The sequence below is a fragment of the Tessaracoccus sp. O5.2 genome, assembly GCF_964266725.1.
GTDB classification, from domain to species: domain Bacteria; phylum Actinomycetota; class Actinomycetes; order Propionibacteriales; family Propionibacteriaceae; genus Arachnia; species Arachnia lapidicapta.
In genome coordinates this window covers 1-56,533 of sequence record NZ_CAXWGV010000053.1, presented here as the reverse complement: position 1 = coordinate 56,533, position 56,533 = coordinate 1, and the positions used below count along the sequence as shown (strand labels likewise).

At 69.6% G+C, this 56,533-nt stretch carries 51 protein-coding genes, 4 tRNA genes and 1 pseudogene (1 of these 56 cut by a window edge); 46 read left to right on the top strand and 10 right to left on the bottom strand.

Annotation, left to right across the window (positions count from 1 at the left end):
- The 16 genes in view from ACFQPD_RS12875 to ACFQPD_RS12800 are tightly spaced (at most 55 nt apart) and all read left to right on the top strand, a layout consistent with a single transcriptional unit that may run on beyond the window.
- Positions 1-634: the 3' end of a geranylgeranyl reductase family protein gene (locus ACFQPD_RS12875; RefSeq protein WP_353082536.1), read on the top strand. Its footprint begins 665 nt before the window's first position; 634 of the gene's 1,299 nt are visible here — the last part of the coding sequence; its start codon lies off the left edge, out of view; it ends in the stop codon at positions 632-634.
- Between the two features lie 19 nt (positions 635-653).
- Positions 654-1,013, top strand: a complete 360-nt coding sequence (locus ACFQPD_RS12870; RefSeq protein WP_353082537.1) for an NADH-quinone oxidoreductase subunit A — start codon at positions 654-656, stop codon at positions 1,011-1,013.
- Positions 1,014-1,029: 16 nt separating this feature from the next.
- On the top strand, positions 1,030-1,584 hold the full coding sequence (locus ACFQPD_RS12865; RefSeq protein WP_353082538.1) for an NADH-quinone oxidoreductase subunit B family protein: 555 nt from the start codon (positions 1,030-1,032) through the stop codon (positions 1,582-1,584).
- Positions 1,581-2,276, top strand: a complete 696-nt coding sequence (locus tag ACFQPD_RS12860) for an NADH-quinone oxidoreductase subunit C (RefSeq protein ID WP_385901136.1) — start codon at positions 1,581-1,583, stop codon at positions 2,274-2,276. Before ACFQPD_RS12865 ends, ACFQPD_RS12860 begins: the two co-directional genes overlap by 4 nt.
- Positions 2,276-3,625 (top strand): NADH-quinone oxidoreductase subunit D, encoded by a 1,350-nt coding sequence (locus ACFQPD_RS12855; RefSeq protein ID WP_385901134.1) that lies wholly within the window; start codon positions 2,276-2,278, stop codon positions 3,623-3,625. Before ACFQPD_RS12860 ends, ACFQPD_RS12855 begins: the two co-directional genes overlap by 1 nt.
- Positions 3,622-4,365: an NADH-quinone oxidoreductase subunit NuoE gene (gene nuoE / locus ACFQPD_RS12850; protein WP_385901132.1), complete on the top strand. Its 744-nt coding sequence runs from the start codon at positions 3,622-3,624 to the stop codon at positions 4,363-4,365. The genes ACFQPD_RS12855 and nuoE overlap by 4 nt, the downstream gene beginning before the upstream one ends.
- Complete coding sequence (gene nuoF, locus ACFQPD_RS12845) at positions 4,362-5,675, top strand: NADH-quinone oxidoreductase subunit NuoF (RefSeq protein WP_385901130.1); 1,314 nt, start codon at positions 4,362-4,364, stop codon at positions 5,673-5,675. The genes nuoE and nuoF overlap by 4 nt, the downstream gene beginning before the upstream one ends.
- The gene (locus ACFQPD_RS12840) at positions 5,672-8,077 is read left to right on the top strand and encodes an NADH-quinone oxidoreductase subunit G (RefSeq protein ID WP_385901129.1); all 2,406 of its coding nucleotides are present in this window, start codon (positions 5,672-5,674) and stop codon (positions 8,075-8,077) included. Before nuoF ends, ACFQPD_RS12840 begins: the two co-directional genes overlap by 4 nt.
- Before the next feature lie 3 nt (positions 8,078-8,080).
- Positions 8,081-9,397, top strand: a complete 1,317-nt coding sequence (gene nuoH / locus ACFQPD_RS12835; protein ID WP_385901127.1) for an NADH-quinone oxidoreductase subunit NuoH — start codon at positions 8,081-8,083, stop codon at positions 9,395-9,397.
- The gene (gene nuoI / locus ACFQPD_RS12830) at positions 9,397-9,954 is read left to right on the top strand and encodes an NADH-quinone oxidoreductase subunit NuoI (protein ID WP_068752622.1); all 558 of its coding nucleotides are present in this window, start codon (positions 9,397-9,399) and stop codon (positions 9,952-9,954) included. The genes nuoH and nuoI overlap by 1 nt, the downstream gene beginning before the upstream one ends.
- Entirely contained in the window at positions 9,951-10,772 is an 822-nt protein-coding gene (locus tag ACFQPD_RS12825) for an NADH-quinone oxidoreductase subunit J (protein ID WP_385901125.1), read from the top strand. Before nuoI ends, ACFQPD_RS12825 begins: the two co-directional genes overlap by 4 nt.
- Positions 10,769-11,068 (top strand): NADH-quinone oxidoreductase subunit NuoK, encoded by a 300-nt coding sequence (gene nuoK, locus ACFQPD_RS12820; protein WP_068752620.1) that lies wholly within the window; start codon positions 10,769-10,771, stop codon positions 11,066-11,068. The genes ACFQPD_RS12825 and nuoK overlap by 4 nt, the downstream gene beginning before the upstream one ends.
- A 55-nt stretch (positions 11,069-11,123) precedes the next feature.
- On the top strand, positions 11,124-12,983 hold the full coding sequence (nuoL, locus tag ACFQPD_RS12815) for an NADH-quinone oxidoreductase subunit L (RefSeq protein ID WP_385901233.1): 1,860 nt from the start codon (positions 11,124-11,126) through the stop codon (positions 12,981-12,983).
- A gap of 15 nt (positions 12,984-12,998) precedes the next feature.
- Complete coding sequence (locus tag ACFQPD_RS12810; protein WP_068752619.1) at positions 12,999-14,513, top strand: NADH-quinone oxidoreductase subunit M; 1,515 nt, start codon at positions 12,999-13,001, stop codon at positions 14,511-14,513.
- Positions 14,510-16,084 (top strand): NADH-quinone oxidoreductase subunit NuoN, encoded by a 1,575-nt coding sequence (nuoN, locus tag ACFQPD_RS12805; RefSeq protein ID WP_385901123.1) that lies wholly within the window; start codon positions 14,510-14,512, stop codon positions 16,082-16,084. The genes ACFQPD_RS12810 and nuoN overlap by 4 nt, the downstream gene beginning before the upstream one ends.
- A gap of 23 nt (positions 16,085-16,107) precedes the next feature.
- On the top strand, positions 16,108-17,073 hold the full coding sequence (locus ACFQPD_RS12800; RefSeq protein WP_385901121.1) for a polyprenyl synthetase family protein: 966 nt from the start codon (positions 16,108-16,110) through the stop codon (positions 17,071-17,073).
- Between the two features lie 303 nt (positions 17,074-17,376).
- Here ACFQPD_RS12800 and ACFQPD_RS12795 read toward each other — a convergent pair whose 3' ends face one another.
- Genes ACFQPD_RS12795 through ACFQPD_RS12785 form a run of 3 tightly spaced genes read right to left on the bottom strand, consistent with a single transcriptional unit; the run spans position 17,377 to position 22,282 of the window.
- Positions 17,377-19,326 (bottom strand): M13 family metallopeptidase, encoded by a 1,950-nt coding sequence (locus ACFQPD_RS12795; protein WP_385901119.1) that lies wholly within the window; start codon positions 19,324-19,326, stop codon positions 17,377-17,379.
- Positions 19,327-19,361: 35 nt separating this feature from the next.
- Positions 19,362-20,402 (bottom strand): 2-oxoacid:ferredoxin oxidoreductase subunit beta, encoded by a 1,041-nt coding sequence (locus ACFQPD_RS12790; RefSeq protein WP_385901117.1) that lies wholly within the window; start codon positions 20,400-20,402, stop codon positions 19,362-19,364.
- Entirely contained in the window at positions 20,402-22,282 is a 1,881-nt protein-coding gene (locus ACFQPD_RS12785) for a 2-oxoacid:acceptor oxidoreductase subunit alpha (RefSeq protein WP_068752614.1), read from the bottom strand. The genes ACFQPD_RS12790 and ACFQPD_RS12785 overlap by 1 nt, the downstream gene beginning before the upstream one ends.
- A 110-nt stretch (positions 22,283-22,392) precedes the next feature.
- Here ACFQPD_RS12785 and ACFQPD_RS12780 point away from each other — a divergent pair, with 110 nt between their 5' ends.
- The 4 genes from ACFQPD_RS12780 to mptB are packed head-to-tail and all read left to right on the top strand — an operon-like array spanning position 22,393 to position 25,126.
- Complete coding sequence (locus ACFQPD_RS12780; RefSeq protein WP_068752613.1) at positions 22,393-22,794, top strand: NADH-quinone oxidoreductase subunit B; 402 nt, start codon at positions 22,393-22,395, stop codon at positions 22,792-22,794.
- The gene (locus ACFQPD_RS12775; protein ID WP_078920166.1) at positions 22,778-23,329 is read left to right on the top strand and encodes an NADH-quinone oxidoreductase subunit C; all 552 of its coding nucleotides are present in this window, start codon (positions 22,778-22,780) and stop codon (positions 23,327-23,329) included. The genes ACFQPD_RS12780 and ACFQPD_RS12775 overlap by 17 nt, the downstream gene beginning before the upstream one ends.
- Entirely contained in the window at positions 23,326-23,655 is a 330-nt protein-coding gene (locus ACFQPD_RS12770; protein WP_385901114.1) for a 4Fe-4S binding protein, read from the top strand. The genes ACFQPD_RS12775 and ACFQPD_RS12770 overlap by 4 nt, the downstream gene beginning before the upstream one ends.
- Positions 23,648-25,126, top strand: a complete 1,479-nt coding sequence (mptB, locus tag ACFQPD_RS12765; RefSeq protein ID WP_385901113.1) for a polyprenol phosphomannose-dependent alpha 1,6 mannosyltransferase MptB — start codon at positions 23,648-23,650, stop codon at positions 25,124-25,126. Before ACFQPD_RS12770 ends, mptB begins: the two co-directional genes overlap by 8 nt.
- On the opposite strand, the gene ACFQPD_RS12760 is transcribed toward mptB, so the two are convergent.
- Together ACFQPD_RS12760 and ACFQPD_RS12755 are read right to left on the bottom strand one after the other, a co-directional pair.
- Positions 25,116-26,012: an exodeoxyribonuclease III gene (locus tag ACFQPD_RS12760; protein WP_385901111.1), complete on the bottom strand. Its 897-nt coding sequence runs from the start codon at positions 26,010-26,012 to the stop codon at positions 25,116-25,118. The two genes, mptB and ACFQPD_RS12760, sit on opposite strands and share 11 nt — an antisense overlap.
- A gap of 7 nt (positions 26,013-26,019) precedes the next feature.
- Positions 26,020-26,511, bottom strand: a complete 492-nt coding sequence (locus tag ACFQPD_RS12755) for a YajQ family cyclic di-GMP-binding protein (protein ID WP_068752609.1) — start codon at positions 26,509-26,511, stop codon at positions 26,020-26,022.
- Positions 26,512-26,624: 113 nt separating this feature from the next.
- Between ACFQPD_RS12755 and ACFQPD_RS12750 the strand changes: the two genes are divergently transcribed.
- The 8 genes from ACFQPD_RS12750 to ACFQPD_RS12715 all read left to right on the top strand — a co-directional run bounded on the left by ACFQPD_RS12750 (position 26,625) and on the right by ACFQPD_RS12715 (position 29,970).
- Positions 26,625-26,706 (top strand) — tRNA-Tyr (locus tag ACFQPD_RS12750).
- A 64-nt stretch (positions 26,707-26,770) separates the two neighbouring features.
- Positions 26,771-27,481, top strand: a complete 711-nt coding sequence (deoD, locus tag ACFQPD_RS12745) for a purine-nucleoside phosphorylase (protein WP_385901109.1) — start codon at positions 26,771-26,773, stop codon at positions 27,479-27,481.
- Between the two features lie 88 nt (positions 27,482-27,569).
- Positions 27,570-27,642 (top strand) — tRNA-Thr (locus tag ACFQPD_RS12740).
- A 34-nt stretch (positions 27,643-27,676) separates the two neighbouring features.
- A tRNA-Met gene (locus ACFQPD_RS12735) sits at positions 27,677-27,752 on the top strand.
- Positions 27,753-27,801: 49 nt separating this feature from the next.
- Positions 27,802-27,972, top strand: coding sequence for a 50S ribosomal protein L33 (gene rpmG, locus ACFQPD_RS12730; protein WP_068752607.1), 171 nt, complete (start codon positions 27,802-27,804; stop codon positions 27,970-27,972).
- Positions 27,973-28,068: 96 nt separating this feature from the next.
- Positions 28,069-28,485, top strand: a complete 417-nt coding sequence (locus ACFQPD_RS12725) for a MaoC family dehydratase N-terminal domain-containing protein (protein WP_385901108.1) — start codon at positions 28,069-28,071, stop codon at positions 28,483-28,485.
- Between the two features lie 2 nt (positions 28,486-28,487).
- Positions 28,488-28,895 (top strand): MaoC/PaaZ C-terminal domain-containing protein, encoded by a 408-nt coding sequence (locus ACFQPD_RS12720; protein WP_385901106.1) that lies wholly within the window; start codon positions 28,488-28,490, stop codon positions 28,893-28,895.
- Between the two features lie 7 nt (positions 28,896-28,902).
- Complete coding sequence (locus ACFQPD_RS12715; RefSeq protein ID WP_385901232.1) at positions 28,903-29,970, top strand: UDP-N-acetylmuramate dehydrogenase; 1,068 nt, start codon at positions 28,903-28,905, stop codon at positions 29,968-29,970.
- A 7-nt stretch (positions 29,971-29,977) separates the two neighbouring features.
- Here the strand turns inward: ACFQPD_RS12715 and ACFQPD_RS12710 are convergent, their stop codons facing one another.
- Entirely contained in the window at positions 29,978-31,153 is a 1,176-nt protein-coding gene (locus ACFQPD_RS12710) for a M20 family metallopeptidase (RefSeq protein WP_068752604.1), read from the bottom strand.
- Positions 31,154-31,208: 55 nt separating this feature from the next.
- On the opposite strand from ACFQPD_RS12710, the gene ACFQPD_RS12705 reads away from it, so the two are divergent.
- The 11 genes from ACFQPD_RS12705 to ACFQPD_RS12655 all read left to right on the top strand — a co-directional run bounded on the left by ACFQPD_RS12705 (position 31,209) and on the right by ACFQPD_RS12655 (position 40,354).
- On the top strand, positions 31,209-32,999 hold the full coding sequence (locus ACFQPD_RS12705) for an ABC transporter ATP-binding protein (protein WP_385901104.1): 1,791 nt from the start codon (positions 31,209-31,211) through the stop codon (positions 32,997-32,999).
- Complete coding sequence (locus tag ACFQPD_RS12700; RefSeq protein ID WP_385901103.1) at positions 32,996-34,822, top strand: ABC transporter ATP-binding protein; 1,827 nt, start codon at positions 32,996-32,998, stop codon at positions 34,820-34,822. Before ACFQPD_RS12705 ends, ACFQPD_RS12700 begins: the two co-directional genes overlap by 4 nt.
- Positions 34,823-34,936: 114 nt before the next feature.
- Positions 34,937-35,009 (top strand) — tRNA-Trp (locus ACFQPD_RS12695).
- A 92-nt stretch (positions 35,010-35,101) separates the two neighbouring features.
- The gene (gene secE / locus ACFQPD_RS12690; protein ID WP_385901101.1) at positions 35,102-35,539 is read left to right on the top strand and encodes a preprotein translocase subunit SecE; all 438 of its coding nucleotides are present in this window, start codon (positions 35,102-35,104) and stop codon (positions 35,537-35,539) included.
- On the top strand, positions 35,536-36,336 hold the full coding sequence (nusG, locus tag ACFQPD_RS12685; RefSeq protein ID WP_068752601.1) for a transcription termination/antitermination protein NusG: 801 nt from the start codon (positions 35,536-35,538) through the stop codon (positions 36,334-36,336). The genes secE and nusG overlap by 4 nt, the downstream gene beginning before the upstream one ends.
- A gap of 57 nt (positions 36,337-36,393) precedes the next feature.
- Positions 36,394-36,822, top strand: a complete 429-nt coding sequence (gene rplK, locus ACFQPD_RS12680; protein ID WP_068752600.1) for a 50S ribosomal protein L11 — start codon at positions 36,394-36,396, stop codon at positions 36,820-36,822.
- Between the two features lie 89 nt (positions 36,823-36,911).
- Positions 36,912-37,613, top strand: coding sequence for a 50S ribosomal protein L1 (rplA, locus tag ACFQPD_RS12675; protein ID WP_385901100.1), 702 nt, complete (start codon positions 36,912-36,914; stop codon positions 37,611-37,613).
- 93 nt (positions 37,614-37,706) lie between these two features.
- Positions 37,707-38,462, top strand: coding sequence for an enoyl-CoA hydratase/isomerase family protein (locus ACFQPD_RS12670; RefSeq protein ID WP_385901098.1), 756 nt, complete (start codon positions 37,707-37,709; stop codon positions 38,460-38,462).
- Positions 38,463-38,527: 65 nt separating this feature from the next.
- On the top strand, positions 38,528-39,292 hold the full coding sequence (locus ACFQPD_RS12665; RefSeq protein WP_385901097.1) for a histidine phosphatase family protein: 765 nt from the start codon (positions 38,528-38,530) through the stop codon (positions 39,290-39,292).
- Positions 39,289-40,170 carry an NAD(P)H-hydrate dehydratase gene (locus ACFQPD_RS12660; protein WP_385901096.1) on the top strand — a complete coding sequence of 294 codons (882 nt, stop codon included), beginning with the start codon at positions 39,289-39,291 and terminating at the stop codon, positions 40,168-40,170. Before ACFQPD_RS12665 ends, ACFQPD_RS12660 begins: the two co-directional genes overlap by 4 nt.
- Positions 40,171-40,240: 70 nt before the next feature.
- Positions 40,241-40,354, top strand: coding sequence for an endo-1,4-beta-xylanase (locus ACFQPD_RS12655; RefSeq protein WP_385901095.1), 114 nt, complete (start codon positions 40,241-40,243; stop codon positions 40,352-40,354).
- A gap of 245 nt (positions 40,355-40,599) precedes the next feature.
- Here ACFQPD_RS12655 and ACFQPD_RS12650 read toward each other — a convergent pair whose 3' ends face one another.
- The 3 genes from ACFQPD_RS12650 to ACFQPD_RS12640 are packed head-to-tail and all read right to left on the bottom strand — an operon-like array spanning position 40,600 to position 43,225.
- Positions 40,600-41,352, bottom strand: a complete 753-nt coding sequence (locus tag ACFQPD_RS12650) for an amino acid ABC transporter ATP-binding protein (RefSeq protein ID WP_385901230.1) — start codon at positions 41,350-41,352, stop codon at positions 40,600-40,602.
- Between the two features lie 5 nt (positions 41,353-41,357).
- Positions 41,358-42,314, bottom strand: a complete 957-nt coding sequence (locus ACFQPD_RS12645) for an amino acid ABC transporter permease (RefSeq protein WP_385901094.1) — start codon at positions 42,312-42,314, stop codon at positions 41,358-41,360.
- A 2-nt stretch (positions 42,315-42,316) separates the two neighbouring features.
- Entirely contained in the window at positions 42,317-43,225 is a 909-nt protein-coding gene (locus tag ACFQPD_RS12640) for an ABC transporter substrate-binding protein (RefSeq protein WP_385901092.1), read from the bottom strand.
- Positions 43,226-43,561: 336 nt separating this feature from the next.
- Between ACFQPD_RS12640 and rplJ the strand changes: the two genes are divergently transcribed.
- The 7 genes from rplJ to fusA all read left to right on the top strand — a co-directional run bounded on the left by rplJ (position 43,562) and on the right by fusA (position 55,790).
- The gene (gene rplJ, locus ACFQPD_RS12635; RefSeq protein WP_068749503.1) at positions 43,562-44,179 is read left to right on the top strand and encodes a 50S ribosomal protein L10; all 618 of its coding nucleotides are present in this window, start codon (positions 43,562-43,564) and stop codon (positions 44,177-44,179) included.
- A gap of 51 nt (positions 44,180-44,230) precedes the next feature.
- Complete coding sequence (gene rplL, locus ACFQPD_RS12630; RefSeq protein WP_385901091.1) at positions 44,231-44,626, top strand: 50S ribosomal protein L7/L12; 396 nt, start codon at positions 44,231-44,233, stop codon at positions 44,624-44,626.
- A 299-nt stretch (positions 44,627-44,925) separates the two neighbouring features.
- Positions 44,926-48,399, top strand: coding sequence for a DNA-directed RNA polymerase subunit beta (rpoB, locus tag ACFQPD_RS12625; protein ID WP_385901090.1), 3,474 nt, complete (start codon positions 44,926-44,928; stop codon positions 48,397-48,399).
- Between the two features lie 164 nt (positions 48,400-48,563).
- Positions 48,564-52,502: a DNA-directed RNA polymerase subunit beta' gene (rpoC, locus tag ACFQPD_RS12620; RefSeq protein ID WP_385901088.1), complete on the top strand. Its 3,939-nt coding sequence runs from the start codon at positions 48,564-48,566 to the stop codon at positions 52,500-52,502.
- A 286-nt stretch (positions 52,503-52,788) separates the two neighbouring features.
- Positions 52,789-53,160, top strand: a complete 372-nt coding sequence (gene rpsL / locus ACFQPD_RS12615) for a 30S ribosomal protein S12 (protein WP_068749499.1) — start codon at positions 52,789-52,791, stop codon at positions 53,158-53,160.
- Positions 53,160-53,630 (top strand): 30S ribosomal protein S7, encoded by a 471-nt coding sequence (gene rpsG / locus ACFQPD_RS12610; protein ID WP_068749498.1) that lies wholly within the window; start codon positions 53,160-53,162, stop codon positions 53,628-53,630. The genes rpsL and rpsG overlap by 1 nt, the downstream gene beginning before the upstream one ends.
- A 72-nt stretch (positions 53,631-53,702) precedes the next feature.
- The gene (fusA, locus tag ACFQPD_RS12605) at positions 53,703-55,790 is read left to right on the top strand and encodes an elongation factor G (RefSeq protein ID WP_385901229.1); all 2,088 of its coding nucleotides are present in this window, start codon (positions 53,703-53,705) and stop codon (positions 55,788-55,790) included.
- Positions 55,791-55,911: 121 nt separating this feature from the next.
- Here fusA and ACFQPD_RS12600 read toward each other — a convergent pair.
- Positions 55,912-56,533: pseudogene (locus tag ACFQPD_RS12600) on the bottom strand (hypothetical protein); the annotation flags it as partial.

Below are 56,533 nucleotides of genomic sequence, written 5' to 3'. Positions count from 1 at the left end.
GCACGAGTCGACCCTGATGCCGGGCTACGGCTGGATCTTCGGCATGGGCGACGGCACCTCCAACGTCGGCCTCGGCGTGCTCAACACGTCGAAGAGCTTCGGCAAGACCGACTACCGCGAACTGCTCAAGCGCTGGCTGGACAACACGCCGGAGGAGTGGGGCTTCCGCGATCAGAACATGGTCGGCAAGGTGCAGGGCGCGGCCCTGCCGATGGCGTTCAACCGCCAGCCGCACTACGGCCGCGGCCTCGTCCTGGTCGGTGACGCCGGCGGCATGGTCAACCCCTTCAACGGCGAGGGGATCGCGTACGCGATGGAGTCGGCCGAACTCGCGGCCGCCGCGCTCGCCGAGGCGCTGTCCCGCGGTGCCGGCACCTCCTCGGCGGAGAAGGCCATGCAGGCGTACCCCCAGCAGCTCAAGTCGTCTCTGGGTGGCTACTATCGGCTCGGCACGATCTTCGTCCAGCTCATCGGAGATCCGAGGATCATGCACCTGTGCACCAAGTACGGGCTGCCCCGCAAGACCCTGATGCGCTTCGTCCTGAAGTTGCTGGCCAACCTCACCGACGCGCATGGCGGCGATGCCATGGACCGCATCATCAACGCACTGTGCAAGGCCGCGCCCTCGGCCTGACCGGAAGGAAGTAGCAAGGATGAACCCTTACATCCCGATCGTGGGCATGGTGGCGCTCGCCACCATCTTCGTCGTGATCTCGATGTCGCTCAGCCTCGTCCTCGGTCCGCGGCGGTACAACCGGGCGAAGTACGACAGCTACGAGTGCGGCATCCAGCCCACTCCGCAGCCCGTCGGCGGCGGCCGGTTCCCGGTCAAGTACTACATCACGGCGATGCTGTTCATCGTCTTCGACATCGAGGTCGTCTTCCTGTTCCCCTGGGCGGTCGCCTACCGCCAGCTGGGCACCTTCGCGGTCATCGAGATGATCGTGTTCATCATCACCGTCTTCATCGCGTACTTCTATGTCCTGCGCCGCAAGGGCCTCGACTGGGATTGAGAGGAATCCACCACCAATGGGTATCGAAGATAAGCTCCCCAGCGGCATCCTCCTGACCACGGTCGAGGGTGTCTTCGGCTGGCTCCGGAAGGCCTCGTTCTGGCCCGCCACCATGGGCCTGGCCTGCTGCGCCATCGAGATGATGGCCTACGGCACGCCGCGCTACGACGCCGGCCGATGGGGCCAGGAAGTGTTCCGCGCCTCGCCGCGCCAGGCCGACCTCATGATCGTGTCCGGTCGCGTCTCGCAGAAGATGGCCCCGGTCATCCGTCAGGTCTACGACCAGATGCCGAACCCCAAGTGGGTCATCTCGATGGGCGCCTGCGCGTCGTCGGGCGGCATGTTCAACAACTACGCCATCGTGCAGGGCTGTGACCACTTCCTGCCGGTCGACATGTACATCCCCGGCTGCCCGCCGCGGCCCGACATGCTCATCGACGCGATGTTCAAGCTGCGCGAGAAGGTGCAACACCGGCCCATCGGCCCGAACGAGACCGCCGCGATCGAGGATGCCGAGCGCGCCGCGCTGGTCGCCCCCGCCAAGGTCGAGATGAAGGGACTCATGCGATGAGCGAGACCCAGCCCGAGCAGAACCTGCCGGCCGAGGCCGCGGCCCCGGAGTCGCAGCCAGTGTTCGCCCGCCGGGCGGGCATGTGGTCCAGCGGCGCCGGTGACACGTCCGGCTACGGCGGCCTGCGCCGCGACCTGGCGATGCCGGGCCGCTCCGAGGGTCCCTTCGGCGAGCCGCACGACTCGGTCCTCGGCCGCGCGCTCGAGGTCATCCCGGCCCTGCGTGACGCGCGGGTCCTGTTCGACCGCGACGAGCTCACCATCTACGTCCCCCGCGAGCAGCTGACCGACGTCGCGCGGCAGTTCCGCGACGACGCGTTCCTGCGTTTCGAGGTGTGCGTGTCCGTCTCCGGCGTGCATTACCCGCAGGAGACAGGCTCCGAGCTGCACGTCGTCTACCACCTGCTGAGCTACACCCACAACCGTCGGGTGCGCCTCGAGGTGACCTGCCCGGAGGAGGATCCGCACGTGCCCTCCGTCGTGGCGACCTACCCGATGGTCGACTACCACGAGCGCGAGACCTGGGACATGTTCGGCGTCATCTTCGACGGCCACCCGTCACTGACCCGCATCCTCATGCCCGACGACTGGAAGGGCCACCCGCAGCGCAAGGACTACCCGCTCGGCGGCGTCGACGTCGAGTTCAAGGGTGCGAAGGTCCCCGCCCCCGATAACCGGAGGAGCTACTCCTGATGAGCACGCACGCAGCGACCGAAGACGTCTTCTCCGGCGCCGACGACGTCCACGCCGACCGGGTGTACCTGGCGCAGGGCGGCGACTGGTCCGACATCGCCTCCGAGCAGGCCGAACGCGGCGATGAGACCATCGTCGTCAACATGGGCCCGCAGCACCCCTCCACGCACGGCGTGCTGCGCCTGATCCTCGAGATGGACGGCGAGACCGTCGAGTCCATCCGGCCGGGCATCGGCTTCCTGCACACGGGCATCGAGAAGAACATGGAGTACAAGACGTGGACCCAGGGCGTGACCTATGTCACGCGCATGGACTACGTCGCGCCGCTGTTCAACGAGGCGGTTTACTGCCTCGCCGTCGAGCGGCTCCTCGGTGTCACCGATGACATCCCCGAGCGCGCCAGCATCATCCGCGTGCTCGTCATGGAGCTCAACCGCATCGCCTCGCACCTGGTGGCCATGGGCACCGGCGGCATGGAGATCGGCGCGCTCACCGTCATGACGGTCGCCTTCCGCGAGCGCGAGATGATCCTGGACTTCCTCGAGGGCCTCTCCGGCCTGCGGATGAACCACGCGTACATCCGCCCGGGCGGCGTGGCCAACGACCTGCCGGAGGACGGGCTCAGCCACCTGCGCACCGTCATCGACTGGCTGAAGAAGCACCTCCCCGAGTACGCGACGTTCTGCAACGAGAACCCGATCTTCATCGGCCGCCTCTCGAAGGTGGGCGTCATGGACCTCACCGCGGCGACCATGCTCGGCATGTCCGGGCCGCCGCTGCGCGCCACGGGCTACGACTGGGACCTGCGCCGTACCCAGCCGTACTGCGGCTACGAGACCTACGAGTTCGACACCGTCACGTGGGACACCAACGACGCCTACGGGCGCTTCCGCATCCGCCTGGACGAGTGCTGGGAGTCCCTGAAGATCGTCGAGCAGTGCTACGACCGGCTCCAGCGCACGCAAGGTCAGCCCGTCATGATCGACGACCCGAAGATCGCCTGGCCCGCGCAGCTGTCCCTCGGGCCCGACGGCCAGGGCAACAGCAACGAGCACATCAAGCACATCATGGTCGAGTCCATGGAGGCGCTGATCCACCACTTCAAGATCGTCACGGAGGGCTTCAAGGTCCCGGTCGGTCAGGTGTACCAGGCAATCGAGTCGCCCAAGGGTGAGCTGGGCTGCCACGTCGTGTCCGACGGCGGCACCCGCCCCTACCGGGTCCACTTCCGCGACCCCGGATTCAACCACCTGCAGTCCATCCCGGCGATGTGCGAGGGCGGCATGATGTCCGACGTCGTCGTCGCGATCGCGAGCATCGACCCCGTCCTTGGAGGTGTGGACCGATGAGCGGCCACTTCACTAGCCATTTCCCCGAGTCCGGCTCCGTCGACTACTCGGACCAGACGAGCCACATCGACGACACCACCATCGCCGAGCTGCGCGAGCTGGCCGGCCGCTACCCCCAGCCGCGCTCGGCGCTGCTGCCGATGCTGCACCTCGTGCAGTCGGTGGACGGACGCGTCAGCCCCCGCGGCATCGAGGTGTGCGCCGACATCCTCGGCATCACCACCGCGCAGGTCTCCGGCGTCGCGACGTTCTACACCATGTACAAGCGGCGCCCCGCCGGCACGCACCACGTCGGCGTGTGTACGACGGCGCTGTGTGCGGTCATGGGTGGCGACGCGCTGCTGGACCGGGCCAAGAAGCGGCTCGGCATCGACGAGAACCAGACCACGCCGGACGGCCAGGTCTCCCTGGAGCGCCTCGAGTGCAACGCGGCCTGCGACTTCGCCCCGGTGGCGATGGTCAACTGGGAGTTCTTCGACAACATGGACCCCGCCAAGCTCGACGACCTGCTCGACAAGCTGATGGCCGGTGAGGAGGTCGTGTCGCCCCGCGGCGCCACCCTCACGTCGTGGCGCGAGGCCGAGCGTGTGCTGGCCGGCTTCCCGGACGGGCGCGCGGACGAGGGCCCCTCCGCGGGACCGGCGTCGCTGCTGGGCCGCGAGATCGCGCGCGAGAACAACTGGTCCGCCCCGACGGCCGACGCCACGCCGGCCGCCCAGAGCCCGGAGGCCACCAAGTGACCGACCTGCTGACTCCGGTCCTCAGCGCCCACTGGGGTGAGGACAAGTCCTGGAAACTCGCCCGCTACGAGACCAACGGTGGCTACCGCGCGCTGCGCACCGCGCTCGGGATGCAGCCGACGGAGGTCGTCAACCTCGTCAAGGACGCGAACCTGCGCGGCCGCGGCGGCGCCGGCTTCCCCACGGGCATGAAGTGGTCGTTCGTGCCGCAGGACAACCCCAACCCGAAGTACCTCGTCGTCAACGCCGACGAGTCGGAGCCGGGCACCTGCAAGGACATGCCGTTGATGCTGGCCACCCCCCACACGCTGGTGGAGGGCGTCATCATCTCGTCGTACGCCATCAACGCGCACACGGCGTTCATCTACTGTCGCGGCGAGGTCCTGCACGTCATCCGGCGGCTGCAGCAGGCGGTCCGCGAGGCGTACGCGGCCGGCTACCTCGGCAAGAACATCCTCGGCACGGGCTACGACTTGGACATCATCGTCCACGCCGGCGCGGGCGCCTACATCTGCGGCGAGGAGACCGCTCTGCTCGACTCGCTCGAGGGGCGCCGCGGCCAGCCCCGTCTGCGCCCGCCGTTCCCCGCCGTCGCCGGCCTCTACGCGTCTCCGACGGTGATCAACAACGTCGAGTCCATCGCCTCGGTGCCAGCGATCATTGCCAACGGCGCGGCCTGGTTCAAGAAGATGGGCTCGGAGAAGTCCAGCGGCTTCACGCTGTACTCGCTGTCGGGCCACGTCGCGCGGCCCGGCCAGTTCGAGGCACCGATGGGCATCACCATGCGCCAGCTGCTGGAGCTCTCCGGCGGCATCCGCGAGGGGCACGAGCTGAAGTTCTTCACCCCGGGCGGCTCCTCGACTCCGATCCTCACCGCCGAGCACCTCGACCTGCCCCTCGACTACGAGGGCATGGCCGGCGCCGGCACCATGCTGGGCACCAAGGCGCTCCAGGTCTTCGACGACACCACGTCGATCGTCCGGACCACGCTGCGCTTCGTCGAGTTCTACAAGCACGAGTCGTGCGGCAAGTGCACCCCGTGCCGCGAGGGCTCGTGGTGGCTCGTCCAGCTGCTGATGAAGTTCGAGGCCGGCACCGCCCAGGAGGGCGACGTCGACAAGCTGCTCGACATCTGCGACAACATCGGCGGACGCTCCTTCTGCGCCCTGGCCGACGGCGCCGTGGCGTGCGTGACCAGCGCGGTCAAGCACTTCAGGAGTGAGTTCGAACAGGGCTACCACACGCCGGCCTGGGAGCTGTTCCCGTACGAGAAGAGCGCGCTGTTCGCCGTGCAAGGAGAGATTCGATGAGCGTCGACACCAAGACGACGACGGGCGAGGAGATCGCGCCGCGGCCCGACCTGGTCACCCTGACCATCGACGGCACCCAGGTCAGCGTCCCGAAGGGGACGCTGATCATCCGGGCCGCCGAGATGATCGGCACCGCGATCCCGCGGTTCTGTGACCACCCGCTGCTCGACCCCGTCGGCGCGTGCCGCCAGTGCATGGTCGACATCCCCGACGCCGGCAACGGCCGCGGATTCCCCAAGCCGCAGGCGTCGTGCACCATGCCGGTCGCCGAGGGCATGGTCGTCAACACGCAGGTCACGTCCCCGGTCGCCAAGAAGGCGCAGGTCGGGATGCTCGAGTTCCTGCTCATCAACCACCCGCTCGACTGCCCCATCTGCGACAAGGGCGGCGAGTGCCCCCTGCAGAACCAGGCCCTGTCGCACGGCCCGGGGGAGAGCCGCTTCACCGAGCTGAAGCGCACCTTCCCGAAGCCGGTGAGCATCTCGGCGCAGATCCTCCTCGACCGGGAACGCTGCGTGCTGTGCGCCCGCTGCACCCGCTTCTCCGAGCAGATCTCGGGCGACCCGTTCATCGCACTCGTGGAGCGTGGGGCGCTGCAGCAGGTGGGCAGCTACGAGCGGGACCCCTACGACTCCTACTTCTCGGGCAACGTCGTCCAGATCTGCCCCGTCGGCGCCCTGACGTCGGCCGCGTACCGCTTCCAGGCCCGCCCCTTCGACCTCGTGTCGACGACGGTGACCTGCGAGCACTGCGCCTCCGGTTGCGAGCTGCGCGCGGACCAGCGGCACCACCAGGTCAAGCGCCGCCTCGCCGGGAACAACCCCGCGGTCAACGAGGAGTGGAGCTGCGACAAGGGCCGCTTCGGCTTCATGTACAGCCGTGGTGAGGACCGGATCACCCGGCCGCTCGTCCGTCGCGACGGCGTGCTGCAGCCCGCGTCCTGGCCCGAGGCGATCGACGCCGCCGTCCACGGTCTGCGCGCCGCGGCCGGCTCGGTGGGCGTCCAGACCGGCGGCCGCCTGACCGTCGAGAACGCCTACGGCTACAGCCGGTTCGCCCGGGTCGTGCTCGGCACCAACAACATCGACTTCCGGTCGCGGCCCGCGTCGGCGGAAGAGGCCGAGTTCCTCGCCGCCCGCGTGGCCGGTGGGACGCTGGCCGGCTCGGTCACCTACGCCGATCTCGAGTCCGCATCGCGCGTCGTTCTGGTGGCCTTCGAGCCCGAGGACGAGTCTCCCATCGTGTTCCTGCGCCTGCGCAAGGCCGTCCGCCAGAACCGGCTCCAGGTCACGACGCTGGCCCCGTTCTCGTCGCGCGGCACGGAGAAGCTGTCCGCGACGCTGGTGCCGGTCGCGCCGGGCGGCGAGGTCGCCGCGCTGGACACCCTCACCGACATCGACGCCGGCACGGTCCTCCTGGTCGGCGAGCGTGCGGCGACGGTGCCCGGGTTGCTCAGCGCCGTCGGCGCGCTGGCGGACTCCAGCGGGGCCCGCCTCGCGTGGATCCCGCGCCGCGCCGGCGACATGGGCGCCATCGAGGCCGGCTGCCTGCCCGGGCTGCTGCCCGGCGGCCGCCCCGTCGCGGACGCCTCGGCGCGCGTCGACGTCGCCTCCCACTGGGGGGTGGCCTCGCTGCCCGGTGAGGCAGGACTCGGTGCCGACGAGCAGTTCGCCGCCGCCGCCGACGGCAGCCTGAAGGCGCTCGTCCTCGCCGGCGTCGACCCCGCCGACCTGGCAGACCCCGCCGCCGCGCTCGCCGGCCTCGAGGCGGCCGACTTCGTCATCAGCATCGAGCAGCGCCTCTCGGCCGTGACCGAGCGGGCGAACGTCGTGTTCCCCGCGGCGCTGCTGGAGGAGCAGTCGGGGCACTTCCTCAACTGGGAGCACCGCCACGGCCGCGTGCGGATCGTCAACAAGAACGTCCCCTCGCCGATGACCGACCTGCGCATCCTGGCGGCGCTCGCCGACGCCATGGGGTCCTCGCTCGGGTTCCGCGCCTCGACGCAGGCGTACGCGGACTTCGTCGAGCTCGGCGCCTGGGATGGGACGCGGCCCGCCGCCCCCGCGCACCGGGCGGCCGCCGCCGGTCAGGGCCTCGTGGCCGCCGGCTGGCGTGAGCTGCTCGACGCGTCCCAGGGCAACGACTACGAGCTGGCGCTGCGCGCCACAGCCCGGCCCGCGGTGGCCCGCGTGTCGCCGGCGACCGCCGACCGGCTGGGCCTCGGGGAGGTCGCCACGGTGACCGCCGGCGGCGTCAGCACCGTGCTGCCGCTCGAGGTCACTTCCGGCATGGTCGACGATGTGGTGTGGGTCCCGCTCAACCCCGGCCTGGGGGAGCGGCTGCCCGTGGTGCCCGGCGCGGCCGTCACCGTCGCCGCCGTCTCAGTGGATGAAGGAGTCTGAGCCATGAACATCTTCTTCCAGGATCCCTGGTGGCTGATCCTCATCAAGGTGGTGGCGGTGTTCGTCATCCTCCTGGTGTGGACCATCTTCAACGTCTGGTACGAGCGGCGCCTCGTCGGCAAGATGCAGCACCGCCTCGGCCCGATCATGAACGGCCCCTTCGGGCTCGGTCAGGCCCTCGCCGACGGCGCCAAGCTGCTGGCCAAGGAGGACTTCCGGCCGAAGAACGCCGACAAGTGGGTGTTCAACCTGGCGCCGATCCTCACGGGTGTCGCGGCCTTCACGACCTGGACGGTCATCCCGTTCGGCGGTGAGGTCGAGATGTTCGGCGTGACGACCCGCCTGCAGGTGACCGACCTGCCGGTGTCGACGCTGTTCATCCTCGCCATCGCGTCCATCGGCATCTACGGCATCGTGCTGGCCGGCTGGGCGGGCAACTCCACCTACTCGTTCCTCGGGTCCATCCGGTCCACGGCGCAGATGATCTCCTACGAGATCGCCATGGGCCTGTCGATGGTGGCGGTGTTCCTCATGGCGGGCACCATGTCCACCTCGCAGATCGTGGAGGCGCAGCGCCAGACGATCCTGTTCCGGGTGCCGTTCACCGACATGACCTTCGACCCGGGCATCACCGGCTGGTACGCCATCTTGCTGTTCCCGTCGTTCGTCATCTACAGCATCTCGATGGTCGGCGAGACCAACCGTGCCCCCTTCGACCTGCCCGAGTGTGAATCGGAGCTCGTCTCCGGCTACCTGACGGAGTACTCCGGCTTCCGCTACGCGATGTTCTTCCTCGCCGAGTACATCAACATGGCCACCGTGTCCGCGGTGTGCACCACGCTGTTCCTCGGCGGATACCTGCCGCCGTGGCCGCTGAACCTCATCCCGTTGTTCAACAACCCGTGGTTCGGGCCCGTGTTCTTCATGATCAAGGTGCAGCTGCTGATCTCGGTGTTCGTGTGGCTGCGCGGCACGCTGCCGCGCTTCCGCTATGACCAGTTCATGGACCTCGGCTGGAAGCGGCTCATCCCGATCTCGCTGGTGTGGATCCTCATGATCGCGATCGCGCCGGGTTACACCATCGGGCTGGGGCTGGCGCTCTTCGTGGCGCTCTACCTCATCCAGGTCTGGCGGGCGGACGCGGTCGCCGCCGAGCCCGAGCATCCGGTGGCCGTCGAGGACCAGGTCTACGATCCCTTCGCCGGCGGCTACCCGACGCCGCCGCGGCCGGGCCAGCTGCTGCCCGAGCTCGCCGGTGTCGTGTCCGGACGCGACGAGACGCCCATGGCCGAGGCCACCGCAGAACGGAAGGATTTCTGATGGGACTGCTCGATCCGTGGGCCGGTTTCGGCGTCACGTTCAACACGATGTTCCGCAAGACGTTCACGCAGTCGTACCCGCACAAGAAGGGCGCGGAGAAGGTCACGATGCCGCGCTTCCACGGCCGGCACCAGCTCAACCGCTGGCCGGACGGGCTCGAGAAGTGTGTGGGCTGTGAGCTCTGCGCGTGGGCCTGTCCCGCTGACGCCATCTACGTGGAGGGCGCCGACAACACCGACGACGACCGCTACTCGCCCGGCGAGCGCTACGGCCGCGTCTACCAGATCAACTACCTGCGCTGCATCTTCTGCGGCCTGTGCATCGAGGCCTGCCCGACGCGCGCGCTCACGATGACGAACGAGTTCAAGATCTCCGACGACACGCGGCTCAAGCTCATCTACGAGAAACAGGACCTCCTGGCCCCGCTGCTCACCGGCATGGAAGAGCCGCCGCACCCGCGCCGCCTGGGCGACGACGAGAAGGTCTACTTCCTCGGCCTGCCCGAGACCGGCAAGCCCGACACGCGCACCGCCACGACGACAGGAGCGGCCCGATGATCCCCCTCATCCCGCTGGTGACCGCCAGCGAGGTCGCCTTCTGGGTGTGCGCCCCGATCGCGGTGCTGTGCGCCCTCGGGCTCCTCCTGTCGCGCAAGCCGGTGCACTCGGCCATCTCCATGGCCGGCGTGATGGTGAGCCTGGCCGTGCTCTACGCGGCCAACGACGCCCCGTTCCTCTTCGTGATCCAGATCATCGTCTACACGGGCGCGATCCTCATGCTGTTCCTGTTCGTCGTCATGCTGGTCGGTGTCGACTCCACCGACTCGGTCGTCGAGACGATCAAGGGCCACCGGGTCTCGTCGGCGCTCGTCGCGCTCGGCGTCGGCCTGCTGCTCATCCTCGGCGTCGGCCAGTTCGCCGTCGGCGGGGCGCCCGCGGGCCTGGAGGCGGCCAACGCGCAGTACGGCGGCAACATCCAGTCGATCGCTGCGTTGCTGTTCTCGAAGTACGTGTTCATCTTCGAGGCGACGGCGGCGCTGCTGATCACGGCGGCCGTTGGCGCGATGATCCTGGCCCACGGCGAGGAGCTCAAGCGCAAGCGGACCCAGCCCGAGATGCTGCAGGACCGCGTCCGGGCGTACGCCGAGGACGGCACCCACCCCGGTCCGCTGCCCAGCTCCGGCGTCTTCGCCCGGCACAACGCGATCTCGACGCCGGCGCTGCTGCCCGATGGCTCCGTCGCGGAGAACTCCATCTCCAAGACGCTGGCCATGCGCGGCGTCATCGTGGACGTCGACGAGCTCCGCGCACCCACCACCAGCGCCTACTCCGCCATCGCGGGGCGCACCGACGAGGTCGAAGGAGACGACGAATGAACCCCGAGGGCTACCTGGTTCTCTCGGCCATCCTGTTCGCCATCGGCGTCGCGGGCTTCCTCCTGCGCCGCAACGCGATCATCGTGTTCATGAGCATCGAGCTGATGCTCAACGCCACGAACCTCGCGTTCGTCGCGTTCGCGAACTACCACGGCAACCTGGACGGCCTCATCGCCGCCTTCTTCGTGATGGTCGTGGCCGCGGCAGAGGTCGTCGTCGGCCTCGCGATCATCGTGGCCGTGTATCGTGCCCGCCGCTCGGCCTCGGTCGACGACGCCAACCTGATGAAGTTCTAAGGGGTCCTCAACCGTGCAACTCCTCGAAAGCGTGTCCGCCCTGTCCGGGGCCGGCATGATGTCCTGGCTGCTCATCGCCGTCCCGCTCGCCGGGGCAGCGTTCCTGCTGCTCGCCGGGCGCCTCACGGATGCCTGGGGCCACCTGCTCGCGACCGCCGCACCCATCGTCTCCTTCGTGCTCGGGCTGGTGCTGTTCGTGCAGCTGCTGGGCTCGGCCGAGGACGCGCGGCACATCGACGTGACGGTCTACGAGTGGATCGCGACCGGGTCGTGGTCGATCGAGTTCGGGCTGCTGGTCGACCCGCTGTCGATCCTGTTCGTCCTGCTGATCACCGGTGTCGGCTCCCTCATCCACGTCTACTCCATCGGCTACATGGCGCACGACGATCGGCGACGCCGCTTCTTCGCCTACCTCAACCTGTTCATCGCCGCGATGCTGACGCTGGTGCTGGCGAACAACTACCTGGTCCTGTTCCTGGGCTGGGAGGGCGTCGGCCTCGCGTCGTTCCTGCTCATCTCGTTCTGGGCGCACAAGCCGTCGGCCGCCGCCGCCGGCAACAAGGCGTTCATCGTCAACCGCGTCGGCGACCTCGGCCTGTCGATGGCGATCTTCACCATGCTGGCCATGTTCGGCAGCGTGAAGTTCGCCGACGTCAACGCCGGCGCCGAGTCCTTGAGCCCCGCCTGGGCAACGCTGATCGGTCTGTTCCTGCTCCTGGGTGCGTGCGGCAAGTCCGCGCAGGTGCCGCTGCAGTCGTGGCTGCTGGACGCCATGGAGGGCCCGACCCCGGTGTCCGCCCTCATCCACGCCGCCACCATGGTCACGGCGGGCGTCTACCTCGTGGTGCGGTCCAACGCCATCTACGCCCAGACGGAGGTCGCCACGACCGCCGTCGCGATCGTCGGCACGGTCACGCTGCTGGCGGGCGCGTGGATCGGCTCGTTCAAGGACGACATCAAGAAGGTGCTGGCCGGCTCCACGATGTCGCAGATCGGCTACATGATGCTCGCGGCCGGCCTCGGCCCCGCAGGCGCCTCGTTCGCCATCTTCCACCTGCTGACGCACGGCTTCTTCAAGGCCAACATGTTCCTCGGCGCCGGCTCGGTCATGCACGGCATGAACGACGACGTCAACATGCGCCACTACGGAGCGCTGGCGAAGTCCATGCGCATCACGTTCTTCACCTTCGCGATGGGCTACCTCGCCATCATCGGCTTCCCGTTCACCTCGGGCTTCTACTCGAAGGACCACATCATCGAGGCGGCGTTCCACGAGAACACCCTCATCGGTGTCCTGGCCCTCATCGGCGCCGGGGTGACCGCCTACTACATGACGCGCCTGATGATGATGACGTTCTTCGGCGCCAAGCGCTGGGAGAAGGACGTTCACCCGCACGAGTCGCCGGCCGTCATGACGGTGCCGCTGATCATCCTGGCGGTGCTGTCCATCGTCGCCGGCCTGTTCTTGAACGGCTGGATCCAGGGCTGGCTCGAGGAGTCGACCGGGCAGCATCCGCACGAGACGGGGCTGCTCACCTTCACCCCCGTCGGCCTGCTGACGCTCGCCGTCGTGGCCGTCGGTGTGCTGATCGGCTGGTGGCTGCACCGTCGCGACATCCCCGTCGACGCCCCGGCCACCGGCAACGTGCTGGTGCTGGCCGGCCGCAACGACCTGTACGGCGACGCCTTCAACGAGTACGCCGTCGTGCGTCCCGCCAAGGGCCTCGCGTCGGGGCTCGCCTGGTTCGACCGCGGCGCCGTCGACGGTGTCGCCATGGGCAGCGCGACGGTGGCCAGCGGCCTCGGTGCGTGGCTGCGTCGCGGCCAGAACGGCTACGTGCGTAGCTACGGCCTGACCCTCGGGGTGGGCCTCCTCGTCCTCGCGATCGTCGTGATCCTCGGGCAGCTGGGCTAAGGAGACCAAGAAGACATGCCATTGCCTCTACTGACCATCCTTGCCCTCGTGCCGCTCGTCGGCTCACTGGTGCTGTTCCTCGTCAAGGGCCAGGCCGGGCGCCTCATCGGCTACGGCATCGCCCTGACCACCGCGGTCCTCGGCGTGCTCGCCGTCGTCCTGCAGGCGCAGGGTGTCCCGCTGGCCGAGGAGGTGGCGTGGATCCCGCAGATCGGCGCCCACTACGCCCTCGACCTCGACGGCATGGGCGCGATCCTCGTGCTCATGACCGTCATCCTGGTGCCCGTCGTCCTGCTGGCCGAGTGGCGCGTCGGCGAGACGCCCGGAGCGCGCTGGAGCGGGACCGCCTTCATGGCGCTGGCCCTCATGCTGCAGTCGTTCGCGCTGTTCGTGTTCATGGCCTCCGACATCCTCCTGTTCTACGTGGCCTTCGAGGCGACACTGATCCCGACCTACTTCCTCATCGGCGGGTTCGGTGGCCCGAAGAGGTCCGCAGCCGCACTGAAATTCCTGCTCTACTCGCTCGCGGGCGGCCTCGTCATGCTGGTCGCCGTCGCCGGCGTCTACGCGGTGACCGCGGCGGCCGGCAGCCCGAGCTTCCTCATAGGCGACCTCGTCGGCGCCGAGATGAGCACCACGACGGCGCGCTGGCTGTTCGCAGGGTTCTTCTTCGCGTTCGCCGTCAAGGCCCCGATGGCGGGCCTGCACACATGGCTGCCCGACGCAGCCGAGCAGTCGACGCCCGGCACCTCGACGCTGCTGGTGGGCGTGCTCGACAAGATCGGCACCTTCGGGATGCTGAAGATCTGCCTCACCGCGTTCCCGGAGGCCAGCCAGTGGGCGACCCCCGTGATCCTCGTGTGGGCGATCGTGTCGGTGCTCTACGGCGCGTTCATGGCGTTCGGCGCCACGGACCTGCTGCGGCTGGTGTCCTACACCTCGGTCAGCCACTTCGGGTTCATGGTGTTCGGCATCTTCGCCCTGACGACGCAGTCGATCAGCGGCTCGATCTTCTACATGTTCAACCACGGACTGTCGACCGCGGCGCTGTTCCTCGTCGTCGGGTTCATGATCCGGCGCCGCGGCTCGCAGCACATAGACGCCTTCGGCGGCGTGCAGAAGGTGGCCCCCGTCCTGGCCGGCGTCCTGCTGATGTCGGGGCTGTCGGCCCTGGCGCTGCCGGGCATGGGCAGCTTCGTCTCCGAGTTCCTCGTCATGGCCGGCGCCTGGCAGCGGTTCCCGGTCTACACCGTCGTCATCACCTTGGGCATGGTGCTCGCGGCCGTCTACGTGCTGCGCATGTACAAGACCACCATGACCGGCCCGGTGACCGAGCAGGTCGCCACCCACGTCACCCACGACCTCAGCGCCCGCGAGAAGGCCGTCGTGGCCCCGCTCCTCATCCTCCTCATCGTCTTCGGGTTCGTGCCGAAGCCGGTGCTGGCCCTGGCTGACGAGACGGCCATGGAGACGATGGCGATCGTCGGCGTCGAGGACCCCGCCCCGCAGGTCAAGGAAGGCAACCGATGATCAACGTGTTGGAGATCGCTGCTCCCACTCTGGAGTGGATGCTGCTGTCGCCGCTGCTGGTGATCCTGGCCGCCGCCTGCCTCGGCGTGCTGGTCGAGGCGCTCGTGCCCCGCGACCTGCGCTACGTCATTCAGGCGGCGCTGGCCGCGCTGGCGGTCGTCGTGGCGCTCGGCCTCACGGTCCTCAACTGGATCCAGGCCGCGCCGCAGATCGCCGCGATGGGCGTCATCGCCGTCGACGGCCCCGCGTACCTGTTCTGGACGCTCCTGCTGGTCTTCGGGCTGGGCGGTGTCGCGCTGTTCGCCGAACGCGGCGTCGGCGCGGGGCAGTCCGCGTTCGCGTCGTCGGCCGCCACGGTGCCGGGCTCGCCGCTCGAGCGGGAGGCCGACAAGCTGCGCCGGGAGCACACCGAGATCTTCCCGCTCCTGCTGTTCTCGCTGTTCGGCATGATGATCTTCGCCGCCGCCAACGACACGCTGACGCTGTTCGTCGCCGTCGAGATCTTCTCGCTGCCGCTGTACCTGCTCACCGGCATGGCGCGGCGTCGCCGGCTGCTCAGCCAGGAGGCCGCGCTCAAGTACTTCCTCCTCGGCTCGCTGGCCTCGGCGATCATGCTCTACGGCGTCGCGCTGCTCTACGGCTACGCCGGCGGCTTCCAGCTCGCCGACATCGACGCGGCCATCACGGCCGGCGCCGGCAGCCAGCCGCTGCTGCTCCTGGGCATGCTGCTCACCTCGGTGGGCCTGCTGTTCAAGATCGGTGCGGTGCCCTTCCACGCGTGGACCCCGGACGTCTACATGGGCGCCCCCTCGCCGGTCACCGGCTTCATGGCGGTGGCCACGAAGACCGCCGCCGTCGCGGCGCTGCTGCGCGTCTTCTACGTCGGCCTCGGCGGTCTGCGCTGGGACTGGCAGCTGCTGTTCGCGGTGGTCGCCATCCTCACGATGCTGCTGGGCTCCACGGTCGCGCTGGCGCAGAACGACATCAAGCGGCTGCTGGCGTACTCGTCGATCGCGCACGCGGGCTTCATCCTCGTGGGTGTCGTCGGCGCGGTGCAGGCCGGCGACGACGTGAGCCTGTCGTCGGTGGGGGCGATCGCCTTCTACCTGCTGACCTACGGCATGGCCACCTTCGGCGCGTTCGCCATCATCATGATGGTGCGCCGCGCGGGTGGTGAGGCGAACAACCTCGACGCATGGAAGGGCCTCGGCCGCCGCAACCCGGTGCTCGCCGCACTCATGACGGTGTTCATGCTGTCCTTCGCCGGCATCCCGCTGACCGCGGGCTTCGTCGGGAAACTCGCCGTGTTCGCGTCGGCGTGGGCGGGCGGCTACGGTTGGCTCGTGCTCGTCGCCGTGGTGGTGAGCGTCATCGCCGCCTTCTTCTACCTCAAGGTCGTCGCGGCCATGTGGTTCCAGGATGCGGACGAGGCGGTCGTCGGCACGGTCGAGACGCCGTCCCTGTGGACGTGGTCCGTGCTCGTGGTCTCCGCCGTGGCGACCGTGGTGCTCGGCCTCATCCCCGGCGGTATCCTCGGCCTCCTGGCCGACGCGGCACAGTTCATCCGCTGAGCCCTGAGACGAGGAGATCCCCTGTGGCGGACGCCACGCTCGATGAGCACCTGACCGCGCTCCTCGACACGTTCGAGGAGCGCTTGGTCGCCACCGCTGTCGCGGGGTCGCCGTTCGTGACGGAGGCGTCGCGGCACATCATCGCCGCCGGCGGCAAGCGGTTCCGGCCGCTGCTCGTGTTCCTGGCCGCGCGCTTCGGCGGGGCGGTCGACGAGGACGATCTGATGCGGGCGGCGCTCGTGATGGAGCTCACTCACGTGGCGAGCCTGTACCACGACGACGTCATGGACATGGCGGACCTGCGGCGCGGGGCGCCGTCGGCCAACCGGCTCTGGGGAAACTCGGTGGCGATCCTGGTCGGGGACTACCTGTTCGCGCGGGCCTCGACGACGGTCGCGGAACTGGGCGTCGAATATGTGGCCCTGCAGGCCGAGACCTTCGCCCGGCTCGTGCAGGGCCAGATCGCCGAGACCAAGGGGCCGGGCCCCGACGAGGACCCGTTGGCGCACTACATCCAGGTGATCGCCGACAAGACGGGGTCCCTCATCGCGGCGTCGGCGCTGTTCGGCGGCATGGTGGCCGGCGCGGACCGGGCGGTCCTGGAGGCGCTGGCGGCGTTCGGCGAGGAGGTCGGCCTGGTGTTCCAGCTGTCGGACGACCTCATCGACATCACGTCGACCAAGACGGGCAAGACCCCCGGCACGGATCTCCGCGAGGGGGTCCCGACGCTGCCGGTCCTGATGTTGCGGGCGGAAAACGACCCGGCGGACGCCGAACTGCTGGCGCTCATCGACGGCGACCTCAGCGACGACGCGGTGCTGGCCGATGTCCTGCGCCGGCTGCGCACGCATCCTGTCATGGGCCGGGCGAAGGCAGAGGTCGAGCGGCGTGCGGACGTCGCGCGAGCCCACCTGGCGCCCCTGCCCGACGGCGAGGCGAAGGATGCGCTGCTCAAGGTCTGCACGGACCTGGTGGACCGCACGGCCTGACCCCGCCCGCCTGACACGCCCCACGCCCCGCCCGGCCCCAGCGACCCGCGGCGGCCCCCCGGCACGACACGCCGTGGAACTCCGGTCCCGACGCCGTGGAGAGGGTCGACGTGCCAGTTGGGCTGTCATTCGTGCCGACGGCCGAGGAGGGTTCAGCCGCCGCCCGCCCCGTCGGACGAGACCTCAGCGAGCGAGGACGTCGGCAGTCATGAGCACGAATGACAGGCCAACTCCGCCGTCGACCGTCTGAAACGACGTCGACGGCGAAGTTTCACGGCGTGTCGTGCCGGGGGAGGCGCGGGGTCACCAGATGGCGACGCGGTCCTGCTCCGGCAGCCAGAGGGCGTCGTCGGGCGCGACGTCGAACGCCTCGTAGAACGCGTCGAGGTTCCGCACGATCTGGTTGCAGCGGAACTCGTTGGGCGAGTGCGGGTCGGTGGCCAGCAGCACCTTCATCGCCTCGGGGCGGCGCTTTCCGCGCCACGCCTGGGCCCAGCCGACGAAGAACCGCTGCGCGGGCGTCAGCCCGTCGACGGGGTCGCCATCGGGGTCGCCGCCGGCGAGCAGCCACGCCTGGTAGGCGATGCCCAGCCCGCCCAGGTCGCCGATGTTCTCCCCGACGGTGAGCTTGCCGTTGACGGAGCCGCCGTCGACGCCCTCGGGCACGAGCCCGTCGTACTGACCGACGAGCCGGTCGGCGAGGGCCTCGAAGGCCTCCCGGTCGGCGGGCTGCCACCAGTCCCGCAGGCGCCCGTCGCCGTCGCAGGTCGAGCCCTTGTCGTCGAAGCCGTGGCCGATCTCGTGCCCGATCACGGCGCCGATCGCGCCGAAGTTGATGGCGTCGTCGGCGTCCGCGTTGAAGAACGGCGGCTGCAGGATCGCCGCGGGGAAGACGATCTCGTTGCGCAGCGGGTGGTAGTAGGCGTTGACGGTCTGCGGGAACATCTGCCACTCGTCGGGGTCGACCGGCCCGCCGATCCGGCTGAGCGTGTAGTCCAGCTCGAACGAGTTCGCGGCGAGCACGCAGGCGACGAGGTCACCCGGCGTCACCGCCAGCGACGAGTAGTCGCGCCACGTGTCGGGGTAGCCCACCTTCGGGGTGAACTGGGCGAGTTTGCGCAGCGCCTCGGCGCGCGTCTCGTCGGTCATCCACGTCAGCCGCTCGATCGACTCCCGGTAGGCGGCCAGCAGGTGCCCCACCAGGGCGTCCATCGCGGCCTTCTTCTCGGGCTGGAAGTGGCGCTCCACGTAGAGGCGCCCGACGGCCTCGCCGACGACGCCCTCGACGAAAGCGATGCCGCGCTTCCACCGCGGCCGCTGTTCCTCGTTGCCGTTGAGGGTCCGCTCGTAGAAGTCGAAGCGCGCCTCGACGAACTCCGCCGACAGGTAGGGCGACAGGCCCGAGACCGCCTTCCAGCGGGCCCAGCTGCGCCAGGCGTCCAGCGGATGCGAGCCCAGCAGCGGCGCCACGCCCTCGAGGAACGACGGCTGGGCCACGATCACCTCGGCCAGCTTCTCCCGCGGGATGCCGGCGCCGTCGACGAAGGCGTCCCAGTCGAACCCGGGCGACATCGCCACCACGTCGTCGTAGGACGTCGGGTTGTACATCGCGCGCAGGTCGCGGCAGCGGACGCGGTCCCAATGCTGAGCGGCGATGGCGGTCTCGAGCTCCATGACGGCGCGCGCCTGCTCGGACGGGTCCTGCAGCCCCGCCAAGCCGAGGACGCGGGCGACGTGGTCGACGTACTTCGCGCGGATCTCGGCGTGGGCGTCCTCGCGGTAGTAGGCCTCGTCGGGCAGGCCCAGCCCGCCCTGCGACGAGAACACGGCGTAGCGCGTCGGATCACCCGGGTCGGACTCCTCGTAGAGGTGAACCAGCGGGCTGAGGCCGTGCCGCAGCGACCAGCCGAGGTGCCGGGCCAGCGCCGCGGGGGAGTCGACGGCGTCGATCGCGTCGAACACCGGCCGCAGCGGGGTGGCCCCGAGCGCGTCCACAGCCTCGACGTCCATGAACGCCCGGTACAGCGTCGCGACCTTGCCCTCGTCGGTCGCGGGATCCGCGGCCGGGAGACCCTCGATGAGCGCCAGCACATCCTTCTCGGCCTGTTCGGCGAGATCCACGAAGCCGCCGGCCGAGGAGCGGTCCGGCGCGATGGGCGCGGTGCTCAGCCAGGTTCCGTTGACGTGGCGGAAGAGGTCGTCCTGCGGGCGGACCCCGCGGTCGAAGTGCTCGAAGGCGATGGCAGCAGTCATGCGCGCCAGCCTAGCGAGCCGACGAAGGGCTGAGGTCAGCGCTCGTCGGCCTCCCATGTGTCCTGGCCCGCGATGACAGCGGCGAGCGCCGCGGCCTGGTCCTCGGCCCGCACGGCGCCGATCTGCTCGCGCACGAGGTCGTCGTAGGCGGGGCGCGGCACCCGGCGGAAGATCCCGATCGGGGCCTGCCGCAGCACGCCCGCCTCCGTCAGTCGCGACAGCGCGAACGCCTGCGACGGGTCGGCGCGCGTCTCGTCGTGCACGACGATGCGCTCCGGGTCCGCCGTCTCGGTCTCCGCGACGCGGATGTCGCCGTCGGCGTCGCGGACGACGCAGAACCGACCGCCGCCGAACACGATCGGTTCCCCGTGCCGCAGCTGGATGAGCGCGCCGTCGGGGCTCTTCAGCGTCGCGAAGGCGTCGTCGTTGAAGATCGGGCAGTTCTGGTAGATCTCGACCAGCGCGGCCCCGCGGTGCTGCGCGGCCGCCGTCAACACCTGCGTCAGGTGCGCACGGTCCGAGTCGATGGTCCGCGCCACGAAGCCGGCCTCGGCGCCCAGCGCCAGCGACACCGGGTTGAATGGGGTGTCCAGGGACCCGTAGGGCGTGGACTTCGTCACCTTGCCGAGTTCCGACGTCGGCGAGTACTGGCCCTTCGTCAGCCCGTAGATGCGGTTGTTGAACAGCAGGATCGTGATGTTGACGTTGCGGCGCAGCGCGTGGATGAGGTGGTTGCCGCCGATCGACAGCGCGTCGCCGTCGCCGGTCACGACCCAGACGTTGAGGTCCGGCCGGGTCACCGCGACACCGGTCGCGATCGCCGGCGCGCGCCCGTGGATCGAGTGCATGCCGTACGTGTCGACGTAGTACGGGAACCGCGACGAGCAGCCGATGCCCGAGACGATGACGGTGTTCTCGCGCTTGATGCCCAGCGTGGCCACCATCGACTGGAACGTCGACAACACGGCGTAGTCGCCGCAACCCGGGCACCAGCGGACCTCCTGGTCGCTGGTGTAGTCCTTCTTGCTGAGCGGCTCGAGGGCGAGCGGCACTCCGGCCAGGCCGTTGGCAGTCATCAGTTCTCCTCCTGGAGGGCGTCGATCTCGGCGATGAGGTCCACCTCGAGCTCGCTGAGCGAGATCGGCAGGCCGCGGACGCGCGAGTAGCTCGAGATCTCGACGAGGTAGCGCGCCTGCAGGATGGTGGCGAGCTGACCGAGGTTCATCTCCGGGACCACCACCTTGTCGTAGGCGCGCAGGACCTCGCCGAGGTTGGCGGGCATGGGGTTGAGGTGCCGCAGGTGAGCGGTGGCGACGGCGCGGCCGCTGAGCCGGACGCGGCGCGCGGCGGCGGTGATAGGACCGAACGTCGACCCCCAGCCGAGGACCAGCACGCGGGCGCTGCCGCTCGGGTCCTCGACGGCGATATCGGGGATGTCGCGCACGATCCCGTCGATCTTGGCCTGCCGGGTGCGGGTCATGTACTCGTGGTTGTCCGGGTCGTACGACACGTTGCCGGTGCGGGCGGCCTTCTCGATGCCGCCGATGCGGTGTTCCAGCCCCGGCGTCCCCGGAACGGCCCAGGCGCGGGCCAGGGTCTCGGGATCGCGCTCGTAGGGGTGGAAGGCGTCCTTACCGGCGTCGTCGGTGGCGTTGACGGCGGTGGCGAAGCCGGGCTCGATGGCCGGGATCGCCGACAGGTCCGGCAGCCGCCACGGCTCCGCGCCGTTGGCGAGGTAGCCGTCCGACAACATGATGACGGGCGTGCGGTACGTGACCGCGATCCGGCACGCCTCGATGGCCGTGTCGAAGCAGTCGGCCGCGGACTTGGCCGCCAGCACAGGGACCGGGGCCTCGCCGTTTCGGCCGTACAGGGCCTGCATGAGGTCCGCCTGCTCCGTCTTGGTGGGCATGCCCGTCGACGGGCCAGAGCGCTGAACGTTGACGATGACCAGCGGCAGCTCGGTCATGACCGCCAGGCCGATCGCCTCGCCCTTGAGCGCCATGCCGGGGCCCGACGTCGTCGTCACGCCGAGCGCGCCTGCGAAGGACGCGCCGATGGCGGAGCCGACGCCCGCGATCTCGTCCTCGGCCTGGAACGTCATGACGCCCAGGTCCTTGCGCCGCGACAGCTCGTGCAGGATGTCGGAGGCCGGCGTGATCGGGTAGGACCCGAGGAACAGCTGCAGCCCGGCCTTCTGGGCGCCCGTGATGAGCCCGTAGGCCGTGGCCAAGTTGCCCGAGATCTGCCGGTAGCGGCCCTTCTTCATGGGGGCGGGTGCGACGTGGTAGCGCACCTCGAACGCCTCCGTCGTCTCGCCGTAGGCGTAGCCGGCCTTGAACGCGGCGATGTTGGCGTCGCGGATCGTCGGCTTCTTGGCGAACTTCTCGCTGAGGAACGACAAGGTGCCCTCGGTGGGCCGCGAGTACAACCAGCTGAGCAGCCCCAGAGCGAACATGTTCTTGGTGCGCGACGCGTCCTTGCGGGTGAGGTCGAACTGCGACACCGCCCCGGTCGCGAGCCCCGTCAGGTCCAGGGCGTGCACCGAGTAGTTGCTGAGGCTGCCGTCCTCCAGCGGGTTGTGCGCCCAGCCGATCTTGGCCAGGTTGCGCTTGGTGAAGTCCGCGGTGTCGACGATGATGACGCCGCCGCGCGGCAGGTCGCGCAGGTTCGCCTTCAGCGCCGCCGGGTTCATGGCCACCAGCACGTCCGGCACGTCGCCGGGCGTCACGATGTCGAAGTTGGCGAAGTGAAGCTGGAAGCTCGACACCCCGGGCAGCGTCCCCTGAGGAGCGCGGATCTCGGCGGGGAAGTTCGGCAGCGTCGCGATGTCGTTGCCGAAGCTCGCCGTCTCGGCTGTGAAGCGGTCGCCCGTCAGCTGCATGCCGTCGCCGGAATCGCCTGCAAAGCGAATGACGACTCGGTCGAGGGGGAGCTGTTCAGCCACGTGGCTCATCTTCCTAGTGTCAGCGACAGGGGACGTCCCGCCATTCTAGGGTTCCGCCGGAAATCCCCACCGCTGCACGCTTGCGCTGACAGTGAACGAGCGGAAGTAGACTGCGGCCCATGCTCACCGCGCGGGACTGGTTCGACGACGGGCGCGTCTACGTCGTCGACGTGCCGTTGGCCTGCTGCGCGCTCGAGACGCAGGCCGCCGCGCAGGGCCGGCCGGCGGTGGAGCTGTCGGCCGTGCCGGCCGGGGCCACCGTCGTCGTCGCGTTGTCGGGAACCATCACGCACCCGGTGCTGCCGGCGATCCGGGCCGTGCTCGACGCGGTGCCGGCCCCCCGTCGGGTGGTCTCCTTCGGGGCGTGTGCCTGCGTCGGCGGGCCGTACTGGGACTCCTACTCGGTCGTGCCGGGGGCGGGGTCGCTCGTCGCGGTCGACCACGTCATCGCGGGCTGCCCGCCGCCGCCCGAGGCGTTGACCGGCTACCTGGAGGAGGTGCGCCGTGAGCTCCTCGACTGACCGGCAAGTGGAGGTGGTCGCCCCGGAACGGTGGCAGTCGCGGGTGGCGGAGCTGCGGGCCGCCGGCTTCGAGCTGCTCGTCACCCTCACCGCCGTCGATGAGGTGGGCCGCTCGGACCACATCCGGGTGCTGCTGCGCGTCGAGAACCCGGTCGACGGCGGACAGGCCCGCCTCGCCGTCCTGGTGCCGCGCGAGGCGCCCAGCCTCCCCGACGTCGCGGACGTCTACCCGGGCGCGGCGTGGCTGCAGCGCCAAGTGCACGACTTCTTCGGCGTCGAGTTCCTCGGCGGCGACAACCGCCCGCTCATCCACCACGGCGGGGGCGCGCCCATGCGCAAGGACGTGCTGCTGGAGCCGCGCCAGACCCGCCACTGGCCCGGGGCGCTGGAGCCGGGGGAGTCGACCCAGTCCCCGTCGCGCCGCAAGCTCGTCCCTCCGGGGGTCCCCGACCCTGCCGTGCTCACCGACCCCGCCGCCACGGCGGCCGATGTCGCGTTATCTGCCACCGGCGCGCGCGTCAGGAGGGCCCGATGACCGCCCCCCACGGCTCCATCGCGCTCATCGAGGAGCGCTGCACCTCGTGCGTGATCTGCGCCCGCGAGTGCCCCACCTGGTGCATCACGCTCACCTCGCACATGGAACAGACCGTCCCCGCGCCCGGCGCGCGCCCGCGGACCCACAACGTGCTCGACACCTTCGAGATCGACTGGGCCCTGTGCATGTACTGCGGAGTCTGCATCGAACAGTGCCCGACGGAGGCGCTGGAGTGGGGCGGGGCGCACGTGCCCTCGGCGGACAGGCTGCAGGACCTTTTGCACGGCCGCGAGCAGCTGGCCCCGCGACAGGAGGGTGGTGCGTAGCCGCCTCGCGCAGGCGACCCGGGACCTCCGCCTGGCCGCGTCGACCCGCGCCGTGTGGTTCGGCTTCCTCGGCAGCCTCGGCATCCTGCTCGGCTCGCTCAGCCCCGCCTACCTGCCCCAGGCCTCTCCCGTGTGGGATGTGCTGCGCGCGTGGGGCATCGACGGCACCACGACGAAGATCCTCGGCACCGTCGCGACGCTGCTCGGCCTCGCCCTGCTGCTGGAGGCCTGGTTCCGGCTGCGTCCCGCCCGGCGCCGGGCCATGGGGCAGCCGCAGCTGCGGCACTGGGCGGTCCTGGCGATCGTTGCGGCGCCGTTGGTGTTCGGGCCGCCGATCTTCTCCCACGACGCGTACTCCTACGCGGCGCACGGCTGGCTCATCCACAACAACCTCAGCCCCTATCAGGTGGGCCCGGGCATCCTGCCCGGCTACTACGCCGACCAGGTCGCGTGGGTGTGGCGGGAGACGACAGCCCCCTACGGCCCGCTGTCGCTGTGGATGAGCCACGGCATCGTGATCCTGGCCGGCTTCGACCCGTTCCTCTCGGCGGTGCTCATGCGGGCCCCTGCCCTGGCCGGGGTGATCCTCATCGGCGCCCTGGTGCCGCGCATCGCGCGCCGGGTCGGCGTCGATCCGGCGGCCGCGAGCTGGTTCGCCGTCCTCAACCCCATCCTGATCATCGACTTCGTGGGCGGCGCGCATAACGACGCGAGCATGGTGGGGCTCATGCTGCTCGGCATCTGGGTGGCCATGGCGCGGGGGCGCTGGTGGCTCGGCGCGCTCGTCGTCGGAGCGGCGGCGGCCATCAAGCAGCCGGCTTTCATGGCGGCGGTGGCGCTGCCGTTCCTCGTCACCCCGTGGACGTCGTGGCGGCCGCGGCCGCTCGCCTGGGCGGCGCTCAAGGCGCTGGCCTCCCTGGCGCTCTCCGTGGGGGTGTTCGCCGGGATCTCGGTCGTCTCCGGGATGGGGTTCGGCTGGATCAACGCGGTCAACGTCCCCGGCATGGCCGAGACAGTGTCGCCGTTCACCCTCATCGGCCACCTGTTTCAGTTCCCGGCCTCGGCCTTCGGCTGGGACCCGAGCGGCCGCGCCGTGATCACGGTCAGCCGGGCCGTCGGGGCCGTCGTCGGCGTTGTGGGGATCGCGGTGCTGGCGTGGCGGCATCTCGGCCGGCGCCCGCTCACGTTCCTCGCCTACGGCTTACTGTGGTTCGCGCTCACGGCGCCGGCGCTGCACTCCTGGTACCTGCTGTGGGGGGCGGTCCTGCTGCCGATGGCGCACCCGTCGTCGAAGACGCTGCGCTTCGCCATCGTCGTGACGGTGGTGCTGCTCGGGTTCGCCGCGATGACCTTCGGGCTGCGCAACGGGCCGTGGATGCTCGTGCTCATCCTGTTCGGCGCCGTGTACTGGATCATGCACACCCACGAGCTCAGCCAGCCCATGGACGAGCCGCGGCCGCTCAGCGTCTGAGGGCCGCCGTGTCGTAGTCCGCGACGACGGGGGAGTGGTCGCTGATCCGGTCCTCGTAGCTCGCCTCCCGGCCGACCCAGGCCGCCGTCGCGCTCCGGGCCAGGGCCGCGGAGGCGAGGTGGTAGTCGATGCGCCAGCCGGCGTCGTTGGTCCACGCCTGGCCGCGCCACGACCACCACGTGTAGGGGCCGTCGGCCTCCGGATGGAGCTGGCGCATGACGTCGACGAGGCTCCGGGCGCCCAGGATGGAGCCGAACCACTCGCGCTCCTCGGGGAGGAAGCCCTCGGAGCGCTGGTTGGTCCGCCAGTTGCGCAGGTCCTGGCGGGTGTGCGCGATGTTGAAGTCGCCCATGACGAGGAACTCGCGGCCCTCCGCCGCCGCCTCGCGCCGCGACGCCGTCAGCAGGCGGGCGAAGCCGCGCATGAACCGCATCTTGCGCAGGTACTTCTCCTCCGAGCCCTCCTCGTGTGGCCACGCGGCCCCCTTGGGCAGGTACAGCGACGCCACCCTGACCGGCGCGTCCGCGAGGTCGACCTCCAGGTAGCGGCCCTCGGTGGCGAAGCGCGCCAGGTCGCGGTTGACGATCCGCTCGGCCGGGACCGCCTCGGGGACGAGACCAGGGCCGAACTGGTAGGCCGTGCCGTCCAGCGCGCGCACCCGGGCCGGCTTCACCCGGGTCAGCACCGCGACCCCGTTGCGGCCGGGGAGGAGCCCCGTGTCCAGGGTCACGTGATAGTCGGCGAAGGCCTCCAGCGGCAGGTCGTCGACGCGGCAGCGCACCTCCTGCAGCGCCACGACGTCGGCCCCGGTCTCGTCCCAGTAGCGGCGGAACCCGCGCCGCAGCGCCGCCCGGATGCCGTTGACGTTATGGGTGCCGATCCGCATCCCGGCGTCAGCGGTAGTTGACGAACTGGACGGCGAAGTCGTAGTCCGCCTCCTTGATCATCCGCTGCGCCTCCTGCAGGTCGTCGCGGCTCTTCGAGGAGATCCGCAGCTCCTCGCCCTGGATCTGGCACTTGACGCCCTTGGGCCCCTCGTCGCGCAGCAGCTTGGAGATCTTCTTGGCGTCCTCCTGCTTGATGCCCTGCTTCGTGGTCGCGGTGATCTTCCACAGCTTGCCGGACACGCGCGGCTCGCCGGCCTCCAGCGCTTTGAGGCTGACGCCGCGCCGCACCAGCTTCGACTGGAAGACGTCGAGGATCGCCTTGACCCGCTCCTCGGACACCGCTTCCATCTCGATCGACTCGCCGGACCAGGCGATCCGCGCGTCGGTGTTCTTGAAGTCGAAGCGCTGTCCGACCTCCTTGACGGCCTGGTTGAGGGCGTTGTCGACCTCCTGACGGTCGACCTTGCTGACGACGTCGAACGAGCTGTCTGCGGCCATGGGGCGCCTCCTTGGGGTCATCTGGTGGACCCCGCCATTGTGCCAGCAGGGGGCGCGTTGGCGCTGCGGGCGAGCCGCTGCTATGCTCGGGCGTCGCCGGGACAGCCCGGCTTGGCAGGTTGCCCGAGTGGCCAAAGGGAGCGGTCTGTAAAACCGTCGGCGTAGCCTACGTTGGTTCAAATCCAACACCTGCCACTGAGGCCCCGAACCGGATTGGTGCGGGGCCTCAGTCATTTCTGCCGACAGAGAGGGGCCGACGATGGCCACCCCGCACATCGCCTGTGAGCCGGGGGACATCGCCCCGCTCGTCATCATGCCCGGTGACCCGAGGCGCGCCGAGCGCATCGCGAAGACCCGGATGGCCGACGTCCGGCTGGTGTCCGACGTCCGCGGCATCGCCGCCTGGACCGGCACGGTCGACGGCGTCCCCATGACCGCCATGGCGTCGGGCATGGGAGTGCCGTCGCTGTCGATCTACGCCACGGAGCTCTACTCGCAGTATGGCGTGCGCCGCATCTGCCGGGTCGGCACGTGCGGCGGCATCTCCTCCGACGTCGCCGTCCGCGACGTCATCGTCGCCGCGGCCGCCCACACGAACTCGGCGGTCGCGACCATCGACGTGCCCGGGGTGTCGCTGTCCCTGGCCGCGTCCTACGACATGCTGCGCGGCGCCGTCGAGTTCGCCAGGGCCGAGGACCGCACCGTCCATGTGGGCGCCGTCTACACCAGCGACCTCTTCTACTCCGCGCGCACCGACATCATCCCGGCGCTGGACCGGCTCGGCACCCTGGGCGTCGAGATGGAGGCGGCCGGGCTCTACGCGTGCGCGATGGCCAACCGGGCCGAGGCCCTCGCCGTCCTCACGGTCTCCGACCACCTCAAGGACGGCTCGGCGGACCTGACGGCCGACGAGCGCGAGACCCTGTTCGAGGGCGCCCTCGAGGTCGCGATCGCCGCGCTCAAGGGCTGACCGGGCGCCGCGCGACCGGCCCTCCAGGGCGACGTCGGGGCGGATTTGTCGAGCCCGTCGCGGTCCGTGTATGGTTGGTCGTCGGCTGGCCCCTATAGCTCAGTAGGCAGAGCGTCTCCATGGTAAGGAGAAGGTCTGCGGTTCGATTCCGCATGGGGGCTCGGTTCCCTCCTGCACCACCAGGGGGGAACTCCTGACGGGGTAGCTCAGTCGGTAGAGCAAGCGGCTCATAATCGCTGTGTCGCGGGTTCAAGTCCCGCCCTCGTCACCAAAGCCCTCGCCCGAGCGCTCCGTGCGCAAGCTAGCTAAGGAATGTGAACATGGCCAAGAAGGCTCAGGACGTACGTCCGAAGATCACGCTCGCCTGCACCGAGTGCAAGGAGCGCAACTACATCACCAAGAAGAACCGCCGCAACGATCCCGATCGTCTCGAGCTCAAGAAGTTCTGCCCGCGCTGCCGCACCCACCGCGCGCACCGCGAGACCCGCTGAGCCGCGGCCACCAGCTGCCGGAACCGGCCGTGCCCCCTGGGGCCGGCCGGTTCTGTCGTTCCCGGGCCAGGGGCGCCCAGGGGTAGCCTTACCCCCATGCCCATCTCCGCCGAGCACGTCGGCCGCCGGTATCCCGCGGCCCCGCCCTACGTGGTGAGCCGCGCCAAGATCGCCGAGTTCGCCGCCGCGCTCCTCGACTACAACGCCGCCTACCGCGGCGAGCACCCCGTCGCGCCCCCGACGTTCGCCGCCGTCATCGCGGCCCAGGCCTGGTCCGCGCTGTTCGACGACGACGAGTTGGGCCTGGCGCTGAACCGCACCATGCACACGGACCAGACCTTCACGTTCCACCGGCCGCTGCGCCCCGGGGACCACGTCGTGGCCGAGCTGAGCATCGAGAAGGTGCGGGCCCGCGGCAGCCTCGACATGATTACGGTGCTGGTCGACCTCACCGTCGACGGCGAGGCCGTCTGCGAGGCCCGCTCCACCCTCATGCACACCCGGGAGGACTGACGATGTCGCACGTCTCCGTCGGACAGCAGCTCCCCGAGGTGCGGGCCCGCGTCACCCGATCGACGGTCGTCCGGTACTCGGGCGCGTCCACCGACTTCAACGAGATCCACTTCTCGGACCGGCACGCGCGCGCCATCGGCCTGCCAGGCGTCGTGGCCCACGGCATGTGGACCATGGGCGCGGGCCTGCGGGTGGTCACCGACTGGGTCGGCGACCCCGCGCGCGTCGTCAGCTACTTCGTCCGCTTCACCCGCCCCGTCGTCGTGCCGGACACCGATGAGGGTACCGAGGTCGTCTACACGGGCTCGGTCACCGCGGTCGCGGACGGGATCGCCACGGTCGCCCTGACCGCCACGTGCGGCGACGACGCCGTCCTGGGGGCGGCGCGGGTCGAGGTCCGCGTTGACTGAGTGCCGGATCGACCGCCTGTCGGTGGCCACGCCCGCGCCGGAGGTCGCCCGCTCGTCGCGGCTGGCGGACCACACGACGCTGCGCGTGGGCGGTCCGGCCCGCCGGTTCGAGGTCGCCACGACCGAACGCGACCTCATCGACGTCGTGTCCGACTGTGACGCCCGCGGCGAGCCGGTGCTCGTGCTCGGCGGCGGCTCCAACCTCCTGGTGGCCGACGAGGGCTTCCCCGGCACCGTCGTCCGGGTCGCTACGACGGGGCTCGACGCGGATGTCTCCACGTGCGGCGGCGCCGCGGTGCGGGTCGCTGCGGGGGAGACGTGGGACGACGTCGTCGCCCACGCGGTGACGCAGGAATGGAGCGGCGTCGAGATGCTCTCCGGGATCCCGGGCAGCGTGGGCGCCACGCCCATCCAGAACGTCGGCGCGTACGGCTCCGACGTGTCGCGGACGGTCACGTCCGTGCGGACCTGGGACCGGGTGGCCGGCGCGCAGCGCACGTTCGCCGCGTCCCACTGCGGCTTCGGCTACCGGACCTCGCGGTTCAAGCGCGAGCTCGGCCGTTACGTGGTCCTCGAGGTCGGCTTCCAGTTCCCCCTGGGGTCGTTGGGGCAGCCGATCGCGTATCCCGAACTGGCCGCTCACCTGGGCACGGACGTGGGTCGGCGCGTCCCGGCGGCCGACGTGCGCGCCGCGGTGCTGGCCATCCGCCGCGCCAAAGGCATGGTCCTCGACGACGCCGACCATGACACCTGGAGCGCCGGCTCGTTCTTCACCAACCCTGTGCTGACCCCTGAGGAGGCCGAGCGCCTCCCGGTGGAGGCCCCGCGGTTCTCCGCCGAGGGCGGCACCGTCAAGACCAGCGCCGCGTGGCTCATCCAGCACTCCGGGTTCACCAAGGGCCACGGCACCGCGCGCGCCGCCCTGTCGACCAAGCACGTTCTGGCGCTCACCAACCGGGGCGACGCCACCGCCGCGGACCTGGTGGCACTGGCCCGCGAGGTGCGCGACGGCGTGGAGGCACGCTTCGGCATCCGGCTGGTCCCCGAGGTCAACCTCGTCGGCGCCAGTCTTTGACGGCGCCTCAGCCCTGGGCCAGGACGGACTCCGCGGCCGCGACATAGCCCGCCGCGAAGGCGTGGGCGGCCAGCCGGAGGGCCTCGCGGCCGGGCAGGAACGCGCCGTGGTGCAGGCCGATTCCGTCCACCCGGCCGGTCCCGACGAACGACATCACCGACGCCGTCGCCAGGCCGTACTCACCGAAGTCGTCGGAGCCGCACGACCGGAAGGGGCTCTCCGCCACGGTGACGCCGGAGCCGGTCAGCAGGGCGTCCAGGCGCCGCACCAGGCCGGGGTCGTTGACCAGCGCGGGGCCACCGTGGATGAAGCGGACCGTCGCCGCGGCGCCCCGGCCCAGGGCGATCGACTCCGCCGTCCTGGCCACCGCCTCGTGCAGGAGGTCGCGGTCGGCGTCGGAGAACGTGCGAAGCGTGCCGCGGCAGCGTGCCTCGTCGGCGATGATGTTGGGCGCCGTGCCGCCCGAGATCTGTCCCACCGAGACGACGGTGGCGTGCGTGGGGTCGATGATGCGGCTCGGCAGCGCCGCGACGGCGGTGACGATGTCGGCCAGGGCGAGGATGGGGTCGATGGCCACGTGCGGGTAGGCGCCGTGCCCGGGCCGGCCGCGCACGATGATCTCGAACTCGTCGAAGGCCGCGTTGACGGCCCCCGCGCCGGTCGAGACGACGCCGCGCTCGACGCCCGGCTGCACGTGGACCCCAATCATGGCCTCGACCTCCTGGTCGTCCAGGAGACCCGAGGCCACGACGTCGCCGGCGCCCGACGGGCTGACCTCCTCGCGCGGCTGCAGGATCGGCACGAGTCCCACCGGGAGCTCGAGGTCCCGGGCCGCGGCCAGGACCGCCCACAGTGCGCCCAGGTGCACGTCGTGCCCGCAGGCGTGCATGATGCCGGGGCGCCGCGACGCCCATTCGATGCCGGTGACCTCCGTGACGGGCAGCGCATCGAGCTCGGCGCGGAGCCCCACGGCGGGCCCGGTCGGACCGAGCCGGGCCCAGGCGCCGCTGTGCGCGACGGGGGACCAGCGCAGCCACTCCGTGGACCGCTCGAACGCGTCGCGAGTGGGCTCCTCCTCGCCGCTGAGGTGCGGCTCCGCGTGGATCGCGCGGCGCAGCGCCGCCGCGTCGGGCAGGGCGCGGTCGATGCCTTCGAGCAGGGCGCTGAGCAGGGCCGACGTCATGACCAGCCAGTCTAAGCGGTTCGACCCGGTCCGGAGGCCGGAGTAGCCTGTCCGGGTGCCCGGACCCCCCAGCCACAGTGTGCTCGCCCCCTCCCCTCGGCGCTCCAGCCTCGTCCGGCTGCTGCCCTACCTGCGCCCCTACTGGCGGCAGTTCACGCTGGCCCTCGTGCTGGCGCCCATCGGCGTCGCCATGGCGGTGCTCATCCCGCTGTTGCTGGGGCGCATAGTCGACGGGCCCATCGCGGAGCGTGACGCCGGGGGAGTGGCGCTGTTCGCGCTGCTCATCCTGCTGGCGGGCGCCGTCGACGCCGCCATCAACCTGCTGCGCCGCTGGATGATGACGCGGGCCACGTCCGCCCTCGAGGCGGACATCCGGCTCGACCTGTTCGACCAGCTCCAGGCGCTGCCGCTCGGGTTCCACAAGCGGTGGGAGTCCGGCCAGCTGCTGTCGCGCATCATGAGCGACCTGGGCCTGCTGCGGCGGTTCATGTCGTTCGGGCTGCTCATGCTCATCATGAACACCATCCAGATCGTCGTGGTCGTGTCGATCATGGTGGCGATGCACTGGCAGCTCGGTGTCTCCGTGCTGGTCGCGGTGATCCCGGTGGTGGCGGTGACGACCTATCTCGTGCGCCGCTTCGGGATCGTCTCCCGCGACGTGCAGGACCGCACCGGGGACGTCGCCTCCACGGCGGAGGAGGCGCTCCACGGCGTGCGGGTCATCCGCTCGTTCGGTCGCGTGCCCCACGCGTTCCGCGCCTTCGACCGCCGGGCCATGGACCTGCGCGACTCCGGCGTGCAGCGGATGCGGCTCGCGGCGGTGCTGTGGACGCTGCTGGAGGCGTTCCCGTCGGTGCTGCTCGTCGTGGTCCTCGGCGGTGCGGCCGTGGCGGCCGCCGACGGGCTCCTCACGCTGGGCCAGGTCGTCTCCTTCGTCACGCTGCTGCTGTCGCTCGCCTGGCCCGTCGGCTCGCTGGGGTTCCTCCTGAGCTTCATGCGCGAGGCCCAGACGGCCGCCGACCGCGTGTGCGAGGTGTTCGACGCGCCGCTCACAGTCGTGTCGGGCACGAGGCGGATCAGCGACCCCCGCGGCGCCGTGAGCCTGCGGGGAGTCAGCTTCCGCTTCGACGACGCCGCGACCCCGACGCTGACCGACGTCACCCTCGACATCGCCCCGGGCGAGACCGTCGCCCTCGTGGGCGGCACGGGGTCCGGCAAGTCCACCATCGTGTCGCTGATCCCCCGGCTGCAGGACGTGACCGGCGGCGCCGTCCTCATCGACGGGGTGGACGTGCGCGACCTCGATCTCCGGCAGTTGCGCTCCCTCGTCGCGACGGCGTTCGAGGACCCGATCCTGTTCTCGATGTCCGCGCGGGAGAACCTCACCCTCGGCCGGCCCGAGGCGACCGACGAGGACGTCGCCGACGCGCTGCGAGTGGCATCGGCGGAGTTCGTCTACGACCTCCCGTGGGGCCTCGACACCCGCCTGGGCGAGCAGGGCCTCAGCCTCTCCGGCGGCCAGCGGCAGCGCCTGGCGCTGGCGCGCGCCATCCTCGTCCGCCCACGGATCCTCGTCCTCGACGACACCCTCAGCGCGCTGGACATCCACACCGAGGCGGAGGTCGAGGCGGCGCTGAAGTCCACCCTCGTCGGCGTCACGGGCCTCGTGGTGGCCCACCGTGCGTCGACGGTGCTGCTCGCCGACCGCGTCGCCATGCTCGTCGAGGGGCGCATCGCCCACGTCGGGACGCACCAGGAGCTGCTGGCCACGGTCCCGGAATACCGCGAGCTGCTGTCGGCGGACTACAGCATCGAACCCGAACTGGCCGAGGAGGCAGCGCGTTGAGCGACCAGCAGGACACCGCCCTCGAGGACTGGCGGGGCGTCAAGCAGGAGATCACGGAGGAGACCGACTCCACCGTCGCCCTGCGGCCCGCCAGCCGCCGGCTCCTCGCCGAGCTGGTGCGCCCCTACCACCGCTGGGGCATGGTCCTCATCGTCGTCGTCGTGCTCGAGTCGCTGGCGCGGCTGGCGATCCCCGTGCTCGTGCAGCGCGTGCTCGACGACGGCATCCCGGCTCTCACCGGTGGCGACGCGACAACCCTGGTCACGCTCCTCGGCGTGATGGTGGCGGCGATCACCGTGCAGGTCGCCGGCCGCGCGTTCTTTCTGCGCCGTTCCGGGATCATCGGCAACGACCTCCTCCTGACGTTGCGGCGCCGCTTGTACCGCCAGTTCCAGCGGCTCAGCGTGCGCTTCCACGACCGCTACACCTCCGGGCGGGCGGTGTCGCGCATGACCAGCGACGTGGAGGCGGTGCAGGAGCTGGTGCTCCAGGGCCTCGACGTCGTCGTCGCCGCGCTACTGACCATCGTCGGGTCGACGATCATCCTGCTGCTGCTCGACTGGCGGCTCGCGCTCGTGGCCTTCGCGACGTATCCGCTGCTGTGGCTGCTGATGCGGTGGTTCGCCGGCGCCTCGACCCGCGCGTTCCGGCACGTCCGCACGCTGTCGGCCATCGTCATCGTGCAGTTCATCGAGACCATGACCGGCATCAAGGCCGTGCAGGCGTTCCGCCGCGAGCCCCGGTCCCGCGACATCTACGAGGGCGTGGCGCTGCAGTACCGCGACGCCAACACCACCGCCCTGCGCGTGTTCGCGCGGGCCATGCCCGGCATCCAGTTCGTGGGGCATCTGGGCATCGTCGTGGTCGTCACCGCGGGCGGGTTCATGGCACTGTCGGGTGAACTCACGGTCGGCACGCTGGCCGCGTTCGTGTTGTACGTGCGCATGTTCTTCGACCCGATGCAGGACATCGGGCAGTTCATCTCGTCGCTGCAGTCGGCGCTCACCGCGCTCGAGAAGGTGGCCAGCGTCATGGACGAGGAGCCGGACGTCCGGGACCCCGAGCAGCCGGTGCCGCTGCCCGCGGCGCGCGGCGAGGTGACCTTCGACGGCGTCGCGTTCGAGTACGTGCCCGACACCCCCGTCCTGCCGGGCCTGGACCTGCGGATCCCGGCCGGGCAGACCGTCGCCCTGGTGGGGACGACGGGGGCGGGCAAGACCACGATCGCCAAGCTGATCGCCCGCTTCTACGACCCGCAGGAGGGATCGGTCCGGCTCGACGGCGTGGACCTGCGCGACCTCGACGACGCGACCCTGCGGCGGCACGTGACGCTCCTGACGCAGGAGAACTTCATCTTCGCCGGCTCGATCGCGGACAACATCGCCTTCGGGCGCCCCGAGGCGTCGCGGGAGGAGGTCATCGCCGCCGCTCGAGCGGTGGGGGCGCATCCGTTCATCGACGCCATGCCGGCCGGCTACGACACCGACACCGGCAAGCGCGGGTCGCGGTTGTCGGCGGGCCAGCGGCAGCTGGTCGCCTTCGCGCGTGTGGTGCTGGCCGACCCCCGGGTCCTCATCCTGGACGAGGCCACCTCGTCGCTGGACGTGCCCACCGAGCGGGTGGTGCAGCGCGCGCTGTCGACGATCCTGGCGGACCGGACGGCGGTCATCATCGCCCACCGCCTGTCCACCGTCGAGATCGCGGACCGCGTCCTCGTGCTGCAACACGGCCGGGTCGTGGAGGACGGAAGTCCCGCGGATCTCGTGGCGGGGGAGGGTCGCTACGCGGACCTGCACCGCGCCTGGCTGGCCTCGCTGGCCTAGCCGCCAGTTCGCATCCTTGTCGGAAAGCGCCTATAGTTGCGGCTACCGGTACGCAGTTGCCAAGGTCGAAGCGCGCTCAAAACGCGTGTGGACCACGGTCGGTGGGTCCGGTGAAGGGTAGTAGCTCAACTGGCAGAGCAGCGGTCTCCAAAACCGCAGGTTGGGGGTTCGAGTCCCTCCTGCCCTGCTAGGTGGCCGTCACTTCCGGTCGCCTCGCACGCCTGCCACACCCCTGGTGTGGTGAGGCATTTTGTTTGTCGAGCGAAGGGAAGTTCTTCCGTGAGCGACAAGTCGCGCGACGCCGAGCCGGCTGACGCGGTCGCCTCTGACGAAGCCGTGGACCACCTGTCCGTGCCGGACGAGTCGGTGGACGCCGAGTTCGACACCACCCAGACCGAGCCCGACCCGGTCGAGGCCGGCGCCGTTGCGCCCATCACGCGCCGCACCGCCAAGGCCCCGGTCCGCAAGGGCGCCCCCACCCGCCGGCGCAGCGCCGCCCTCGCGGAGGACGAGGACCACTACCGCGCCCACAACCCGGCCGAGTTCGTGCGCCAGTCCGCGGGCGAGCTCAAGAAGGTCGTCTGGCCCACCTGGCCCCAGCTCGTGGTCATGTTCGGCGCCGTCCTCGTCTTCGTGCTCATCATGATCCTCATCGTGGGCCTGCTCGACCTCGGCTTCGGCTGGGCCCTTCTGCAACTCTTCGGGAGCAACGCATGACCGACTCTGAGAACAACGACATCGAATTCGAGATCGACCTGGGTTCCCTCGAGGAGTCCGCCTCCGACGACGTCGAGATCGACCTCGGCGACCTGGGTGAGGACGAGACCGACGCCGACGCCCCGGTGCTGCTGGCCGAGGAGGAGCCCGAGGCCGACGAGTCGGCCTCCGAGCAGGACGACGCCGTGGACGCGGCCCTGGCCGAGCTGCGCGCGGAGCTCGAGTCGAAGTACGGCGAGTGGTACGTCATCCACACGTACTCCGGCATGGAGAACCGCGTCAAGCAGAACGTGGACTCCCGCGCGCAGACCCTCAACATGGAGGACTACATCTTCGAGACGGTCGTCCCCACCGAGGAGGTCGTCGAGATCCGCAACAACGCGCGCAAGACGGTGACGCGCTGCGTGCTGCCCGGCTACGTGCTGGTGCGAATGGAGCTCACCGACGACTCGTGGAGCGTCGTGCGCCAGACCCCGTCGGTCACCGGCTTCGTCGGCCACGGCCAGCAGCCGGTGGCGCTCTCGGTCGACGAGGTCCTCAAGATGCTGACCCCGTCGGTCATCGCCAAGGTGAACCAGGCCCAGGCCGGCGCCGCGGCGGCGCGCCGCAAGAAGGTCGAGGTCGTGGACTTCGAAGTCGGCGACTCGGTCATGATCATCGACGGCCCGTTCACCGGCGTCCACGCGACGATCACCGAGCTCAACCCCAACACGCGGCGGCTCATCGCCCTGGTCGAGATCCTCGGTCGGGAGACCCCCGTCGATCTCGAGTTCAAGCAAGTCGAGAAGGTCGTCTAAGATAGTGCGTTGCGCCCGCACGCGGGCGTTTCCATCCAACAGGTAAAGGACCCATCCATGCCTCCCAAGAAGAAGGTCGCGGCCCTCGTCAAGGTCGCACTGAACGCAGGCTCCGCGACGCCTGCCCCGCCGGTCGGTACCGCCCTCGGCCCGCACGGCGTCAACATCATGGAGTTCGTCAAGGCGTACAACGCCGCGACGGAGTCCCAGCGCGGCAACGTCATCCCCGTCGAGATCACCATCTACGAGGACCGGACGTTCACCTTCATCACGAAGACGCCGCCGGCAGCCGAGCTCATCAAGAAGGCCGCCGGCCTGCAGAGCGGCTCCGCGAACCCGCTGAAGACCAAGGTCGGCAAGCTGACCAAGGATCAGGTCCGCGAGATCGCCACCACCAAGCTGCCCGACCTCAACGCCAACGACGTCGAGGCCGCGATGAAGATCATCGAGGGCACCGCGCGCTCGATGGGCGTCACGGTCGACTGACCACACCGCACACACCTGGCAGGGGAGTGCTCCCCACACCAGACACTGGTGGACCGGCCCACGAGGCCGGCTAACACGAAGGAACCAGCATGAAGCACAGCAAGGCCTACCGCCGCGCCGCCGACAAGCGCGACGAGTCGCAGGCATACAGCCCCGAAGAGGCGCTCCGCCTCATCAAGGAGATGGCGTCGGCGAAGTTCGACGAGACCATCGACGTCGCCGTCCGTCTGGGCGTCGACCCCCGTAAGGCGGACCAGATGGTCCGTGGCACGGTCAACCTCCCCCACGGCACTGGCAAGACGGCACGGGTCCTCGTCTTCGCCGGTGGCGACAAGGCGGAGGCGGCCCGCGCCGCGGGCGCCGACGAGGTCGGCACCGATGAGCTGATCGAGAAGGTGGCCGGCGGCTACCTGGACTTCGACGCCGTCGTGGCCACCCCCGACCTCATGGGCAAGGTCGGCCGCCTCGGCCGCGTCCTCGGCCCGCGTGGCCTGATGCCGAACCCCAAGACCGGCACCGTGACGATGGACGTGGCGAAGGCCGTGTCCGACATCAAGGGCGGCAAGATCGAGTTCCGCGTCGACCGGCACGCCAACCTGCAGTTCATCATCGGCAAGGCGTCGTTCGGCGAGCAGCAGCTCACCGACAACTACTTCGCGGTGCTCGAGGAGATCCTGCGTCTCAAGCCGTCGGCCTCCAAGGGCCGGTACCTGCGCAAGATCGCGGTCTCGGCCACCATGAGCCCCAGCGTGCTCGTGGACGTCACCGTGACCAAGCCGGCCGAGGCCTGACAGCCCGGTTCATACCGTCCGACGGGGCGGGCACCTGCGGGTGCCCGCCCCGTCGTCGTTCCCGGCGCCCGCCGTCGGTGCGAGGATGGGAGCATGGCCACCGTCGCCCTCACCCGCCGCGGCACCACCGCGATCCTGACCCTCGACAACCCCGGCAAGCGCAACGCCATGACCGATCCGATGTGGCGGCAGATTCCCGCGTACCTGCGGAGCCTCGACGCCGAGCCCGAGGTGACCGCCGTGATCCTCACGGGCGCCGACGGGGTCTTCTGTGCCGGCTCGGACATCCACAGCCTCGACGAACTGCACCACGCGGAGGGGCCCGTCAACGCCGAACACGCGCTCTCCCGCAGCCCCAAGCCCGTCCTCGCCGCGATCGAGGGCCCGTGCATCGGTGGAGGCCTGGAGCTGGCGGTGGCCTGCGACGTCCGCGTCGCCGGTGCGTCCGCCATCTTCTCCGTGCCGCCCGCGACGCTCGGCATCGTCTACCCCGTGTCGGCGACCCAGCGCATGATCCACCTGATGGGGCCCGCCGTGACGAAGGAGATGCTCTTCACCGCCGTCCGGCTCGACGCCCAGCGCGCCCTGCGCGTGGGGCTCGTCAACCGGGTCGTCGACGAGGGGAGCGCCCTCGACGAGGCCCTGGCCATGGCCGAGCGCATGGCCGCCCTCTCCCAGCTGACCCTGCGCGCGTCGAAGGAGATCGTCGACGCGCTGGTCGCGCACGACCTGGACGCCGAGTCCGCGATCTCCTGGGTGCAGCGCGCCAACGCCTCGCCCGACCTGGTGGAGGGCGTCGCCGCCTTCCGAGAGCGGCGGCCCCCACGCTTCACCTGGCGCCCCGAGTGAGCCCGACAGCGCCACGGCGCGCGTGCCCACCGCCTAGGGTGGTCCGATGACGAGAGGAGACGTCCATGAGCACGGTCGCCACGGGCAGTGACGCCACCGGCCCGCTCGAGCTGGTCCTGGTGCGGCATGCGGAGAGCCTGGGCAATGTCGCGGACCGGGAGGCGCTGGCCGCCAAGGCGCACCGCCTCGATCTGGCTGACAGCGACGAGCAGGTCGGCCTCTCGCCGGAGGGTGAGCGGCAGGCCGCCGCTCTCGGCGACCACGTAGCGGGGTTGGCGGACCACCGGCGGCCCACGGTGGTGGTCTCGTCGCCCTACCGGCGGGCCCGCGACACCGCGGCCTCCGCTCTGGCCGCCGTCGGGGTCGAGGTCCTGTTGGACGAGCGCGTCCGCGAGCGGGAGCTCGGCATCCTCGACGGCATGACCTGGTACGGCATTCAGGCCGAGCATCCGGGGGAGTCGGAGCGGCGGGCGCGGTTGGGCAAGTTCTACTACCGGCCGCCGGGCGGCGAGTCCTGGGCGGACGTGGTGCTGCGGGTGCGCAGCCTGCTGGTCGAACTGCAGGCGCGCTACGCCGGCGAGCGGGTCTGGGTGTTCAGCCACGAGGCGGTGATCCTCGCGTTCCGTTATGTGCTCGAGGGCCTCGACGCGGCGTCGGTGCTGGCCCTGCAGAAGTCGGAGCCGATCGCGAACTGCTCCATGACGCGCTACCGCGACCAGGACGGGGCGTTGCGCCTCGTGGCGCGCGACGACGTCAGCGGCATCCAGGGCGCCGCCGAAGTGACCCGCGAGCCCGCCCACACCGGGGAGGGGACGGGGGGCGCGGGATGAGCGCGGCCGACTCCGCGACCGTCGTCACGACGGCGGTGCTGCGGGACTGGCCCCTGCCGTCTCCGGAGGGCAACAAGGAGGCCCGCGGACGGGCCCTCCTCATCGGTGGAAGCGTGCCCAACCCCGGCGGCATGGTGCTGGCGGCCCGAGCCGCCATGCGGGCCGGGGCAGGAAAGACCCAACTCGTGGTCCCGGAGCCGGTGGCCGTGGCGATGGCCGTCGGCATGCCGGAGTCGCTCGTGCGTGGCGCCGCGTGCACGACGGCGGGCGATCTCACTCCGGTGGCGGCGGTCGCGGTCGGCGACTACGCCCCGGAGGCGGACGCGGTGTTGGTCGGTCCCGGGATGCTCGACGTCGCCGCGGCGACGGGTCTGCTGGGCGCCGTCGCGGGACAGCTCCGTGGGACCGTCGTGCTCGACGCGCTGGCCCTGGCCTGGCTGACGGAGGACCTCGATCGCGGCAGGCCGTTCAAGTCGCTGATCCTCTCGCCGAACCTCCGGGAGCTCGCCCTGACCCTCGGGGAGGACGAGGACCGGGTGCGCGCCGACCAGGCTGGCGCCGTCCTGCGCCTCGCCGCAGCGACCGGGGCCGTCGTCAGCTCCGGGGCCGCCAGCACGTTTGTCGGGACCCCCGATGGTGACCTCTGGCGTAGCGACGAGGGCAACCCGGGCCTCGGCGTCGCGGGCTCCGGTGACGTGAAGGCGGGCATCACGGTCGGGCTCTGCGCGCGTGGCGCCCAGCCGGCCCAGGCCGCGGTGTGGGCCGCCTACCTGCACGGCATGGTGGGGGGCCGGCTCGCTTCCCGGTTCGGACCGACCGGCTATCTCGCAGGTGAACTTCCCGCGGAGATCCCTCAGGCGTTGCTGGAGATCGGCTGACCGATAGTTCATCACCGCAACTAAACTTCGCGAAACCCGTTGACACCCCATCATCCGCGACACCCTCGACGTGCCGGTCGGCGTCGCCATCGACCAGCGCGAGACGAGCGGCGCGGCGGCAGACCTCCTCACCACGCACTTCGACCGGATCACGCCCGAGAACCACATGAAGCCCGAGGCCTAGTACGACGCCGGGGCGTGGTGCGCCTCGTGGCCGCCGAGTCGGCCACCGGGCCCGCCGGGTGTGTCGTCGGTCGCCCCGCTGACCAGGGCAGGCCCGACCATGCGGGACAGCCCGGCGGACGCCCGGACGCGCCCGGCCGGGTCGGCGTGACCGGGCCGACTGCGTCGCACCCGGTCGCTGACGGGTCCATCGACGACGCCGGCCGCCCCTCGAGGAGGGACGGCCGGCGTTCGTCTGGGGCGAGGTCAGAGGACCTTGGCGAAGAAGTCCCGGGTCCGCTGCTGCTGCGGCGCGTCGATGACCTCCCCGGGCGTGCCCCGCTCGACGACGACCCCGTCGTCCATGAACACCACCTGGTCCGCGACCTCGCGCGCGAACCCCACCTCGTGCGTGACGACGATCATCGTCATGCCGCTGGCGGCGAGCTCCTGCATGACGCCCAGCACCTCGCCGACGAGCTCCGGGTCGAGCGCCGAGGTGGGCTCGTCGAACAGCATCAGTTCTGGTTCCATGGCGAGCGCGCGCGCGATGGCGACGCGCTGCTGCTGCCCGCCCGACAGCTGTGCGGGGTAGTGGTCGGCCCGGTCGGAGAGCCCCACGCGGGCCAGCTGGTCGCGGGCGACGCGCTCGGCGTCCGCCTTCGGCACCCGCCGCACCTGCCGCGGCGCCTCCATGACGTTCTCCAGGGCCGTCATGTGCGGGAAGAGGTTGAAGCGCTGGAACACCATGCCGATCTTGGCCCGCTGCCGGGCGATCTCCTGGTCGTTCAGCCGGTGGAGCCGGCCGCCGACCTCGCGCAGCCCCATCAGCTCCCCGTCGACGTACATGCGGCCGGCGCTGATCTGCTCCAGCTCGTTGATGCATCGGATCAGCGTCGACTTGCCCGACCCGGAGGGGCCGAGGATGACGCAGACCTCCCCGCGCCCGACGGTGAGGTCCACGCCCTTGAGGACGTGGAGGTCACCGAAGAACTTGTGGACGCCCTTGGCCTCGACCATCGCCGTCACGGGGTCACCTCCAGGTTGGGGTCGGCGTGCACGGTCCCGGCCGCCAGAATCGCCTGCTGGCGCTTAGACATCCCCTTCGGGGGACGCCCCCCGCCGCCGGTGGTCTGGTCGGTGTCGAATCCGCGACCGTAGTAGGCCTCGAGGTGGTGCTGCCCGACCATGAGGATGCTCGTGACGACCAGGTAGTAGATGGCGGCGACGATGAGCAGCGGCACGGGGAGGAAGATCTTGTTACCGATGGCGTTGGTCACGAACGTCAGCTCCAGGCTGAATGGCACGGCGAGCACCAGCGACGTCGTCTTGAGCATGGAGATGGTCTCGTTGCCCGTCGGGGGCACGATGACCCGCATCGCCTGCGGGATGACGATGCGGCGCAGCGTCGTGCCGCGGCGCATGCCCAGGGCGGTGGCCGCCTCCCACTGGCCCTTGTCCACCGAGTTGAGCCCGGAGCGGACGATCTCGGACAGGTAGGCGCCCTCATTGAGCCCCAGGCCCAGCACCGCCGCCACGCCGGCGTTGATGACGTCCTGCGTCGAGAACTCCAGCCACTCGGGTCCGAACGGGATCCCCAGGCTGAGGCGCGGGTAGAGGACCGGCAGCAGCCCCCAGAACACCAGCTGGGTGTAGACGGGGGTGCCGCGGAAGAACCAGATGTAGGCCCACGCGATGCCGCGGAGGATGGGGTTGGTGCCCATCCGCATGATGGCGGTGGTCACGGCCAGCGTGATCCCCAGCGCCATGGCCCCGACGGTGAGCAGGAGCGTCCAGCCGAGGCCGGAGATGATCCGCGGATCGAGCAGGTGCTGCGCGACGACGTCCCAGCGATAGTTGGGGTTGGTCAGCAGGCCGTGCACGAGCATGGCCACCAGCACGAGGACGATGCCCGCCCAGAGCCACAGGCTGGGCCTGGGGACGGGGCGGGCGCGGATCAGCTCCGGCGTCGGCTGACGCATGATCAGGCCTGCGGGAACAGCTCGGCGGTCTCGAGGCCGGCCTCGGACACGCCCCAGCTGTCGAGGATCGCGGCCCACGTGCCGTCGTCCATGAGCTGCTGGACGGCCCGCTGGATCGCCTCGGCCAGCTCGGCGTCGTCCTGAGCGACGACGATGCCCTGCGGGGCGGCGTCGCGGACGCCGCCGACGACCTCGAGCTGGTCGTTGGTGAGGGCGACGGAGTAGGAGGCCACCGTTGAGTCGGCGTAGAAGGCCTTGACCTTGCCGCCGACGAGGTTCGTGGTGACGTCGGACTGCTTCGCGTAGGAGAGCACCTCGATGGGCTCCTCGCCGGCGTCGGTGCACTCGGCGCTGAACGCGGCGAGCTCCTCCTCCTGCCAGGTGCCCGTCTGCACGCCGATGGTCTCGCCGCACAGGCTCTCCGGATCGAAGCCCTCCGGGTTGCCCTTCTTCACGGCGAAGCTCGAGCCCACCGTGATGTAGGAGATCATCGTGTAGTTGGCGGTGCGCTCGTCGGTGATGGTGAACGACGAGATGCCGATGTCGTACTTCGACCCGATGCCGGGCAGCAGGGACGCGAACTCGCCGTCGACGACCTCGGTCTCCACGCCGAGCACCTTGCCGATCGCCTTGCCCAGGTCCACGTCGTAGCCGATGGCGGTGGTGAGGTCGTCGGCGCGGAACTCGGCCGGCGCGTAGTCGGTGGCTGCGCCGATGGTCAGCATGCCGTCGTCGGCGATCTCCTGCGGGAGGAGAGCGGCGATCTCGTCGACCTTCTCGACGCCCGAGACGTCGTAGGTGCGGTCGGTCGCGTCCGTGGCGCCCGACTCTGAGGGGGTGGTGGTCGACGGGGCGCTGCAGGCGCTCACGGCGAGGGTGGCCAGGAGGCCGGCGGCCAGGATGCGGCGCATGGGGGTCCTTCCGAGATCCAACGTAAGTGTCAAGGTCTGACAGATTAATGCACCGGCCCCCGCCGCCCGCGATCGGGACCGCCGCGGGCCCCCGCCCGGTGCGGACCGCCCGCGATTTGGGGCCGCCGGCGCCGACGGGTATAGTCGGCCCAGCCGAAGACCGCAGGTGGCTTCCCAGCCATAACGCCGCATGGCACCCGCGCAGGTGAACGTGAGTAGTCCCCATGTGGGTCGCCCCGCGCCGCCGGCGTCGGGGCGTTTTTTGCGTCGGTGGTCCGCGGCCCTCGAACCGCCCACCCGGCCGGGTCGAGGATGAAGAGACCGGAAGGAGACCACATGGCGAGGCCGGACAAGGCTGCCAAGGTCGCGGCGCTGAAGGATGCCTTCAGCAACTCCGCGGCGGCAGTGCTGACCGAGTACCGCGGTCTCACCGTCAAGGATCTGAAGGACCTCCGTCGATCCCTGGGTGAGAACGCCACCTACGCCGTTGCGAAGAACACCCTTGCGGCGATCGCGGCCAAGGACGCCGGTATCGAGGGGATCGAGGATTCCCTGACCGGCCCGACGGCCATCGCGTTCGTCAGCGGTGATGTCGCTGCCGCCACCAAGGGGCTGCGTGACTTCGCAAAGGCCAATCCGTCCCTGGCAATCAAGGGTGGCGTCCTCGAGGGCAAGTTCCTCGACGCCCAGGCTGTCCTCAAGCTCGCCGACCTCGAGTCGCGCGAGGTCCTGCTGGCCAAGATGGCCGGCGCGATGCAGGCCAACCTGGCGAAGGCCGCCTACATGCTGGCCGCCCCGCTGTCGCAGGGTGCCCGCCTGTTCGGCGCTCTGCAGACCGCTGCCGAGGCCAACCCCTCCCTCATCGCTGGCGCGGGTTCCGCGCCTGCGGCCGAGGCCACGGACGAGACCCCCGCCGCCGAGGCGGCACCCGAAGCAGCAGACGCTGCGGAGTGATCCGTTGCAGCGCCCGCTGCGATCACACTTTCAACGAAAGGAACGCCCATCATGGCGAAGCTCACCAACGACGAGCTCCTTGACGCCTTCAAGGAGATGACCCTGATCGAGCTCTCCGAGTTCGTCAAGCTCTTCGAGGACACCTTCGGTGTCACCGCTGCCGCTCCGGTCGCGGTCGCCGCGGCCGCCCCGGCCGCCGGTGGCGACGATGCCGGCGCCGCTGAGGAAGCCGGCTCCGACAAGGTCGACGTCATCCTGACCTCCGGTGGCGACAAGAAGATCGCCGTCATCAAGGAGGTGCGCGCCCTGACCTCGCTCGGCCTCAAGGAGGCCAAGGACCTCGTCGAGGGCGCCCCGAAGCCGGTGCTCGAGCAGGTCGACAAGGAGACCGCCGCCAAGGCGAAGGAGGCCCTCGAGGCCGCCGGCGGCTCCGTCGAGCTCAAGTGACCTGACGGACTCACGTCCACGGATGGCCCGCTCCCTTCGGGGGGCGGGCCATCGTCGTGTCCGGGTCGCGTGATCCGGCGATTCCGGGTTGCAGCGGTGCGCCCGGGCGCTATCATCGAGGCGTTGGTCGACGGAGACCAGATGCCACCGCAGGGCCCGGCCGGCCTGCGGTAGTTGCTGTCCTGCCAGGGTTGCCCTATAGTGGTTGTTTGCCCAGCTATGCGTTGCGCCCGTGATTTGACACGGGAACGTCGCCGTGCACGGAAAACTGCTTCAAGCGTTCTTGGAAGGACCGTATCTTGGCCGCCTCGCGCTCTGCGTTGAAGAACACCAATGTCGTCTCATCCACCGGCCGAATCTCCTTCGCGAAGATTCATGAGCCTCTCGAGGTGCCCAACCTCCTGGATCTGCAGATCGACTCCTACAACTGGCTGATCGGTAACGAGACGTGGATGCGGAAGGTCGAGGAGCAGTTGGCCGCCGGCCGCACCGACGTCAACACCCGGTCCGGGCTTGAGGAGATCTTTGAGGAGATCTCGCCCATCGAGGACTTCAACGAGACCATGTCGCTGTCGTTCCGCGACCACCGCTTCGAGAGTCCCAAGTGGACGATCGAGGAGTGCAAGGACCGCGACGTCACCTATGCCGCCCCGCTCTTCGTCACCGCCGAGTTCGTCAACAACGACACCGGTGAGATCAAGAGCCAGACCGTGTTCATCGGCGACTTCCCGCTGATGACCGAGCGCGGCACGTTCATCATCAACGGCACGGAGCGCGTCGTCGTGTCGCAGCTCGTGCGTTCGCCCGGCGTCTACTTCGAGCAGACGGCCGACAAGACCTCCGACAAGGACATCTTCTCCGCGAAGTTCATCCCGTCGCGCGGCGCATGGCTGGAGTTCGAGATCGACAAGCGCGACATGGTCTTCGTCCGCCTCGATCGCAAGCGCAAGCAGAACGTCACCGTGCTGCTCAAGGCGCTGGGCTGGTCCGAGGACCGGATCCTCGAGGAGTTCGGCGAGTTCGAGTCCATGCGCCTGACGCTGGAGAAGGACACCGTCAAGACGCAGGACGAGGCCCTGCTCGACATCTACCGCAAGCTGCGCCCGGGCGAACCGCCGGCCCGCGACGCGGCGCAGGCGCTGTTGGAGAACTACTACTTCAACCCCAAGCGCTACGACCTGGCCAAGGTCGGTCGCTACAAGATCAACAAGAAGCTCGGCCTCGACCTGCCGTTCGACAAGCAGGTCCTCACCAACGACGACATCGCGGCGGCCATCCGCTACGTGGCGTCGCTGCACGAGCGCCGCGAGATGCTCGCGGACATCCCCGTCGAGGCCGATGACATCGACCACTTCGGGAACCGTCGCCTCCGCACGGTCGGTGAGCTGATCCAGAACCAGCTGCGCACCGGCCTGGGCCGCATGGAGCGCGTCGTCCGCGACCGCATGACGACGCAGGACATCGAGGCCATCACGCCGCAGACCCTGATCAACATCCGCCCGGTGACCGCGGCGCTGAAGGAGTTCTTCGGCACCTCGCAGCTGTCCCAGTTCATGGACCAGAACAACCCGCTGGCCGGCCTGACCCACAAGCGTCGCCTGTCGGCGCTGGGCCCCGGTGGTCTGTCCCGTGACCGCGCCGGCATGGAGGTCCGAGACGTCCACCCGTCGCACTACGGCCGCATGTGCCCCATCGAGACCCCTGAAGGCCCGAACATCGGCCTCATCGGCTCGCTGGCGTCGTTCGCGCGCGTCAACGCGTTCGGGTTCATCGAGACGCCTTACCGCAAGGTCGTCGACGGCATGGTCACCGACCAGATCGACTATCTCACAGCCGATGAGGAGGACCGCTACGCGATCGCGCAGGCCAACGCCGCCGTCGATCAGGGCGGACGCCTCACGGAGGACCGGGTGCTGGTCCGGATCAAGCACGGTGACGTCGACACCATCCCGGCGGCCGACGTCGAGTACATGGACGTGTCGCCGCGCCAGATGGTGTCGGTGGCCACCGCGCTGATCCCGTTCCTCGAGCACGACGACGCGTCGCGAGCCCTCATGGGCGCCAACATGCAGCGCCAGGCTGTCCCGCTGCTCCGCAGCGAGGCCCCGTTCGTCGGCACCGGCATGGAGTACCGCGCGGCCGTCGACGTCGGCGACGTCACGCTGGCCAAGAAGCCGGGCGTGGTGACGTCCGTGACCGCGGACATCATCGAGATCGCCAACGACGACGCCACGTACCAGTCCTACAAGCTGGACAAGTTCGTGCGCTCCAACGCCGGCACGTGCATCAACCAGCGCCCGCTGGTCGCCCCCGGTGACCGGGTCGAGGTCGGCACCCCGCTGGCCGACGGCCCGTGCACGGACCAGGGCGAGCTCGCGCTCGGCAAGAACCTGCTCGTGGCGTTCATGCCGTGGGAGGGCCTCAACTACGAGGACGCCATCATCCTGTCGCAGCGCATCGTCCAGGACGATGTGCTCACCTCGATCCACATCGAGGAGCACGAGGTGGACGCCCGCGACACCAAGCTGGGCGCGGAGGAGATCACGCGCGAGATCCCCAACGTCTCGGACGAGATGCTGGCGGACCTGGACGAGCGCGGCATCGTCCGCATCGGTGCCGAGGTCTCGGCCGGTGACATCCTCGTCGGCAAGGTCACGCCCAAGGGCGAGACCGAGCTGACCCCCGAGGAGCGCCTGCTGCGCGCCATCTTCGGCGAGAAGGCCCGCGAGGTCCGCGACACCTCCCTCAAGGTGCCGCACGGCGAGTCTGGCACCGTCATCGGCGTCCGCGTGTTCAACCGCGAGGACGACGACGAGCTGCCGCCCGGCGTGAACCAGCTGGTTCGGGTCCACGTCGCGCAGAAGCGCAAGATCTCCGACGGCGACAAGCTCGCCGGCCGCCACGGCAACAAGGGCGTCATCTCGAAGATCCTGCCGGTGGAGGACATGCCGTTCCTCGAGGACGGCACCCCCGTCGACATCGTGCTCAACCCGCTCGGCGTGCCGTCGCGGATGAACGTCGGCCAGGTGCTGGAGAACCACCTCGGGTGGATCGCCAAGACCGGCTGGGACGTCAGCGGCGTCGAAGAGGCATGGGCCGAGCGCCTGCGCGAGGTCGGCCTCGGCCGCATGGACGGCGACGCGAAGGTGGCGACCCCCGTCTTCGACGGTGCCACCGAGGCGGAGATCAGCGGTCTGCTGGCGAACTCGCTGACGACGCGTGACGGCGTGCGCCTGATCGACGAGGGCGGCAAGGCCCGGCTCTTCGACGGCCGCTCCGGCGAGCCGTACCCGGAGAAGATCGGCGTCGGCTACATGTACATGCTGAAGCTGCACCACCTCGTCGACGACAAGATCCACGCCCGTTCGACCGGCCCGTACTCGATGATCACCCAGCAGCCGCTGGGCGGTAAGGCGCAGTTCGGTGGCCAGCGCTTCGGTGAGATGGAGGTGTGGGCCCTGGAGGCGTACGGCGCGGCTTGGGCGCTGCAGGAGCTCCTGACCATCAAGTCGGACGACGTCCCCGGCCGCGTCAAGGTCTACGAGGCCATCGTCAAGGGCGAGAACATCCCCGAACCGGGCATCCCCGAGTCGTTCAAGGTGCTCGTCAAGGAGATGAAGTCGCTGTGCCTGAACGTCGAGGTGCTTTCCGATGACGGCCGGGTCATCGACCTGCGCGAGTCCGAGGACGACATCCGCTCCGCGGAGGACTTCGGCATCGACCTCGGTCGGCGCCCCGGCAGCGACCACTTCCTGGACGTCGGAGAGATGTAGTCCCGCGGGGGCCCCGCTCAGCGGGGCCCCACGGGACTCGCTCCGCCCGCACAACTCAATGGCGAGGAGACGGTGACCTCGGTCACGGTTGATTCCCAGCCATTCCCGGTGATGGATTTTCAGGCGCCTACGGCCAATCAGTAGGGGAAAGAAAGAGAAGCAACGTGCTGGACGTGAACTTCTACGACGAGCTTCGGATCGGTCTTGCGAACGCGGACCAGATCCGCGAGTGGTCGCACGGCGAGGTCAAGAAGCCGGAGACCATCAACTACCGCACGCTCAAGCCCGAGCGCGACGGCCTCTTCTGCGAGAAGATCTTCGGTCCCACCCGGGACTGGGAGTGCTACTGCGGCAAGTACAAGCGGGTCCGGTTCAAGGGCATCATCTGCGAGCGCTGTGGCGTCGAGGTGACGCGGTCCAACGTGCGCCGTGAGCGCATGGGTCACATCGAGCTCGCCGCCCCCGTGACGCACATCTGGTACTTCAAGGGCGTCCCCAGCCGTCTCGGCTACCTGCTCGACATCGCGCCGAAGGACCTCGAGAAGGTCATCTACTTCGCCGCGCACATGATCACGTCCGTGGACGAGGAGGGTCGCCACCGCGACTTGTCCTCGCTGCAGGCCAAGGTCGAGGTGGAGATCAAGCAGGTCGCCGACCGCCGCGACGCCGACATCGAGGCGCGCATGCGCAAGCTCGAGGAGGACCTCGCGCAGCTCGAGGAGGAGGGCGCGAAGGCCGACATCAAGCGCAAGGTCCGCGAGGCCGCCGAGAAGGAGGCCGGGCTCATCCGGACCCGGGCCCAGCGCCAGCTGGACCGCATCGACGAGGTCTGGCAGCGGTTCAAGTCCCTCAAGGTCCAGGACCTCGAGGGCGACGAGACGCTGTACCGCGAGATGAAGAAGCGCTTCGGCAAGTACTTCGAGGGCTCGATGGGCGCCGAGGCGATCCAGAAGCGCCTGCAGTCCTTCGATCTGGCCGCCGAGTCGGACAAGCTGCGCGAGATCATCGCCACCGGCAAGGGCCAGCGCAAGACGCGCGCCCTCAAGCGGCTCAAGGTCGTCGCGGCGTTCCGGGCGGGGGAGAACCACCCCTCCGCCATGGTGCTCGACGCCGTCCCGGTCATCCCGCCGGACCTGCGCCCCATGGTGCAGCTCGACGGTGGCCGGTTCGCGACCTCGGACCTCAACGACCTGTACCGGCGCGTCATCAACCGCAACAACCGCCTCAAGCGACTGCTGGATCTGGGCGCGCCCGAGATCATCGTCAACAACGAGAAGCGGATGCTGCAGGAAGCCGTGGACTCGCTGTTCGACAACGGCCGCCGCGGTCGCCCCGTCACGGGGCCGGGCAACCGTCCGCTCAAGTCGATCTCCGACATGCTCAAGGGCAAGCAGGGTCGGTTCCGCCAGAACCTGCTCGGCAAGCGCGTCGACTACTCGGGCCGTTCGGTCATCGTCGTCGGCCCGCAGCTGAAGCTGCACCAGTGCGGCCTGCCGAAGGCCATGGCGCTCGAGCTGTTCAAGCCGTTCGTCATGAAGCGCCTCGACGACCTCAACCACGCCCAGAACATCAAGGCCGCCAAGCGCATGGTCGAGCGCCAGCGCCCGGTCGTGTGGGACGTGCTGGAAGAGGTCATCGCCGAGCACCCCGTGCTGCTCAACCGTGCACCCACGCTGCACCGCCTCGGCATCCAGGCCTTCGAGCCGCAGCTCATCGAGGGCAAGGCCATCCAGATCCATCCGCTCGTGTGCACCGCGTTCAACGCGGACTTCGACGGTGACCAGATGGCCGTGCACCTCCCGCTGTCCGCCGAGGCGCAGGCCGAGGCACGCATCCTGATGCTGTCGACGAACAACATCCTCAAGCCGGCCGACGGCCGTCCCGTGACCATGCCCACGCAGGACATGATCATCGGTCACTACTTCCTCACGCAGCAGCGCTCCGGCGCCGGTGAGGGCCGGGTGTTCTCGTCGCTGGCGGAGGCCATCATGGCGTTCGACCGCGGTGATCTGGCCATCGGTGCGCCGATCCGGATCCGGCTGACCGACGTGATCGTCGACGGCGCCGAACCGCGCGCCGACGGGTCCGTGCTGGTCGAGACCACGCTGGGCCGGGCGCTGTTCAACGAGGCGCTGCCGGACGACTTCGGCTACGTCAACACCGTCGTCGGCAAGAAGGTCCTGGGCCAGATCGTCAACGACCTGGCGGAGCGTTACCCGAAGGTCGTCGTCGCGAACGCGCTGGACAACCTCAAGGACATGGGCTTCAAGTGGGCGTCGCGCTCCGGCGTGACCGTGTCCATCTCGGACGTCCAGACGCCGCCGCAGAAGGCCCAGATCCTCGAGGGCTACGAGGCGCGCGCGTCGAAGATCGACAAGCTCTACGAGCGGGGCACCGTGACGGAGGACGAGCGCCGCCAGGAGCTCATCGCCATCTGGACCGACGCCACCGCGGAGCTGACCGAGGCCATGAAGAACAACTTCACGGCCGACAACCCGATCTTCATGATGGTCGACTCCGGGGCACGAGGAAACATGACGCAGATGCGTCAGATCGCCGCCATGCGTGGCCTCGTGGCCAACCCGAAGGGCGACATCATCGCGCGCCCCATCAAGTCGAACTTCCGCGAGGGCCTGTCGGTGCTGGAGTACTTCATCTCCACGCACGGTGGCCGTAAGGGGCAGGCCGACACCGCTCTGCGCACCGCCGACTCCGGCTACCTCACGCGCCGACTCGTCGACGTGTCGCAGGACGTCATCATCCGCGAGGAGGACTGTGGCACCGAGCGCGGCCTGACCAAGGTCATCGCGAAGTGGACGAAGTCCGCCTCCGACGAGACCGGCAAGCCGGCCGTCGTGGCCGCCGAGCCGTTCGAGGACGGCGCCCGCGTCGACATCACGCCCGACGTCGAGACCTCCGTGTACGCGCGGTCGCTCGCCGTGGATGTGGCCGACGCCCAGGGCACCGTGCTGGTCGAGGCCGGCACCGATCTGGGTGACGCCGAGATCCGCCGCCTCGTCGAGGCCGGGATCACCGAGGTGAAGGTGCGCTCCGTCCTGACCTGTGAGTCGGCGTTCGGCACGTGCGCCATGTGCTACGGCCGCTCGCTGGCCTCCGGCAAGACGGTGGACGTCGGCGAGGCCGTCGGCATCGTCGCGGCCCAGTCCATCGGCGAGCCCGGCACGCAGCTGACGATGCGTACCTTCCACACCGGTGGTGTGGCCGGCGACGACATCACGCAGGGTCTGCCGCGTGTCACCGAGCTCTTCGAGGCGCGTCAGCCCAAGGGCAAGGCGCCGATCGCCGAGGCCGACGGTGTCATCCGCATCGAGGACGGGGACCGCAGCCGCAAGCTCGTGCTCGTCCGCGACGACGGTGGCGAGGACCTCGAGTACCCGGTGGCGCGTCGTGCGCGACTGGAGTTCGAGGACCACCACGGCCAGCGCATCCACATCGAGGACGGCGTGCGCGTCAGCATCGGTCAGCAGCTGACCGCCGGCCAGGTCGACCCGCAGGACGTCCTGCGTGTCCGCGGCCTGCGGAAGGTCCAGGAGCACCTCGTGGAGGAGGTCCAGCGCGTGTACCGCACGCAGGGCGCCCCGATCCACGACAAGCACATTGAGATCATCATCCGCCAGATGCTGCGACGGGTCACCGTCATCGACTCGGGCGACACCTCGATGATGCCGGGTGAGCTCGTGGACCGCGCGTCCTACGAGGCTGCCAACCGCAAGGCCCTGACCGAGGGCGGCAAGCCTGCGGAGGGCCGCCCGGTCCTCATGGGCATCACCAAGGCGTCGCTGGCGACGGAGTCGTGGCTGTCGGCCGCCTCCTTCCAGGAGACGACCAAGGTGCTCACCGACGCCGCCATCCAGGGCAAGAGCGATTCGCTCCTCGGCCTCAAGGAGAACGTCATCCTCGGCAAGCTCATCCCGGCGGGTACCGGTCTCGACCGCTACCGCAACATCCGGGTGGAGCCGACGGAGGAGGCCCGCGCCAGCGCCTACACGATGAGCTACGACCCGTACGACTACTCGTTCGGTTCGGATGTGGTCGGCCCCGCCGTCCCGCTCGACGAGATGGACTTCGGCGAACTCCGCTGACGGTAGCGATCCCGCCGGGGGTCCGGGGCTCACGCCTCGGACCCCCGGCCGCTTTTGACCCTACGGCGCCCCTGGAGTAACCTTGTCGGGCGTGCCCGTGATCGGGCTACTTGTGCGTGCCCTGGCATGAAGATCGCTCTTGACGTTGCGGAGAGCGTCGTGCGGAGTTCGCACGGCAGTGATCCAGACCACAGCCACCCGGGAAACGGTGACCTCGGGGTGGGACGGAGAAGCTGCGCCAGGGAAGACAAACGTACACAGACAACGAAGAAAGTGATACCACCAGGTGCCAACTATTCAGCAGCTGGTCCGTAAGGGCCGCACCGACAAAGTCTCGAAGAACAAGACGCCCGCGCTCAAGGGTTCGCCCCAGCGCCGGGGGGTGTGCACGCGTGTGTACACCACCACGCCGAAGAAGCCGAACTCCGCGCTCCGTAAGGTCGCGCGTGTGCGTCTGAGCTCCGGCATCGAAGTCACCGCCTACATCCCGGGCGTCGGCCACAACCTGCAGGAGCACTCGATGGTGCTCGTCCGCGGCGGTCGTGTGAAGGACCTCCCCGGTGTCCGGTACAAGATCATCCGCGGCGCGCTCGACACCCAGGGTGTCAAGAACCGCAAGCAGGCCCGCAGCCGCTACGGCGCGAAGAAGGAGAAGTAATGCCTCGCAAGGGTCCCGCCCCGAAGCGCCCGGTCCTCGTCGACCCGGTGTACGGCTCGCCGCTGGTGTCCCAGCTCGTGAGCAAGATCCTGCTCGACGGCAAGAAGACCGTCGCGCAGAGCATCGTCTACAACGCCCTCGAGGGCACCCGCACCAAGACCGGAACCGACCCGGTGCAGACCCTCAAGCGCGCGCTGGACAACGTCAAGCCGTCGATCGAGGTCAAGTCCCGCCGCGTCGGTGGCGCCACCTACCAGGTGCCCATCGAGGTCAAGCCCGCTCGTCAGAACACGCTGGCCATGCGCTGGCTCGTCAGCTTCGCCCGCGCCCGCCGCGAGAAGACGATGACCGAGCGCCTCATGAACGAGATCCTCGACGCCTCCAACGGCCTGGGCGCTTCCGTGAAGCGTCGCGAGGACACGCACAAGATGGCCGAGGCGAACCGCGCCTTCGCGCATTACCGCTGGTGATCCGACGCCCCCGTGCCGTGCGGCCGGGGGCGCTCACCTGCTCAACTTCATGTTCTATTCCCGAAGGGCTGCATAGTGACCGACCTGTCCAAGGTTCGCAACATCGGCATCATGGCGCACATCGACGCCGGCAAGACCACCACCACCGAGCGCATCCTGTTCTACACCGGTAAGACCTACAAGATCGGTGAGGTCCACGAGGGCGCCGCCACCATGGACTGGATGGAGCAGGAGCAGGAGCGCGGCATCACCATCACGTCGGCCGCGACGACCTGTTTCTGGAAGAACCACCAGATCAACATCATCGACACGCCGGGCCACGTCGACTTCACCGTCGAGGTGGAGCGTTCGCTGCGCGTCCTCGACGGCGCCGTGGCGGTGTTCGACGGTGTGGCCGGCGTCGAGCCGCAGTCCATGACGGTGTGGCGTCAGGCGACGAAGTACAACGTCCCGCGCATCTGCTACATCAACAAGCTCGACCGCACGGGCGCGTCGTTCGACCACTGTGTCAAGACCATCCGCGAGCGCCTCAACACCGACCCGGTCCTGCTCCAGCTCCCGATCGGTGCCGAGTCGAACTTCATCGGCGTCGTCGACCTCGTCGAGATGCGCGCCCTGACCTGGCGCGGCGAGACCAAGATGGGTGAGGACTACACCGTCGAGGAGATCCCCGCCGAGCTCAAGGACGCCGCTGAGGCCGCGCACGCCACGCTGATCGAGCGGGCCGCGGACGTCGACGACGAGATCATGGAGATGTACCTCGAGGGCGAGGAGCCCTCGGTGGAGCAGGTCAAGGCCGCGATCCGCAAGGGCGTCATCACCAACACGTTCACCGCGGTCGTCTGCGGCACCTCGTTCAAGAACAAGGGTGTGCAGCCCCTCCTGGACGCGGTCATCGCGTACCTGCCCTCGCCGATGGACGTCCCCGCCATCAGCGGCTTCAAGCCCACCGACGAGTCGGTCGTGCTGGAGCGGCACCCCTCGGACGACGAGCCGCTGGCTGCGCTGGCGTTCAAGATCGCCGCGGATCCGCACCTCGGCAAGCTCATCTTCGTGCGCGTCTATTCCGGCGTCCTGCACTCCGGCTCGCAGGTCCTCAACGCGACCAAGGGCAAGAAGGAGCGGATCGGCAAGATCTACCAGATGCACGCCAACAAGCGTGAGGAGATCGACTCGATCGGCGCCGGCATGATCTGCGCCGTCATGGGCCTCAAGGACACGGGCACCGGCGAGACGCTGTGCGACCCGTCGAACCCGATCGTGCTGGAGTCGATGACCTTCCCCAACCCGGTCATCGAGCAGGCCATCGAGCCGAAGACCAAGTCCGACCAGGAGAAGCTGTCCAACGCGATCCAGCGCCTCGCGGAGGAGGACCCCACCTTCCGCGTCCACACGGACGAGGAGACTGGTCAGACGATCATCGCCGGCATGGGCGAGCTGCACCTCGACGTCCTCATCGACCGCATGCGGCGTGAATTCAAGGTCGAGGCGAACATCGGCAAGCCGCAGGTGGCCTACCGCGAGACCCTGCGCCGCAAGGTGGAGAAGGTCGAGTACACGCACAAGAAGCAGACCGGTGGTTCCGGCCAGTTCGCGCGCGTCATCATCGACCTCGAGCCGACCGAACCGGGTTCGGGGTACGAGTTCGTCAACGCCGTCACCGGCGGCCGCATCCCCCGCGAGTACATCCCCGCGGTCGACGCGGGCGTCAAGGAGGCCCTGCAGTTCGGCGTCCTCGCCGGCTACCCGGTCGACAACATCAAGGTGACGCTGACCGACGGCGCTTACCACGACGTCGACTCCTCGGAGCTCGCGTTCAAGCTGGCCGGCGCCCAGGCGTTCAAGGAGGCGGCCCGCAAGGCGGACCCCGCGATCCTGGAGCCGATGATGGCCGTCGAAGTCACGACCCCCGAGGATTACCTCGGCACCGTGATCGGCGACCTCAACGCCCGCCGCGGCCACGTCCAGTCGATGGACGAGCAGCACGGCAACCGCATCGTGCGGGCGCTCGTGCCGCTGTCGGAGATGTTCGGCTACGTCGGCGACCTTCGGTCGAAGACGTCGGGCCAGGCGTCGTACTCCATGGAGTTCGACTCCTACGCCGAGACGCCGCGCAACATCGCCGAGGAGATCGTCGCCAAGGCACGCGGCGGCCAGTGAGCCACCGCTGATGTGACACACCCGCGAGGGCCGGCCGGACACCCGGCCGGCCCTCGCGCGTCGAACCCGGCGACACGGTTTGACTGCCGTGCCGCACCCGATACGATCCTGTTGCCTCATGTCAAGATGCCCGCTTGGTTTGAGTCGTTGACTCATCTGGGTTTGCCCGCTTCGGATCGCTGATTTTCCGGCGGGAGAGGTAGACGTGGTTGGTCTTCGCGCGGCGTTGGACGGCGCCCCGGCGGCGGGCGAGTTCGAGCAGGTTGCCTTGGATGTCGGCGATGCGGTGTTTGAGGTTTTCGACGTCTGTGTCGCGGTGGAGGGTGTCGAGGTGGCGTGCGTCGTGGTCGTCGACGAGGTCGCTGTAGTGGGTGAGTAGGCGGTGCATGGGGGTGGCTGCGGTGTCGTGGCGTTTCTGGACGCGGGCGCCGGTGCGGGTCTTCGAGATGAGTCGTTGCTGGGGTAGGAACAGGTTGGTCTGGATCGAGACCAAGGGCCAGAGTTGGTTGAGCAGGTCCAGCTCGCGGGGGGTGTCGTAGCGGTAGTAACCGACGTTGCGGCGCACGATGGACCAGTTCTTCTGTTCGACGTGGGCTTGGTCGTTGGAGTGGCTGGCCCGGCCGCGGGAGAAGCTGATCTGGTTGCTGGTGGTCCAGCGCAGTAGGTGGTGGTTGATGAACTCCGAGCCGTTGTCGGAGTGGATGCCGGCGATATGGAAGGGGAACCGGAGGCGTAGTTGTTCG

Bases quoted from the DNA above. Each gene is read 5' to 3' on its own strand.
- ACFQPD_RS12870 (WP_353082537.1), top strand. From the start codon at position 654: ATGAACCCTTACATCCCGATCGTGGGCATGGTGGCGCTCGCCACCATC.
- ACFQPD_RS12865 (WP_353082538.1), top strand. From the start codon at position 1,030: ATGGGTATCGAAGATAAGCTCCCCAGCGGCATCCTCCTGACCACGGTC.
- ACFQPD_RS12860 (WP_385901136.1), top strand. From the start codon at position 1,581: ATGAGCGAGACCCAGCCCGAGCAGAACCTGCCGGCCGAGGCCGCGGCC.
- ACFQPD_RS12855 (WP_385901134.1), top strand. From the start codon at position 2,276: ATGAGCACGCACGCAGCGACCGAAGACGTCTTCTCCGGCGCCGACGAC.
- nuoE (WP_385901132.1), top strand. From the start codon at position 3,622: ATGAGCGGCCACTTCACTAGCCATTTCCCCGAGTCCGGCTCCGTCGAC.
- ACFQPD_RS12840 (WP_385901129.1), top strand. From the start codon at position 5,672: ATGAGCGTCGACACCAAGACGACGACGGGCGAGGAGATCGCGCCGCGG.
- nuoH (WP_385901127.1), top strand. From the start codon at position 8,081: ATGAACATCTTCTTCCAGGATCCCTGGTGGCTGATCCTCATCAAGGTG.
- nuoI (WP_068752622.1), top strand. From the start codon at position 9,397: ATGGGACTGCTCGATCCGTGGGCCGGTTTCGGCGTCACGTTCAACACG.
- ACFQPD_RS12825 (WP_385901125.1), top strand. From the start codon at position 9,951: ATGATCCCCCTCATCCCGCTGGTGACCGCCAGCGAGGTCGCCTTCTGG.
- nuoK (WP_068752620.1), top strand. From the start codon at position 10,769: ATGAACCCCGAGGGCTACCTGGTTCTCTCGGCCATCCTGTTCGCCATC.
- nuoL (WP_385901233.1), top strand. From the start codon at position 11,124: ATGATGTCCTGGCTGCTCATCGCCGTCCCGCTCGCCGGGGCAGCGTTC.
- ACFQPD_RS12810 (WP_068752619.1), top strand. From the start codon at position 12,999: ATGCCATTGCCTCTACTGACCATCCTTGCCCTCGTGCCGCTCGTCGGC.
- nuoN (WP_385901123.1), top strand. From the start codon at position 14,510: ATGATCAACGTGTTGGAGATCGCTGCTCCCACTCTGGAGTGGATGCTG.
- ACFQPD_RS12795 (WP_385901119.1), bottom strand. From the start codon at position 19,326: ATGACTGCTGCCATCGCCTTCGAGCACTTCGACCGCGGGGTCCGCCCG.
- ACFQPD_RS12790 (WP_385901117.1), bottom strand. From the start codon at position 20,402: ATGACTGCCAACGGCCTGGCCGGAGTGCCGCTCGCCCTCGAGCCGCTC.
- ACFQPD_RS12785 (WP_068752614.1), bottom strand. From the start codon at position 22,282: ATGAGCCACGTGGCTGAACAGCTCCCCCTCGACCGAGTCGTCATTCGC.
- ACFQPD_RS12780 (WP_068752613.1), top strand. From the start codon at position 22,393: ATGCTCACCGCGCGGGACTGGTTCGACGACGGGCGCGTCTACGTCGTC.
- ACFQPD_RS12770 (WP_385901114.1), top strand. From the start codon at position 23,326: ATGACCGCCCCCCACGGCTCCATCGCGCTCATCGAGGAGCGCTGCACC.
- ACFQPD_RS12760 (WP_385901111.1), bottom strand. From the start codon at position 26,012: ATGCGGATCGGCACCCATAACGTCAACGGCATCCGGGCGGCGCTGCGG.
- ACFQPD_RS12755 (WP_068752609.1), bottom strand. From the start codon at position 26,511: ATGGCCGCAGACAGCTCGTTCGACGTCGTCAGCAAGGTCGACCGTCAG.
- deoD (WP_385901109.1), top strand. From the start codon at position 26,771: ATGGCCACCCCGCACATCGCCTGTGAGCCGGGGGACATCGCCCCGCTC.
- rpmG (WP_068752607.1), top strand. From the start codon at position 27,802: ATGGCCAAGAAGGCTCAGGACGTACGTCCGAAGATCACGCTCGCCTGC.
- ACFQPD_RS12725 (WP_385901108.1), top strand. From the start codon at position 28,069: ATGCCCATCTCCGCCGAGCACGTCGGCCGCCGGTATCCCGCGGCCCCG.
- ACFQPD_RS12720 (WP_385901106.1), top strand. From the start codon at position 28,488: ATGTCGCACGTCTCCGTCGGACAGCAGCTCCCCGAGGTGCGGGCCCGC.
- ACFQPD_RS12710 (WP_068752604.1), bottom strand. From the start codon at position 31,153: ATGACGTCGGCCCTGCTCAGCGCCCTGCTCGAAGGCATCGACCGCGCC.
- nusG (WP_068752601.1), top strand. From the start codon at position 35,536: ATGACCGACTCTGAGAACAACGACATCGAATTCGAGATCGACCTGGGT.
- rplK (WP_068752600.1), top strand. From the start codon at position 36,394: ATGCCTCCCAAGAAGAAGGTCGCGGCCCTCGTCAAGGTCGCACTGAAC.
- rplA (WP_385901100.1), top strand. From the start codon at position 36,912: ATGAAGCACAGCAAGGCCTACCGCCGCGCCGCCGACAAGCGCGACGAG.
- ACFQPD_RS12670 (WP_385901098.1), top strand. From the start codon at position 37,707: ATGGCCACCGTCGCCCTCACCCGCCGCGGCACCACCGCGATCCTGACC.
- ACFQPD_RS12665 (WP_385901097.1), top strand. From the start codon at position 38,528: ATGAGCACGGTCGCCACGGGCAGTGACGCCACCGGCCCGCTCGAGCTG.
- ACFQPD_RS12660 (WP_385901096.1), top strand. From the start codon at position 39,289: ATGAGCGCGGCCGACTCCGCGACCGTCGTCACGACGGCGGTGCTGCGG.
- ACFQPD_RS12650 (WP_385901230.1), bottom strand. From the start codon at position 41,352: ATGGTCGAGGCCAAGGGCGTCCACAAGTTCTTCGGTGACCTCCACGTC.
- ACFQPD_RS12645 (WP_385901094.1), bottom strand. From the start codon at position 42,314: ATGCGTCAGCCGACGCCGGAGCTGATCCGCGCCCGCCCCGTCCCCAGG.
- ACFQPD_RS12640 (WP_385901092.1), bottom strand. From the start codon at position 43,225: ATGCGCCGCATCCTGGCCGCCGGCCTCCTGGCCACCCTCGCCGTGAGC.
- rplJ (WP_068749503.1), top strand. From the start codon at position 43,562: ATGGCGAGGCCGGACAAGGCTGCCAAGGTCGCGGCGCTGAAGGATGCC.
- rplL (WP_385901091.1), top strand. From the start codon at position 44,231: ATGGCGAAGCTCACCAACGACGAGCTCCTTGACGCCTTCAAGGAGATG.
- rpsG (WP_068749498.1), top strand. From the start codon at position 53,160: ATGCCTCGCAAGGGTCCCGCCCCGAAGCGCCCGGTCCTCGTCGACCCG.